Raw genomic sequence first — 57,671 nt, forward strand, 5'->3', positions numbered from 1 at the left:
GCGCTGGGACATGCATGTCGGCTCGATGACGCCAACCAAGAAGCGCGCCGAAATCTTCGATTTCCCGGCGGTGTACTACTACACGCCGGCCGCGGTCGCCGTGCACAAGGACAGCAAGGCCAAGACCCTGGCCGACCTCGACGGCAAGGTGGTTGGCGCCACCAGCACGTCCACCTTCGAAGCCTATGCCAAGAAGGATCTGACGCTCGACGCCGCCGGCGCGCCGGCCTTCGAGTACAAGCTCAACCCGAAGGAAGTCCACTCCTACGAGAACTCAACGACGGCCTTCGACGACCTTCGCCTCGGGGATGGCGTGCGCCTGGACGCGGTGGTGTCGTCGCTGCCGTCGATCCTCGATGCCGTGAAGGCCGGCTATCCGATCAAGCAGATCGGCGATCCGGTGTTCTACGAGCCGCTGGCGATCGCCATCGAGCATGGCGATCCGGAACTGTCGGCCAAGATCGCCGACGCCGTGAAAGCGATGAAGGCGGATGGCACGCTGAGCAAGCTCTCGGAAAAATGGTACGGCCAAGATTATTCGAAGACGAACTAGCCCTTCAAAGGCGGCCTGCCGATGGCAGGCCGCCGAACCGCCGGTGCTCAAAGATGCTCTATCCGGATACCGTCGAGGCCGAAGTCCTCGTTCACAAGCCCTGGTTCGTGGCTACGATCTTCGGCATCGTTCTGCTCGTCTTCATGGCTTTCAACATGTCGGGCACCAGCTTTGCCGAACTCATGCGTCCGGTAATCGGCGAACCGTCGACGAGCGGCCTCTACGGGCGCTTTGCCATCGGCTTCGCCATAGCGGTGATCTTCACGCTGAACGTCGTGCTGATCGGCTTCGCGCCGCTCAAGCTGCAGATCGGCATTGTCTGGCTGGAGCTGCTGCTCCTGTTCATCGGCTTCTTCGAAACGTTCCATCTCAGCCTGCCTTTCATCCGCGAGAAACTGCCGTTCCTGATCAGCCAGGGCGTCGTCACCACCCTCTATGTCTCGGCGATTTCCATCGTCATCGCTTCGGTCATCGCGGTGGCGGGCGCCGTCGCCAAGCTCTCCAACAATGGCTTCGCCTACGCGATCGCCAGCTTCTACACCTCCTTCTTCCGCGGCCTGCCGCTGCTGATGCAGGTCTACCTGATCTATCTTGGACTGCCGCAGTTCGGCTTCGTCATCAATGCGGTCCCAGCCGGCATCCTGGCGCTGTCACTCTGCTACGGCGCCTACATGACCGAGATCTTCCGCTCCGGTATCCAGAGTATCGATCGCGGCCAGTGGGAGGCTTCGCGCTCCATGGGGTTCGGTTTCGCCTTGACCATGCGCCGCATCATCCTGCCGCAGGCGTTGCCGGTCATCATTCCGCCGACGGGCAACCAGTTCATCTCGATGCTGAAAGATTCCTCGCTGGTCTCCGTCATCGGCGTTTGGGAATTGATGTTCCTAGCGCGCACGCTCGGCCAGAAGACCTTCCAGCACATGGAAATGCTGATCTCGGCCGCCATGATCTATTGGATGCTGTCTATCTGCCTCGAACTCGTCCAGTCCCGGATCGAGCGTCACTATGCCAGGAGCAAGGTGCGATGACCGCCCAAGCCATCATTGAAGCCAGGGCCGTGTCCAAATGGTACGGCCAGTTCCACGCGTTGAAGGACATCAACCTGACCGTCCACAAGGGCGAACGCATCGTCATCTGCGGGCCTTCAGGCTCCGGCAAGTCGACATTGATCCGCTGCTTCAACCGCCTTGAGGCGCATCAGGCCGGCGAGATCGTCGTGAACGGCGTTGCCCTGCATGGCAAGATGAGCAACGTCGCCGCAATACGTTCCAACGTCGGCATGGTCTTCCAGCACTTCAACCTGTTTCCGCACATGACGGTGCTGATGAACTGCATGGCCGGGCCCATGTGGGTCAAAGGTGCCTCCGCCACGGAAGCACGCAAGACCGCGCTCCAGTTCCTGGAACGTGTGCGCATTCCCGAGCAGGCGAACAAGTTCCCCGTCCAGCTTTCCGGCGGCCAGCAGCAGCGCGTGGCGATCGCTCGCAGCCTGTGCATGAAACCCGATGTCATGCTGTTCGACGAACCCACATCCGCCCTCGACCCGGAAATGGTCTCCGAGGTGCTGGAGACGATGACTGGACTGGCACGCGACGGCATGACCATGGTGTGCGTCACACATGAGATGGGCTTCGCCCGGGCGGTGGCCGATCGCGTCATCTTCATGGACGCCGGACAGATCGTCGAGGAGGCCACGCCTGACGAGTTTTTCGGCCACCCGTGCCATGATCGAACGAAATTGTTCCTTAGCCAGATCTTGAAGCATTAGCCTTCTGGGAGAAGTCTGCTTTCGCCTTCTCACTCGAAAACGGACAGTCTGCCTACGACGCCAAACCAGCCGCGTCCACGCCACCATGACCGCTGATAGGCGCGTGTCGTTCGCTCACGGACGAACGCGGATGACGGTCTTCCCGTTGCGTCGCTCGGTCGGGTTGAGCGCGGCGAACGCATCGTCGAGGGTCGCGATGTTGCCGATATTCGTCCGCAGTCGTCCGTCTCGCACCCGCTGGACGATCTCGCTCAGTTGGGCACGATCGGACTCGACGACGAAGTCGACCGCCAGGACATCCACGCGCCGCGCCTCGGCCGGTCCGACGGCACTCACCAGCGTACCTCCGGCTCGGATCAGGGCTGCAGACCGCTTCTGGATGTCGCCCCCGATGACATCGAACACCAAGTCGACTCCGCCGACATCTCCCAGGGCATCATTGTCGAGGTCGACGAACTCGTTCGCGCCGAAGTCGAGCGCCTTCTGACGGTCGGCGGCGCGACCGGTGCCGATGACATAGGCGCCGGCCTCTCGTGCGAGTTGCGTCACCATCGAACCGACCGCGCCGGCCGCGCCGTGCGCGAGGACGCTCTGTCCCGCCCGAAGGCGGCCATGCTGGAACAATCCCTGCCACGCGGTGAGGCCCGAGATCGGCAGGCTCGCGCCCACCGTGAAGTCGATGTCGCCCGGCAGCGGCGCAAGGTTGCGTGCCTCGATGGCTATGTACTCGGCCAGGGTGCCGTCGCGGTACCAGTCGGCCAGGCCGAACACCCGCTGTCCCGGCGACAGACCCGTGGTGCCATAGCCGAGAGCGATGACAATTCCGGCGAGCTCGTGCCCGGGAATCGACGGTGTTCGGTCACGGTCGCGGCGATCGGTCCAGGTCGAGGGCCACGCCAGTTCAGTTGGGACGAATCCCGACGCATGAACCTGGACGACGACGTCGTTTATCGCTGCCTGCGGCTCAGGCCGCTCCGCCAGCTTCAACCCGGCCCTTCCCGCAGCCTGGTCGGTCACTACGATTGCTTTCATGATTACCTCCTCAGACACGGAATAGTCTCACTCGATCATCTAGATCATCGCTCACGAAATCCCAGCGCGCCTCTGAAAGGCGCCGTAGTCAGCCAGACCGGTGGCCTACGATTGTCGCTGCAATTGCTACGTCGGTCTGGCGAGCACGAGAGGCGAAGCATGCCGCAACCAATTGCTCAGCTCGTTGCGGCTCAACGGCCTCCGGCGTTTGCCCGCTCTCGAGCTACCTTGCAATTCGATCTCGACCGCGCCGCGTCGGACGGGCATTCTCATGGACGTTCATCCGCTCCTTCCGAGAACCGCCGAATCTTCGACAAGTTCAGACGCCCATGTCGGGATCGGGTGAACAAGCTATTGAAAGCGCACAGCCAGTGCCAAGCACTCTCCGGGCCCGGCGTCGAATTCGCCCAGCTTATTGCGGTACCCACGCCACTGGGTTATTTTAGCAGTTGATTGGGTGCGGCATCTGCCAGCCATCGCGGGTGCCTTTCGTGCCTTGCCGTTTCGGCAGATGTGAAGTCTTTAACGGACCGCGGCGTCACGAGCTGTGTCTTGTGGCCCGACAGGTCACCAGCAGTTAAGGATGAGCCATGCTGCGATGTTGTGCGTTCATTGCGGCCCTGATCCTCGCGAGCTTCACGGCGTTCCAAGCTTGCGCCGATCGAAGGGTTGCGCTTGTCATCGGCAATTCCGAGTACCGCGAAATTCCGGCTCTGAAGAATCCGGAGAAGGACGCCGACGACGTATCGAACACCTTCCGGCTGGCCGGATTCGACGTGTTCGTCGCCAAGGATCTCACCAAGATCGAATTCGAAAAGCAATTCCGCAACTACCTTGCGGCGGCGGACGGCGCTAATCTTGCTGTCGTGTACTATTCTGGCCATGGGTTTCAGATCGGCGGTGAAAATTTCCTGATCCCGGTCGATGCATCGCTCAGGAACGCGGCTGACATTGAGGTGCAGGCCGTAAAGCTCGATGATGTGCTGCAGCAGTTGCGCGCGAAATCGAAGATCCAGGTGATCATCCTCGACGCCTGCCGCAACAATCCGTTTCCGCGCAAGGACTATTGGTTGCGAGACCAGCTGATCACTGCCGGCGACACCGGCCTTGCGCAGGTGAGAAGTTCGCTGAACACGCTTATAGCCTTCGCCACCGAACCCGGTGCTGTCGCTTATGACGGAAGTGGCGATCTCAGTCCTTTTTCCTCCGCCTTCTCCCGTCGCGCGCTGGCGCCGAACCAGGAGATACGCTCGGTGATGGCGGCCGTTCGCCGTGATGTGGTCGAGGCTACGGCCGGCAAGCAGGTGCCTTGGGAAAACTCATCGCTGATCGACGAGGTCGTCCTTATGCGTCGCACCAGCCGGCCCGCACTGCCGCCGGTACTGGAAAAGGTCGTGCCGTCCGGCGTCGGCCCCGTCGCGCTCGACCTGCCGGAGCCGGTCGATGTCGATGGCGGCGCGGTCACCGTCAGCATCTCGAGACCGCCGGCGTTGGGGCGTCTGGTCTTGGATGGCAAGCCGGTAGCGGCGGGTCAGCCGATCGCCGGCAAGGATCTCCCGCGATTGGAGATGGAGGTGCCCAAGGGTGCCGGCGCTCAGGAAGAAGTCGACATGCTGGCCTATGCAACGCGCGACAATTGGGGCGGCGAATCGCAAGGCATCCTGGTGTTCCGGGTCAAGAATGGGGAGAGCGCCGAGGGCAAGCAACTCGTGGCCTCGCTCGAGTCCGAGCAGAAACAGGAAGTGGTGGAACGGGGCATTCACATTACCGGCGCCGCCGAAGCGATCGAAAACCGTGACGTACAGGTTCCCGTCGGCGTGGGCCCGGTTCCCTTGAAGCTGGATTTCCCGACCAAGGATCCCGCGGTCAGCCTGAAGCTTGCGAGCTATCCGGCAACCGGCACGCTATCCCTGCCGGATCGGACCTTGTCTCCGGATTCGAGCCTGATGGCCGATGAAGTCGACCACCTGCGCTACGAACCCCAGATTGGCGCCGTCAAACCACTGATAGTCGGCTTTGAAATCAGGGCTGACAACGCTTCGTCGAAGCCGGCGACGATGAAGCTGTCACCAACCGTCGATCCCTGCGACAGGGAGGCCGGTGAGCCTCTTGACCTGCAGGGCGTCGTCCCCGGCCTGCTGCCGAACCAAATCAGCAGCAATGCCGTTGACGTCTGCCGGGCGGCGGTGAAAGCCTATCCGGACGTCGCTCGCTTCCGCTACCAGCTCGGCCGGGCGCTGCTTGCGGTCGGCAAGGTCGATGAGGCCAAGAAGGCGATCCAGGAGGCTGCCGACAAGGGGCACGTCCGCGCGGTGTTCGAGCTTGGCTACCTCAACGCGACGGGAACGGGCATGCCCGTCAATCGCAAGCAGGCCAATACCTTCTACGCTGCAGCGTCCGACAAGGGGGATCCCTATGGGATGACCTCGTGGGGCCGCGCCTTGTTCAACGGCTACGGTGTCGAGCGTGACAGCACCAAGGGGCTGGACCTGCTGCTGAAGGCGGCGGCGATGGGGCACACCTATGCCATGAACGATCTTGCGGCGATCTTCACGGAAGGTCGCAATGGCGTGCCTGCCGATCCAGCTCGCGCCGTGGCCTTCCTCAAAGCTGGCGTCGAGCGACAGGACATGTATTCGATGAACTTGCTCGGCCGCAATTATCTCGCCGGCATAGGGGTCGAGAAGGACCCGAAGACAGCACTCTCGCTTTTTCAGAAGTCCATGGATCTCGGCCAACCTTATGCCCCCGGGAGCCTTGCGCGCATGTACAGGGACGGTGTCGGCGTGCAGCAGGATCTTGCAGAAGCACAAAGGCTATTCGAGCTGGCGACCGATCGCGGCGATCAGTCGGCCGCGTATGACCGCGCGGCTCTGGAGATGCAGAGGGGTGACAAGGCGGACCAGGCCGTGGCGGTGCGTTACCTTGCTTTCGCCGCCGCGCTCGATCTGCACAACGAAATTCCGGATGCCAGGAGCAGTCTGGCGAAGTTCGGAGCCAAGGCCAAGACGGCGGCTCTGAAGCGGATGCGTGATGACCTCAAATCGAAGATTTCGGCGGACGGCACGTTGGACGATCGACTGGTCAAGACAGCCAGGGCGGTCTGGGAACAAGCCAACCCGCGGCGGGACTTGTTCTGATCAATGTGGAGGCAATACGGTGGGCTGGGCATCGAAAAAACACGCAATCGTCGCAGCGATCCTATCAGGCGCTCTGGCTGTCGCGGGGTGCACGACCGTGACGCCCAGAGCCGAGCCGACCCCCACGGTGAAACACAAGACGAAGGTCATTCGCACGACGACCGCGCCAAAGGTTGTCGTTGCCAAGAAACTGATCAAACCCGTTGGGGAAACACCTGAATCTCCGCCCCCGGTCTTACCGGCCATAGGGGGCGGCAATAGTGGTGGCAATAGTGGTGGCAATAGTGGTGGCAACAGCGGCGGAAACAGCGGCGGCGGCGGTGGCGGCTGGGGAGGCTGACCAAAAGTTTCACTGAACTCGCTGATCGCCGCGCTCGGACTGTGACGACGCTCTCGCAGTGGATGATTGCATGGCATGCGTCTTCAACCGCGCACGACGGCTAGAACCGCTCGCCAAGCAAGGGCGAGTGCTCTATGCTCCCGTCTCGTGCCGGTATCGAGATCGGGTAGTCCTGGCGGGGGCGTTCCATGTTCGAAGTCGTAGCATTCTGGCGCAAAGCGCGGCCGAAGTCCGCTGACCGGCGAGTTGGGCTGATCGCCGTGCTGCTCGGTTTGCTCGCCTTCGGTGTGCAAACCGCGAGCGCTGCGGTGAACTGGACGCTCGATCCTGCCGCCTCGGTGCTCACCTATCAATCGGTCAAGAAGAACACGATCGTCGAGACCAACAAGATCAGGAACATCACCGGCACGCTGAGCTCCGCCGGCGACGCCAAGATCAGCTTCGATCTCAATTCCGTCGACACGGGCGTCGACCTCCGCAATGTGCGCATGCGCTTCCTTTTCTTCGAGACATTCAAATATCCGACGGCCGAGCTAACGGCGAAGGTGGACCCGGCCGCATTCGCCGACTTGCCGGTCAAACGCCGGATCAAGGCGACCTTGCCGTTCCGGCTGAGCCTGCACGGCGTCGACAAGGATCTGGAGGCGAGCGTCGTCGTGACCATGATCAGCGACACTCAGGTCTCCGTCGCTTCCGAGGCTCCCGTCGCGGTGCATGTCGAGGATTTCGGCCTGCTGCCGAACGTCGACAAGCTGCAGCAGGCCGCCAATGTGACGAACATAGTGCCCACCGCCTCGGTGTCCTTCGATTTTGTCTTTGCCGCGGATGGCAGCAAGCCGGCCGCGGTGCAGACCGTCGCTGCTGGCGCCGACGTCGGTCCGGTGGCCACCGATGCCGCGAAGACCAATTTCAGCGATGAGGAGTGCCTCAACCGGTTTGCTGTCCTGTCGCGCACCGGCGCCATCTACTTCCGCCCGGCAAGCGTCAGGCTCGATGCCAAGAGCCGTCCGCTGCTGGCGGAGGTCGAAGGTGTCGTCGGCAAGTGTCCGACGCTCAAGGTCGAAGTGTCCGGCTACACCGACTCCGACGGATCGCCCGAGGCAAACAAAACGCTTTCGGAACGGCGCGCCCAGGCGGTTGCCAATGCGTTGGTCGCCGACGGCGTGCCGCGCAGCCAGATCAGTGCCGCGGGCTATGGCGAGGATCGGCCGGTTGCCGCCAACGACACGCCAAAGAACAAGGCGCTCAATCGGCGGATCGAATTCTCCGCCACGAAGCTCGCGAACTGAGGTCGGGGTGGGCTGCCGTCCAATAGCGTTTTGCGCCGGCTTGCTTCGCGGCGCCGGTCTTGCCGCCATTGCCTTGCTTTTGACTTTGACCGCCGCCAGCGCCGAGCGCCGGGTCGCGCTCGTGCTCGGCAACTCGCAGTACCAGCACGCCGCGCCGCTCGCCAACCCCGTGCGCGATGCCCAGGCGATGGCCGAGCGCTTGCAGAACCTTGGTTTCGAGGTGATCTCCGGCTTCGACCTCACCAAGCAGCAGACCCAGGCCACGGTCGGCCAGTTCGCCAAGCAGGTGCGCGGCGCCGATGTGGCGCTTTTCTTCTATGCCGGCCACGGCTTGCAGGTTTCAGGCAAGAACTATCTGCTTCCGGTGGATGCCGCGCTGGAGGACGAGACCTCGCTCGACTTTGAGACCGTGTCCGTCGATTTCATCCTGCGCCAGATGTCTCGCGAGACAAGCATAAGGCTGGTGTTCCTGGACGCATGCCGCGACAATCCGTTGGCCGATGTGCTGGCAAAGACCGCGGGCATCAAAGGTGCAAGCAGCGGTCTTGCGGAAATTCCGATCGAGAATGGCGGCGCGGGAACGCTTGTCGCCTTCGCGGCCAGTCCCAACCAGCTCGCCTATGATGGCTCCGGCGACCACTCGCCCTTCACGACGGCATTGCTCCAGCACATTGGAGAATCAAATGTCTCCATCACCGAAGCGATGAACAGGGTGACCAGCGACGTCTTCAAGGCGACCGCCGGCAAGCAACGTCCCTGGATCAATGTTTCCTTGACCACCGAGGTTGTCCTGCACAAGGTCGATCTCAACGCGCCGCTGATCGTCGGCGAGGCGAGCGTTCCGCCGGCTGAAGCCGGCTCCGGAACCCGCAACACCGGCGCGTCGTCAGGCCAGGCCGACGACCAGCTTGCGCTCGATCTTCTACGCGCGAAAATCCCTAAGCTCGCGACTGACGGCCCGATTCTTTTCGATCGTCCCGTCAAGTTCGGCGACCCGGCGATCGACGGCAAGAGCATCGCCCAGTTGATCAGGAGCGAACCACTTTTCAGTCCGGTGGAAGGCCTCGACAAGTCGGTTTGGGAAGGCAAGCACTGCGACACCTGCCATGAGTGGAACGAAGCAAGATTGTGCGAGCAGGCGAAGAATTTCGCCGCCAACGACGTCTCGGTCCTGCGCCTGCAGCATCCGCTCGGTACCCGCTTCAAGGTCGCTCTGGCCAGATGGGCACAAGGCGGTTGCCGCTGATGCTGGCCTGATGCCAGCATGACGGCGAGTAGGGATCGGCGAAAGCCGTTACGCCTCCATCTCCGCCATCTGGATGCCCATTTCGACAAAGGCGGAAAGCACGGTGAACCGGTCGTCCTGCGAGGCGCGGGCGAGTCCGGCCAGAATTCCGGCATTGACGGCGTGGGCGGCAGGAAATCCGGTCGACACCATGTTGAGGGTCGGCTCACGCCACACCGCTGCCAATGCGATCCAGGCGGCCGGCGTCGCCGGCGGCAGGTCCAGGGCATTGCTCAGGGCGGCTTGATGGTGAGGATTGTCAGGTTCGCCGACGCGGTCGTGGACAAGCGCCAGCAATTCCAGATCCCCGTCCGCGAGGAGTTCAACGAGATTGCTCAGGCATTCATGTCCCCACCAGACGGCGGCTCGCTCGGGCAGGAGATAGGCGCAGAACGTGACGGCTTCTTCCGGCACGCGCCCGGCAAGCAGGGCACGGCAAAAGTCAAGCGGCGGCTGACCGGTGGCCAGCGATTTCATGTCCCTGGCGATGGCGGGACAAGCAAGAAACAGATCCCGTGCCGTTCTGTATCCGAGTTCATTGGCCATGGCTGCCACACCCCGAGAGCCAGCGGAACAGTACTGAAGCCTGTGGCCGAGCGCCGGTCAAGCGTCAGTCTTTAGCAGGTTAGCGGCCACGAGCAGCGTGCGTTTGTTCACAGACAATCGCTTCCCGATTTGATATGATACGCGCCAGCGAAATCCTCTCGGACAGGAGTGACGGTCATGCGATGGGGCAGTTCAGCCTTGGCATTGGCGGCCATGCTTCTTTCAACGCACGTCTCCGCCGATCCGCTTCAGAAGTCGGAAGACATCGTGAAGTTCTTCGCCGGCCAGCCAGGCAATCTGGGCGCCTCGCGCGGCATCTGCGTCGGCACGGAGGAAGAGTGCAAGAGCAAGGCTGAGAAGACTGGCTCAGCTTCACAAAAAACCGGTCTCGACATGATGATCAATTTCGCCCTTGATTCCGCGCAACTCGACCAGATCGCACGCACCGAACTCGATGAGTTCGCCAAGGCGCTGAAGGACAATCGGCTGAAAACGTTCAGCTTTGTCGTTGAAGGTCATACCGATGCAACCGGCTCGGATCGCTATAACCAGGACCTTTCGCAGCGAAGGGCGCAGTCGGTGGCGGCCTTCCTGACCGCGAACGGCGTGGAATCTACCAGGCTCGAAGCAATCGGCCTTGGCAAATCGCATCCGCGCGTCGCCAATCCTTACGATCCGGTCAACCGCCGCGTGGAAATGCGCATCAGGACCGAATAGGCGACTGCCGTTAGGCCGATCCGTTAAAAGCGATACCGTCAAAGGGGAGCCCGTCCAAATGTTGGCCCCCCTTTGACTGCCTGTGATCAATATTTCATCGCGCCGCCGATCACGACGCCGCTGCCGAAGATTAGCGCCCTGGTGAGGAAGTTGTTGTTGTCTCTCGGCGGCGGCTCGTCGCGCATGACGATCTCGCTGTAACGCCTGCGCTCGACAATCTGCTGTTGCATGCCTAGTTTCCGCCGCGCCACTGGCTTCAGGGTGCGGGTCTTCTGCACGGCCGCTTTCTTCGGCTGCGCCCCCGTCCGAGCCTGATCCGCCGCATTCTTGGTGAGCACCGTATCCATCATGGGGTCGGTCTGGAGAACCAGCAACGCCAGCTGTTCGCGTGTCAGAAAGGTGGTCGGCGGCAACCCGTTCCTGGCCTGCCAGACACCGATCGCCTGGCGCGTTCTCGGGCCGATATTGCCGTCGACCTGACCAAGCTCCGTACCCAGCGCTTCGATGCGCAACTGCAGATCGATGCGGCGGTTGCGATCGAGACCGATAGCGCTTTCCGTCAGGTCGGTGCCTTGCGTCTGTTTCATCTCGTCGGTGACGCCCGTCGAGGTGCGAACGGCCGAGCCGGGATTTGCATCCGATGCACTCGCGCCCAGCGCCGCAATCTGCTTGCCCGCTTTTGGATCCTTCAGCTGGTCGATGTCGAGCCTCGCCACCGTCGCGAAGCGGCCATTCGGGAACTGGTCGAGATACGCCTGGTAATAGGGAACCGCGTTCTTTTTCGAAGCCTCGTCCCAAAGGCGCTGCTCGATCTCCCAGGACGGCTGATCGCTGGCCACCGGCGCAGGGCCGGGCGAGGCCGTGGTCTTGGCTTCGGCGATCGGCGCCGCCGCGGATTGTGCCGCCGATCCGCCAAGGAAAACCTCGCGCCCCAGCGATGCGTTGTGCCACGGGCGCTGCCGGCCTTGCGTGGCTTCCGTCACGTCGCCGCGCACGCGCGTCAGCGCGCTCTGTATCTCGACCCCCGGCTCGGTCAGGTGCTTGGCCAAAGCCAGCGAGTAGGGGCTGTCGACGCCGTTTCCGTCGAAAGCGGTAGCGCCGGGCTCCGTCGCATAGGCAATCAAGACACCACCGCTGCCGACGCCGTCTGCCTTTGCTTCCACCGGCGCGAGGCCGGCGCCGAGCGAGCGGCTCTTGGGCAGCGCCGCGGCCAGCGTGCGCGCCAGCGGATTGTCGCGGCAGGCATCGAGAATGATGATGCCGACGGCGGGATCAGCAGGCAGCGCCGCCATGAACTCGTCGATCTGAACCGTGCGGGTCTTGAGATAGGCGGGTGAGGTCAGATCGGCATCGACCGGTATGAGATAGTTCCTGCCGTCGACCTGCATGCCGTGGCCGGCGTAGAAGATGACCGCGAGGTCCGCGTTGTAGGATTTTCGGTGAATTTGCTGATCAGGCCATGCATGCCGGCAATGTCCTGGTCGACGCCTTCGATCACGTCGAAGCCGGCGTTGCGCAAGGTCGACGCAATCAGGTGGGCATCGTTCGCCGGGTTTGGCAAGGCAACCGCGTTGACATATTTGCTGTTGCCGATGACCAGCGCGACACGCTTGCCCTCGACGGCTGCGGCCTGGACGCCGAAGGCGGCGAGGATGGAAAAGACAAGTCCGCTCAAAAGGATGACAAAGAGTTTCATGGATCAGCCCTCCGCCCAACGTGGCGCGCTATTGATGTCTGCGCATGCTCAATTCGTCAGCGACAAAGTCGCTTCTGCCAAAAATGGCTCTCAGGCTTATGTGATCCAAACCAGGGTTTAGGTTCACGGGGCGTAGCTGGGCCTCTGCAAATATTCGCCAATGCGCCAGCCGCCGGCGCCAAAACCGATCGGCTAAGTCAGGCGATCGTTGCCTCGAGCCGAGACGGTCATTAGGGCAACTCCAGGAAAATCGTGAAACGGCTTTCCCGGGAAAAGCACATCGCGCCTTCCCTTGGGAGTTGCCTCAAAACAAAGCGATAGAGCGGTTCGCCGTTTCCTCGAAGCGGTGAAATGCGCTAGCCTGGCCCGGGCGTATCCTGGAACGAATTGAGCAGGGTCGCTATTGCCTGCTTGTATTTTTCGAACTCCGGCGATGTCTGCCTGAGTTCGGTCGTGGTCGTCGCCGGCTGGCTTGCATCCGTCAAAACGCGCGGCGCTTTCTGTCCCATCTTCCGTTCGGCCCAGTCAACGACATAGCTGGCGGTCTTGCCGATGAGGAACGGGTTGGCCTCGATCACGGCCGAGCCCAGAACGGCGCTCAATTGCGACGAGCCGGGCGCGGCCAGCACTTGGTGCGCTCCCTCCATGCCAAGGAAGTGGCAGAGATAAAGGCGGCCTGCCGTTATCTGGTGGCCGCGGGCGCGCAGATAGGCCTCGCCTTCGCGTGCGAGGTTACGGACCATCTCTCGCGACAACGTCACGTCATAGCGAAGCGCGAGCAGGTCAGCGGTCGAGAGCGAACGGGCAAGATCGGGACGATAGGTGTTCATCATCCGGATCCAGGTCTTGGTGATGAACTGGCCGGCGCCGGTTGCTGACGAGTTGGGGTTCTTGGCACGGGCGCTGCCGCCGCTTTCGACATGCACGATCCGGTCGGTCAGCGTCTCGACGGCAGAATCAGAGCTGCCGGCCCCGCCGGGGTTGCCGGAATCAGCGCTGGCAACCGTGGTGACCGTCCCGAGGGGATCGATCGCTTCGCCGTTCTGATAAAGCTCGAAATGCAGATGCGGTCCGGTCGAGAGCCCGGTTGTGCCAATATAGCCGATGACGTCGCCGGCCTTCACCTTGGTGCCGACGCCGCTGGCTATGGCAAATTTCTGCATATGCGCGTAGCGCGTCTCGCGCCCGTTTGAATGGGCGATCTTGATCAGATTGCCATAGCTGCCGCCGTCGCCCTGGAAACTGATCTCGCCGTCAAAGGCGGCCAGGATCGGCGTGCCGATTGGAGCCGCCCAGTCGACGCCATTGTGGATTCGAACCGTGCCGAGGATCGGATGCTTACGGGGGCCGAAGGTCGATGTCATCACTCCGCTCACTGGCGTGACCATGCCGTTGATGACGGTCAGCGAACGAACCTGATCATCGCCGGTCACGCAGGCATACTGACCGTCGCTTTGCTGGAAGACGAAGCAGTCGAGGTTCTTGTCCTTACCCAGGACGCCGACGTAAAGCACCCGTCCGGAGATATCGCCCTGGCCGCGCGGCGTTTGCGAGTAGATCAGCACCAGGCGCTGGTCCTCGCTGGCGAAAGCGTCCAGATCCTGTCCTCTCGACAGATACATGATCGCTTCGCCGATCACGCTGGTCGGCACCTTGTTGCGCGCCGCGGTCGAGTAGATTGCGTCGAGCAGGCGATACTGCCGCTTGGGCCCGCCCTGATCCGAGGCACCGGAATAGTTGAAGAGGTCCTCGCGGACCCAGGGGTCGACGCCTGAAACGAAGGCGCCCGCGGTGTTGCGCGTCAGCGTACCGACATAGACGTTCCTGGCGTAGACGGAGACCTGCATCAGTGACATGGTCGTCGTCTCGCGGTTCGGCCGGAAACCGCGCAACGCGACCACAAAACCGGGCTCGAGCCCGTCGCGGTTGAACAGCGCTTTCAGCGCCTCGCCCGCAAGCCTGGCGTCGTCCGCGGAGAAATGCGCGTCGAGCACCACGCTATCCAGGCTGCGGTCGTTGAGGATTTTCACGAAAGTATCCTCCGTGGCCTCGAAGCGCTGATATTCGCTGATGACGGTCTCGACGGTGGTGTTGTTCTCGATCGCGGTTTTCTTGAAGGCGGGGAGCGCTGCCTCGCCTTGGTCGATTGTCTCGCCCCAGCCGGCCTCAGGATCGTCTGCGTCGGCTTTGGGTGCCGAACTGGCTGGGATCGCGCCCTCTTCCTGCGGCGCCTGCAGGTCGTTCGCCAGATCGCTTCGTTGATCGTTGGGCGCCACGGCAGGTGCGGGCGAAGTCGGCTGCTGACCGTCCGGTGCTGCGGCGGAAGGCTTCGGAGCAGCCTGCCGCTGCGCCTGGAAAAAGGCAAAATCCTCCTGCGTCGAGGGGATTGTCGTCATGAACTTCTCGCTGGCGCTCAGCATCACGTCGGACAGAATCTCGATTTGCGGCGAAGCCCCGGAAGTGTCGAGTTCGGCCGGGCGCGCAACCATATGGCCCTTCGAGGCGGTGTCGGCATCGGGCGCCAGCGTGATCCACATCGGGTCGCCGGCAAGGTCGATGATGGCCGGCACATAGACCGAGGCGTCCGGCGGCACGTCTTCCATACCTTCGACGGGATGCAGTTCTTCATCCTCGTCGCCGAACGACCAGTCATCCTTGGTCAGATAGAAGCCGGTGGCGATCGCGATGATGGTGAGCACAGCAATACCGGCAAGAAAGCGGCGCCAGAATTTGCGTCTGCGCTCGGTCTGGCGCGCCAGCTTCTTCCGTTTGAAGCTCGTGTCGATGCTGTGCGTCACGGGCTGTTTCCGGTCAGGAAATAGGTCCAGCGCACCTGCTCAAGGGTATCGACCTCGACGAAACGCGCCGCGATATGACCTCGCTGCCAGCACTCTTCGATGCCACGGATAGAGAAGCGGCGCCGATCGACACACATCTCAGTCGATCCGTCGAGGATCGCATGGCCGAACACATCGGTCGCGTACAGGTAGATGTATCGGTTGGTCAGCTCCTCGCGGATCACGTTCACGCACTGGTTGGCGCCGATGGTCCACCAGCCGTCGGTCTGGTCGGCATTGTCGACCTTCTGTCCAACGGCGAGATTGACGACGTCGAGCGTCTGGTTGCAGACGGTGAATTCGGCATGCGCGCTGTTGGTCGAGAGGATAAAGAGCAGCGCCGCGCCGAACGGCGCGGAAAATGCCACATGGGCGGAGAGGCCCAGCAAGAATCGAAACCAGCCTGTGCGTGTCAAAGCCTGGCGAAATGAATGCAGGTAGCGACGGTCCATCGGCGTTTCATATCTATCCGCCGAGCCGGAAATACTTGGCGGTGGCGGAAAACTGCGAACCGTCGGCCTCGATCTCCTCGAGGATCCTTGGCAAAAGCTCGGAGGCCGGTGTCGGTCTTGAGAACATCGCGGCCTGAATGTCCCGCGGTCCGGTGATCACCAGCATGATCTGCGGCAGGGCCTTTCCGGCCGCCTTGTCGGCGGCGCCTAGGCCGATCGGGATGCTGAAGGTCGCCTTGTCGGTTTGCGCCACCATGCGGTCATCGAGGTTGAAGGCGATGCCCCTGTGATCGATCAGCATGACGTTGGAAACGAGCCCGCCATGCGTTACAAGCGCGCCGGTGATCGGCGCGCCATCCGCCACCGACGTCCGGTCGAGAACGAGCTGCGGCCTTTCCACCTGGTTCCGGTCGAGGAAGCGCAGAAAGTTGGTCACTTCACACTGGGGCTGCTCGATGAGACGGACGCTGATGTCCGGCTCGAGATGAAACTTCGTCTTAAAATCATTGAGCATCTGCTCGAAGGGCTGCACGGCCGTTGCAAAGCCTTCGATAGCGGCGGCGCTGTCTGTTGCCGATGTCAGCGACGCGTAGAAACAGTCGCCGCCGCTGAAATCGCGCACCCATGAAGCGCGTTGCGCCGTCCCGTCGGCCGCTTTCGCCGGCGGAAGCACCGGCTTGGGCATATTGATCGCGACTTCGGTATTTCCGGGCTGCGTGGTCACCGGCGGCCGCGGCTGCCGGGATGGCTGCACTGTCGCTGCCGGCTCTGGTGGCGCGGTTGGTGGCGTCGGCTGGCTGGCGGTCGGGGGCGGGGCCGCCGGTTTTGCCGGCGGGCTGGTCGGCTGCGCCGGTAACTGGCTCTCCAAAGTCGGCGGCGAGGAAGCCTTAGGCTTGGCCAATTTGGAAAGCATGTCGACGAGATCCGTTGCGCTGGGTTTTGTCGCCGGCGGTTTTGCACTTTCCCCGACCTTCGGCACCGACACGGGCGGCGTTTGGGCAGGCTTGATCTCGACCGGTGGTTTTTGCGCCTGATTGTTGTTGGCCGTGAATTCGGGCTGGGCCGCTGGCGCCGGCTTCCCTACGGGCGGCGCGACAGGCTCCTGCTTGTCGGTGGTCAGCGGCCGGGCCGCTGGCGCCTGCTCGGCGGGCTGCTGTGGTTCTGTTGCCGGCGACACCTCCGGCCCGGGGGTCGGTGCGGGGATTTCGGCGGGCTTGGCCGGCTCCGGTTTCTGCTCGCCCGCCGCGTCCGCCTGGTTCTCGGCCGGTATTGGGGACTTCACCTGTGCATCCGGCAAGGCAGGTGGCTTCATTGTCCCGACAGGGGCAGCGCTGTCAGGTTTTGACTGCTCTGGCCAAGGCTGCACCGGTGATTGCGGCTGAGGTCTCGATGTTTCCGGCTGCGGCGTCTGGGCCACCGGCTTGGGGGCTTCCACAGCGGGTTTAGGCACCGGCTTCGGCGTCAGCGGTTTGAGTCTCTCTTCGGCCGGCGGGGGCGCAAGGATCCCACTGAAGTAAAGGCCGCCCGCCAACAGGAGTGCCAGCGTCAGGATACCGCCAGCGATAGCCGGCATCCGCGACGACTTTCGCGGCGCAGCCGGCATGGGCGCGCTGGCCGGCGCGGGCGCTGGCGCGGGCCTTGGCTGCGACAGATGCGCGGGCCGCACATGTTCGACGAAGCGCTGTTCGCCCGGAGACGCCGAAGGCTGGAGCCTGGACTCGGACAGCGCCGTCCAGCCGGCGCGCGGCAAGCCCGAGCGTTCACGCGAACCATATGATGCCGGCGGCAATGTCACGTCGACATCCTCGCTGCGCGTTGCCCTGGCGATCTCGGCCATGCTGGCCGGCCGATCGCGCCGATCCGGCTGCAGCATCGCGCCGATGAGCTCGTGGAAATCGGGATCGATGTCGGACAGGTCCGGCACGGTCCGGCGTTTCTCGATGACCTCGTACTGCGTGCCGCTCATATCGAGCGGCTTTCCGCGCAACGCGGCGGCGAGCACCAGTCCGAGGCTATAGATATCGGACTGCTCGCTAACCTCACCGCCATAGAGGCCGAGCTGTTCCGGCGAGACGTAATTGTATTTGCCAGCGAACTTCCCGCCGATCAGCGTTTCACCGCCTGCGGCCGCCGACCGAGCGATGCCGAAATCGATGATCTTGGCACGTTCCACCCGCCCGCCAGGCAGGATGATGTTGTCCGGCGAGAGATCGCGGTGAACCGCGCCCGCTTGGTGCACCGCGGCGAGCCCCGACGTCAGGCGATGGCAAAGCCGCCGCACTTCTTCCCCCGGCATCGGTCCGCGACGCATCACGTCGAATAGTGATTGGCCGTCCACGAACTCCATCGCGAGATAGGGCCGGCCGATCCTCGGATCGATGGTGAAGACGTGATAGCGCACCACCGCGTCGTGCGACAGATGGTTGAGGATCGAGGCTTCCTTGCGGAACAGCGACAGGATCGTCTGGTCGCGAGCGAATTCGGGCAATACGATCTTGATCGCCACATGGTCGCCGGTTTGGATGTTGTGGCCGCGGTAGACTTCTCCCATGCCGCCGGATGCGATCCTCTCGTCGAGTTCGTAAATGCCGCTGAGCTGCGTGCCGACGCCAGCATAGGTGACGTCTGTCGATATCCGGGTCTTGTCGTCGTCGCTCATCTCGCCAGGCTCTCCGCTCCGGACCGATCCGAATGGGGCGCATCGCTGCGCCCGCCGCCGATCTTCACGAGTACGATGGTCACATTGTCGGTTCCGCCGCGTGCCAGCACAGTCTCCAACAGGTGCCGGCACGCCGCCTGCGGTGTTGCGGATCTCACCGCGGCTTCGATCTCGGCGTCGCTGACATGCGCCGTCAGTCCGTCGGTGCTCAGAACGAAAACATCCCCCGACATCAACTCGCCCTGCTGGAAATCGATCTCGAGCTCATCGCTGACGCCGACGGCATGGGTGATGACATGGCGGCGCGGCCAGGTAAGTGCTTCCTCAGCGCTGATCATGCCGCGGTCCAGAAGTTCCTGGACCTCGGTGTGATCCTTCGAGACCTGAAGGATCACGCCGTTGCGGACCAGATAGATGCGGCTGTCGCCGGCCCACAGGCCGGCGAACCGTCCGTCCATGGCAAGCAAGGCCGCGAAGGTGGAGCCGATGGTGATGCCGCGTGAGCGAGAGATGTTGCGGATCTCGGAATTGGCGCGGCTCAGCCGGTCTTCGAAGCGCGCGCGAAGGTCCGGTGCCGAGCTCGCGATGCCGATCGTCGCCAGATGATCGACGATGCTGGCCGACGCGACCTCGCCGGCCTCATGCCCGCCCATGCCATCGGCCACCACCCAGAGGCCGGTCTGCGGCTCTATCAGGTAGTTGTCCTCGTTGTGGTCGCGCACGCAGCCCTTATGGCTCACGCCGAAGCTTTCGATGGGAAGGACGGCAGTGCTCAATTTGCCACCAAGCGCTTCGCGAGCGTCCTCTGCGACCAAGCATGGGCAGCGCGCCCAGGCTACTTTGCCACAAGCGCATAGATTAGAGTACCGAAATGAAGGCTGAAGCCGGCGGTGCGCTGGAACACAGGCATGTCAGAACGCCTTCGGACAGCTGAAGCTGGACAGGGCTGGCAGCAGGAAGGGATTGGTCCCCGGTCCGGCCTGGATCGTGTAAGCGACATCTCGTCCGCCGATCACGAAGCGGGCTTCGGTGTTGGCGCCATTGGCGGTGATGGTCGCCTTGTCCAGCAGACGCTTCAAGGCCCACGGTCCCTCGAATTTAAGAGCGGAGTCGCGGCCTGGCATTTCCGGCAGCAGAGTGAGACTGGCGGAAGCCGAGGCCGTGCTGTTCGGCCACGTCACCGTTCTTGGCGCGTTCCCCGTCTGGCTGCTCTGGACGGTCTGGCCGTCAATATCGAGAACCGCGTTGTCTGCGTCGCCATTCAGCGAAAAAGGCGTGATGGTGATCGAAACCGACGGCACCGAGCCGCCGGAAGGGAAGAAGGCGCTGCGGATTTCGGCGGCCGACTCAAATGATTTCAAGGTCGACTTCGCCAGGTCGCGGCTGGCGCGGGCATCCTGTCTCCAGGTCCATTCCTGGCCGGTCATATCGATCAGCGGCGCAAGGTTCTGCGCGAAGAAGCGGTCCATCAGCCCGCCCGGCGCGAAAAGCTTGGCGAAATCCGCTATCGATATCTCTTCCGTGCCGTCGCTGGCGAAGGGATAGCGACCGTTGACCACCTGCTCGCAGGCTTGCGTGACCGTCTGGTCGAGGGTCTTGTTGAGGTTGGCCACCGAGGCTTCGGCGACATTGCCCTCAAACTCGTCCGCTGCCGCGTTGATCATGTGCGCAAGCGGCTTCGGAAGGCGCGAGACATTGGCGCGCAGCGTGGAGATCTGCAGCTGCAGGTTGGCGTTGAAGCGTTCGGTCTGTGAAGGGACATCGGCCGAAAGCTTCACACTTTGAAAGATGTCGCGGAAATTCCGCGTCAACGCATCGAGCGGCCGCCGTCCGCTGGCGCCGCTGACCAGGGACTGGAAGGATCGAAACTGTGCCTCGACGCTCGCGCCGGCATTCTGCGCAACAGCCGAGCCAGAGCCGGCACGGCTCTGTGACTTGCCGCCGGCGATCTGCAGGCCGATGCGTGCCAGACCCTTGGCCATGCTGGCGGGGTCCTCCCGCGCCGCGCTGCTCTCGCCTTCGGCCATGGTGCTGTCCTTCGTCAATGCGGTCTCATTGGCGACCGCCGTGAAGAGCTGATCGAGAGGCGAGTCCGGCGCGGCGAGGGCGGAAAGCGCCAGATATTGAGGCCTGTCCTTGAGCAACGCCTTGAACTTCAGCTGGTCGAGTACGCCGTTCCATGCGGAGGAGAATTCCTTGCCGTAGCGGTCGATCAGTTCGGGACCGAGCTTGGGCAGGTCCTGGTCGATGCCGCCCTGCTCGCCGCCGCCGCCTAGCACCCACTGGTCGTTGACGAGCATCTGCGCGATGCGCGAGAGCTGTGGCAGGAAGAAGCGGTTGAAGCCGGCGCGCGTGTAAAGCCCGGGAACGTTGAGTTCAGCGAGATCGCCGCCATCCATGCGTTCGAACAGGAGCCGAGCCTCAGGGCCGGCTTTCGCTTCGACGGAAAAGTTCTCCAGCCTTGCGGCGTAGACCGCCGACTTGATCAGCGCCGAAGCGCGGTCGGCAAGGCTCATGCGCCCAAGCGAGCGTTGCGCGGCTTCGATCAGCGGCTGGTTGAGTTCGAAGACGGGATCGTAGGCGTCGTCAAGCGCGAGCATTGCGCGCAGGTGCTTTTCAAGCTGTGCGCGGCCCTCGCGGTTGTTCTCGCCGGGATAGCGGTTCTCTTCCCAATCCTGCCTCATCCAGGAAACGATCAGCTCTTCATCGACCTTCGGAGCCTTGCCGCCCAGCATCAGGTAAATCTTCAGCGGCTCGTAGAGCGCGATTGGATCGGTCATCCTGGCTTGGATGGTCCGCTCGGCCTGCACCAGGAGGCGGGAGCGGAATGTCCGCTCGAGCGCTTGCCGATAGGCAGCCCTGGAAGCCGACAGCAGCCTCTCGCGCTGGCTAAGCCCGAACGTCTCCTCGATCGGCTTCCCCTGATCGCCATTCTCGTACCCGGCCGGCAGGTTGCGCAGCTGGTCGAGCGGGCCGATGACGTTTTCCAGGTCGACGTCAGTCACCGTCGTGCTCTTGAGCAGCGAATCCGCGCTGTCGCGATAGTGCGCCATGGCCTGCCTGGTGGAGGCGATCAGAGATTTGTTGGCAAAGAAGCTGAGGCCGAGCACGCCGAGCGCCGCCAGGGCCGCCAGCGCAATCGCGGCGAGGCCGCCAAATCTGGCAAGCCTGGCGCGCCGTTCGGCCGTCCGGTCGAAGGATACCCAGCCCGATTCCGCGAAGATCACATTGGTCAGGAGATCGTGCAGGAAGAAGCTCTTGCCGGTGCCGGAAAGATGCGCCTGCGCGGCGCTGCCAAAGCTGCGGCCGATTGTGCCCAGCACCTGGTCGAACGGTGTTCCTTCCTGAGTACCGGAGGAGAAATAGAAACCCCGCAAGCTGACATTCACCCGCAATCGAGAGGCATCGAACAAACTGCCGATGAAATGCGTTATCCGGTTCCTGAGTGCGCCAAACTGCGCCGGGAAGCCGAAGATGGCGATGCGCGCCACAGGGTCGGCCTCTTCCTGCAGGCGATCGACAACTTCTTCCGCCAAGCGCTTCGCCAGCCCGTCGAATTCGGCCGGTGCCTCGCCGGCCATGTTCCTTGTGCGATCGGCGGTCTGAAACGTCGCGCCCCACACCTTGCGCCTGCGCGCCTCGTCGAATTCACCGAAATAATCCATGAAGCCGGAGACGAGATCGGCCTTGGTGAAAAGCAGATAGACGGGAAACTGGATCTTCAGTATCTCGTGCAATTCGCGCAGGCGGTTTCTTATCTCGGCGACATGCGCCTCGATTTGCTGGTCGTCGAGGCCAATGAGATCAGCGAGGCTGATGGCGAGGATCACGCCGTTGATCGGTTGCCTGGCGCGGTTCTTCTTGAGCAATCCGAGGAAAGCAAGCCAGCTTGCCTTGTCTCGCTCGCGGTCCGATTCCTGCGTCGTGTAGCGGCCGGCGGTGTCGATCAGCACCGCCTCATCGGTAAACCACCAATCGCATGACCGTGTGCCGCCGACGCCAGCCACCGGCTGGGCGTTGCCGGAGCCCGCAAGCGGAAATTTCAGCCCGGAATTGACCAGGGCCGTCGTCTTGCCGGCGCCTGGCGGGCCGATGATGATGTACCAGGGAATATCATAGAGGAAGTTGCGCCTGCCGCTCGTCCGCTTCAGCGTCGCAATGGCTTCGCTCATGCGCGCTTCGAGCACCTGTGAATCGTCGTTCCGCTCGTCGCCGCGCACAATGGCCGTTTCGAGCGCCTTTTGCGCCTTGCGCCTTTGCCAGAAGCGAATGCCATAGAACAGCGCCAGCACCGCAATGGTCACGCCGATGATGACCGCCCTGAGCCACATGGGTCCAAGCGGGCGGGTATCGGCGAAGCGGATCAGCGGTCCGGCATACCAGACGGCGGCCGAGAAGCCGGCCAAGGCAAGCATGCTGAATATCCGCAGCGCCCAGCGGATCACCCGCTCCTCGCCGCGTCCGCTCACAACGTCTCGTCCTTTGGGATCATCACGTCGACGCGGCGGTTCCTGGCGCGGCCATCCGCCGTCGCATTGTCGGCAATGGGCTCGTCTTCGCCCCTGCCGTCGACGCTCAGACGCGATGGTTCCTTCAACTGCTTGGCCATCATGGCCTGCACCGCTTTCGCGCGCGCGACGGAGAGATCGAAATTCGATTTGAACGTGCTCGACTTCTTCGGCTTTACATTGTCGGTGTGGCCGACAATCCTGATCGGTCCGGGTTCGGCGTCGAGCGCCGTGGCGATATCCGCCGCGATGGGCTGGAACTGTGCCTTCAACTCAGCCTGGCCGGATGCGAACAAAAGCTGGTTGCTGATCTCGACAACGATAAAGTCGCCCTTCGTGCCGACGCTCAGTCCGCCAGCGGCGATCTCCTTGGCGAGTGTAGCGCGGATGCGGTCGATCTGCGTGGTGTTTGGAGGAACTGGTGACGGCGGGTTGGCTTGCACCGGTTCAGCGGGTGCCGCCACACTGGCGCGTTCAATGGTAACCGAGGTGGAAGGATTGAGCGCCAGCAACTCGCCGGCGGTTGCATCGCCTTCATCGGTGATCAATATCCGTAGCCCGAAAAAGGCCGCCGTCACCAGGGTGGCCGCGGCAGCAGCGATCGCCCAGAGCGGCAGCCGCCTTCCTGGCTTGGCCATCGCCGCCGCCATGCCTTGCCACCGCGGAGAAATGTCTTCGGCGGGGCGCGGCCTGAAATAGCGCAGCGTGTCGTAGACGTCGCGCCGGACGCGCTCGAGCATGTTCTGTCCGCCAGGCAATCCCCGATACTGGCCTTGGAACCCCAGCGACAGGCAGGCATGCATCAATTCGAGCAGGTCGTAATGCGCCTCAGGCTTGGCAAGGATATTGTTCAGCGCTTCGTAGAAGCCGGCTCCTGTCGGTTGCGTGTGGAAGAACTGCACCAGCAGACTGTGCTGGATCCAGGTTTCCTTGTTCGGCCAAGGGAGGTTGCCGACGAGATCGTCGGCGGTTTCGCAAAGCGCAAATTTCGCGATCCGCGCATCTTCTTCCTCGATGCCGGCTTTGGCCATGCTCCGGTCGAAGGTCTCGATGACGTCCGCGATATGCTCCGCCAAGGCTGCCGCTTGCCGTTCGACCGGGATCAGCCGCAACTGACCGAACAGCAGGAGCAAGGGGCCCGCAGCGGCAAGGAGAGGATTTGCGGCGGCATACTCCACGCCAGCAGTGGCGTCGAGCAAGGCGTCCTGCTGCACTGCCGGTGCTGCGGGCACCATTCCGTGCTTGGCCTCCTGGAGGACCACAGTTCGGGACGACCAGCCGGGCGGCACCTGCCGGCCGACGCCGGGGTCGAATACGGTCGATTCCCTGGCGGGCGGTGGAAGAGGTCGCACGCTTTGCGGACCGGAACCATCGGAAGACACCAGCGGCTTTTGCCTTGGCCGCGGCGCGCGGATGACGGTCTTGTCCGGCGGCTCGGAGGGGTCGTCCTTCGAGCTCATCGGCGCACCATCGTCGAGGTCCAACGAGCTTCTTTCAGGCCCGATGAAAGATGGGCACCGGGCTGAGTATCAACAACGAGCCGCACGGAAAGACTGATCTCGCCGAAACATGACATTCCTGCACACGCTCCAAGCCACGCCGCTTTGCCAGCCAGGCAAGCTCCCACGTGCTATCCTAGTCGCACGGCAAGCCGATTGAAATCGGAAAGCAGGATGACCAAAGAGGCGGATTTCCCACGAGGCCGGTCGCACAGCCTGTAAGAGCCGTGTTCGCGACGTTTGCCGAGCACGACTATTTCTGCTTGCCGGCCTTGGCATAGGCGTCGGCGAAATAGGCAAGGAAGACATCCAGCATGCCGTTTTCGTGCTTGTCCTCCATCGTCCGCCACGTTGCGACGAGCGCATCCCAGGCCTGGCTTTTCCTGGATGAAAAGGACGCCGGCGGGATTCTTTTGGCGGTCGCCTCCGGCGACAGGTCGTCGAGCAATCGCGAGAGCGCGGCCTGCATGGCGGCGTAGGTCGCGATTTCGTGGGTCTTGAGGTCGCGGAAAGCGTCCTCGATGCTATGCCTGGCATCGAGATAGCCGGCCCGGCGCTTGGCAAACATGATCTCCAGTATGTCGTCGGTGCCCGGCACGAATTTCAGCGGGTTGTTGTCCTCGGCGCCGATCATCGTGCGGTGCGCGCTTTTGGCGAGCACCTTGGCCGCCGCGCGCGCCTTGAGCAGCAAGGACAGTTGCTCGACTGTCGTTCTCAAGACCGCGCCGATTTCGGCGGCGACGTCATGCGGGTCGCGCGACTGCAACAACTCCGGCGATAAGCCGGCCGCCTTGGCGATATCGCGAAGTATCCCGTCCGCTGCCACTGGCTGCATGGCCGGGACAGCCGGGCTGGGCTGCAGTGCCGAAGACGTCGACAGCGGCGCTGCCTCGACGGGGCGCTGCCGCGCCGGATTGGGGAATTGCACACTGCCGGGTTCAAGCGGCCTTCCCGTCGACGGTGGCAACTCGTGTTGCGTCGAACCGATCCTGGCCTGCGGACGACCGGTGGTAACGCTCTCTTCGTCAATGGAAACGACGATGACATAACGGCCGATCAGCAGCCGGTCGCCTTGGGTTAGCCGGTGCGGCGCATTCATGCGCTGGCTGGAGCCGTTGACGAAAGTGCCGTTGCGCGAGACGTCAAAAAGCCAGAACGAGCCCGCCTGGTAGCGGACTTCGCAATGCCGGCCCGAGATGAACTTGTCGGGGTCGGACAGCGTCCAGTCGCAATTTTCGCGCCCGATTTCGAAGCCGCGGGCGCGGGCGCCGTAGCTCTTCGCGATGCCTGGCGGCAGCCTGTCAACATTGCTGATCTGGAGCGAAATGAACATTCGAAGCCACTGGCAATCCTGAATCCTGGACATTCTAGCAGCTTGCCAGCGCAGTGGGACAGGTGCGTTTCACATGAACGCAGGCCATGGTTTAGCCCTTGCTCTTATTTGGCGTTCATCAAACATATGCTACGCTTGCAGCGATCCGATGCGGTGAATTCGAAAACCTTCCGAACGTGAGGGCGGGGCTTCAATCCATCACACTGGCCGCGTCGAGGAGGGGCACGACCCATGCCGAACGAACGTGCCACGGTTGTACAGACGCCCGTCGGCGCCGATGTGCTGACCTTTACCCATCTCGTCGGTCGTGATGAGATCAGCCGATGTTTCGCCTATACCGTCGGGTTCGTCAGCAAGAGCCGTGACGTCGATCCGCTGAAGATGCTGGGCGGCGTCGTTTCCGTCGAAGGTGAATCCGATCCAAAGCGCTGGTTCAGCGGGCTGGTGTCGGATTTCAAGCTAACGCGCATAGAGGATCGGTTGGCCTATTACGAGGCCAGCGTCAGGCCATGGCTCTGGTTCCTCGGCAACACCACCGACTGCCGCATTTTCCAGAACATGACCGCTGTCGAGATCGTCGAAAAGATCTTTGCGAAATACGGCATCGCAAAGTTCGAGAAGCGACTGCAGGGTTCTTATCCGTCGCGCGAATACTGCGTCCAATATGACGAGAGCGACCTCGATTTCGTGCAGCGATTGTTCGAGCACGAAGGCATTTTCTATTTCTTCGAGCATGATGAGGGCAAGCACACGCTCGTGCTGTGCGATGCGATGAACAAGTTGAAGCCAGCGCCAGGCTACGAGAAGGTGCTTTATAATTTCGAGGGCCATGGCTCGCGACGCGATGTCGAATACATCACCGAATGGATTCCAGGCAGTGCGGTGCGTCCGGGTGCCTACGCTCATACGGATTATGACTTCGAGAAGCCTGGCGCCGACCTGATGGCGAAGTCCTCCCAACCCTTCAGCCACAAGGAGGCTTCGGGCGAGAACTATCGGCAGCCCGGAGCGCATCTGGATGTCGGGCGCGGCGACACGATCGCCGGCATCCGGCGTGAGGAACTGCAGGCCGTTCACCAGCACAACACAGCGGTTGGCACTGTGCGCGGCCTTTTTTCCGGCTGCAAATTCACGCTGGAAAGTTTTCCGCGCGACGACCAGAACCAGGAATATCTGGTGGTCAGCGCCGAATACCGGCTGTTCGATCCGGGTTACCGGACACAGAATGAGGTCCATAGCGAGAACTTCAAGGTGGTGCTCGGCGTTGCGCCGACCTCTCTGCCCTACCGGCCAGCGCGCATCACACCGCGACCGATCATGCGCGGCCCGCAGACGGCAACGGTGGTGGGCCCTTCAGGCGAGGAGATATTCACCGACAAATATGCGCGGGTGAAGGTACAATTCCATTGGGACCGCCTCGGCAAGAAGGACCAGAACTCGTCCTGCTTCGTGCGCGTGTCGCAGACCTGGGCCGGTAGCGGGTGGGGCTTCATCCAGATCCCGCGCATCGGCCAGGAGGTCATCGTCGATTTCATCGAGGGCGATCCGGACCTGCCGATCATCACCGGTCGTGTCTACAATGCTTCCGAGATGCCGCCTTACGCGCTGCCGGGCAACGCGACGCAATCTGGCTGGAAATCCAATTCCTCGAAAGGCGGCGGCGGCTACAACGAGCTGATGTTCGAGGACAAGGCTGGTTCCGAACTGGTCAATTTCCAGGCTCAGAAGGATCACCATCTGCTGATCAAGCACGACCGTAACAAGACGGTGCAGCACGACCAGTCCGATCGCATCGATCACGACGCCAAGCACTCTGTCGGCCACAACCTCGACGAGGACGTCGGCAACAACAAGACCGTCAAGGTCGGCGTCGACCAGACCACCCATATCGGCAGCAATGACACCGAGACGGTGGGCGCGAACCGCTCGCTGACCGTCGGCGCCAACGAGACGATCCATATCGGTGCGAACTCGACGGAAAACATTGATTCCAGTCATTCGCAGACGGTCGGACTGGTGCAGACAGTGACGGTGGGCGCGGCGCGCGTCGACACCGTCGGCGCCACCGAGACTCGTAGCGTCGGCATGGCGCAGACGAACACGATTGGGGCTTCGCGGAGCGTGACTGTAGGCTCGGCGCAAAGCCACGACATCGGCGCCGCAGACAGCTGGAACATCGGCGCAGCGCAAACGGTCAATGTTGGCGCCGATCAGAGTTTCACGGTTGCAGGCGAGCACACTTCCGAAATCGGCAAGGGCCGCACCACCAAGGTGGCTAATGATGATTCGACCGAGGTGGGCGGCGCGCGCGCGCTCAAGATTGCAAAGGGTAGCGCGGTCGAAATCGGCGAGGACGGCGCCATCAAGGTGGGCAAGGCCCTGCTGATCGAAGCGGGCGATTCCATAATGATCAAATGTGGTTCCGCTGGAATTGCTTTGAAGAAGGATGGAACGATCACGATCGAAGGAAAAGACATAACCATCGTAGGTTCGGGTGAGATTGGCGTCAAAGCCTCGAAAGACATCACCATGAAGGGCAGCAAGATCAATCAGAATTAGGGTTGGCTCGTTATGACGAAGGCCACTGGGAAGACCAGGATCATTGAAAAGATCGAAGGCGTGGTGATCGGCGTTTTCCTCGGCTTCGGTGAGGACGCGCCATTGGTGGTTTTTCCGGGCAATCCGAAGCAGGCCGCCGTTCCGGCTCGAAGTTTGACGGAGCTCAACTCATCGATGATCGGAGCCGACGTGGCGTTGTTGTTTCAGGAGGGCGATCCGGGACGGCCGCTTATCGTCGGCCGGATCGTCGAGCCGGCGCGTAAGGCGTCGTCGGCACAGGTTATCCGTGACGGCGAGAATATAAAAATTGTCGGCGGCGAGCGGATCGAACTGCGCTGCGGCAAGGCGACGATCATCATGGAGAAGGATGGCCATATCACGATACGTGGAACCTATCTAACCAGTCACGCCAGCGCGGCAAACCGTATCCGCGGCGGATCCGTGAATCTCAATTGATGCCAGTGCCTGTCCTTCCGGAAATCGTCCGTCAGCACGCCGAGATGGCGGCGTTTCTATGGACGGTGTACGACTATCACCTGCTTCATCCAGACGAGAACCCCGACATGGACGAGGTGCGTCTGGCGCGCCTCGTTGCAAGAATCGAGGCGCATTTGGACGGCTTGAGGGTAGCCGGGCCCGAGGGGCTGGCGATCGCCACAAAAGCATATGAGGCGTTTCCGGAAGCGGGCGAGCTCTTTGTCCTGCGCATGCTCTCTGTGCCCGATCCACCGCGCATTGCGGCGCTCGATCTTGAGAAAGTTCGAGACTATCTGGCCGCTGCAAAGCGGTGATTGCTGGCCTTTTGATGCGGCCTGGCGTTTCGCGCGCAGCATCTCACAAGAACCTGAGGGACATGTCGATTATGCTGGCATGCAGGCCCTTGTCATATCCGAACTCGAAGCCGGACCAGGTCGACCCGTCGAACAGGAAGATTTCTTTCCAGCCAACCACAACCAGGAATTCGCTCGATGCCTGCATCGCATACCCGTAGCCCAACGCTCGGAGCGGAGCGAGCCTCAGCCCCTTTTGTACATAGAGACCATACTCATCGTCGCCCCAATAGCGCTTGCCCTTGAACTCGCAAATCGAGAAGAAGTCCCGGTCAGGCGCTTCGATGGGCACCAGGTCGTCTTCGAAGTACTGGAAGCAATAGCCGTCCTCGCAACCTATGTTCACAACCCCGTCCTCGGCGACTTGAAGCGCGTTGATCGAACGGTTGAAATTCAGAGGAATTCTCTTCCAGCCGTTGCCAGCAAGGCGAAGCAGCGTGCCGTCGTCGCCCGCCACATGAACAGGCCCGTTAAGCGCACCATGCATGGCGCGTAGGAAAGATCTGGCGATCGGCTTGATTGTCCGCCATCCATGGTCTTCGGCGACGCAAACGGTTCCATGTTCGCCATACAAATAAACCGCGCCGCCCTCTTGATGGTAGAGCTTGTTGAAGAACTGGTCTGGAGTTCCGCTGGACGCACGCGCGGTGCCGTGAAGGAAATGGGTCGTGCCGCCGATTTCCAATACGACGTGGTCGATTGGAGTAGGGCTGACATGCGCGAGGATAAGATTTGGGATCTCGAGCAGTGTCTCGTAGCGAAGCGTTTTTCCGTCGAACAGGACCTTCAGCAGGTATGAGTGTCCGATTTCGTCATTTTCGTCACTTAGCTGAACCGAAACGCTGAAGTATCTCCCCTCCAGATGAAATCCGCTCATGACCTCTACATCGATCTGATCCGGCCTGAGATGGGCGAAGGGGTTTTTCGACGTCATCACAAAAACGCTCCTAGCGCATCGTGTACATGTTTCCGAGTTCTTCTTGTGTTTTTGCAGGAACGACAACACTCTGAATATAAGCCATGAAGATCATCTTCATGCATTTCTGAACATTTTCTCGCGTCTTTGGACTGGCGTTCTTAGTTTCCTTGTGACTGACTGTGACGGCTTCAACTGCCTTGTCGACGCCACCTCTCAATTTTGGTGGTTGCCCCTGATTGAGCCGCCTGGTGTTGTAATCGCTCATCATATTGGTTTTCAGATTATGCGGAGAGCCCTTCTTGCTCCCCTTTCCTGTTTGATACCCCCCACCCTTTTTATGCTTGTACGATCGAATACAGACGCAAGGCGCGGTATTTTGATCGTAATTCCTCCATTTTGGGTATGAAATATTCTTCTCGCGGTCGCTCTGAAAATATTCATTGCTGACAAAGTGCTCGGATTCATATCCGTCGGGACATTTCTTGTCTTCGTGGGCATGCAGTCTCATGTTGTGCTTTTGCAGAAGGGTTCCGCAAGTCACGTTTCCCATATTGACCGTCAGGATATGGGCCCAGGGGACGGCTGCGGTTGCGGCGGTCGAGGCGTGGTTGTTGGTCGACAGATCGGTGAACCGGATCACCGGCTCTCCGTCGAACTTCACGTCGTTGGACCAGGAATTGAAATATTCCTTGCCGGTGTTGGTCGAGGTGATGATGCCCTTCTTGGCTGCACATCCGGCCTCGTCGCCACTGGTCTTTGAAAGGTCGGACTTGTTCTTGATGTTGACGGTTTTGCCAGAGATTTTGACCGTTCCGGTACCTTGCTCGGTATCGCTGGACATTCCGAACAGGGGGTAGGGGATAGGTACGCCAGGGGGCGTTGCGGGATTTTCCGGCGGCGTGAAGCAAACGTCCGGGAACGCTGCGATTGTCTTGCCATCGCTTCCCTGGCCGGAGATTTCCAACCCGTTGGCGAAGACGTTTCCCATCAGACGGCCCGTCCGGTGAGGACGGCCGCCCCGCAGGCGCCCGTGTCGTTGGAAGCTTCAACGAGCACGGAATCGCCCATGGCATAGCCCTTGGCGGCAGCGGTGAATGCCCAGCCCAGCATGAGTGGGACCACGGCCGCCCCAACATTGCCCAGGGTCTCGCCGGGCGACCAGATATCCATGAACTCGCGGCGGCCACGGGTCAGACGCAGGGTGGCCAGGGCGCTCTGCCTGAACCAATATTTTTCGCCGATCAGGTCGGAGATGCGATAGCCGACACGATGCATGGCGATGCCAGTCTCCTCAAGCGCGGTCCGGTAGGCGGCTGTCATGCCGTCACCCCGCGATGCCAGATCGTCCGGATTGTAGATGAAGGCAGGCTCCCGGCTGAGCCCGAGGCCATGCAGGCGAAGACTGCCCGTCGTCGCGCGAGGGGAACAGAGGATCGCGGCGGCCGCCTCGCCGGGAATGAACCCGTCCGGATTGTCTGGGACCAGCAGTCGGTTTTCGGCAAAGTAGTGCGTGACCGTGCCCGCCGTCAGGTAGCTGTCGACGCCGATGATCATCACGAACGGGGCTTCGCCGGCCGAGAAGATTCTGCGGGCTTGTTCCAATGCGACCAACCCGGAGGGACGGCCATGCGCCACGATCCGTGCCTTGTTGGGACTGGTCAACTTGGTAATCGAGGCTATGCGAGCGAGCATACGCTGCGCATCCGGGGCCGGCCGGCCGGGGCGGTCGTCCTCGGCGAGGCATAGAATGAGGGCGGCGGAACCTCGCGCCTCCGGCGCACCGGCAAAAGCCTCGGTGATTGCCATCGCGGCGAGGTAGGCCATACGCTTCTCGCCGACCCAGTCACCGGGCAGGGGAACGGGCGCGCCGATGAGGCGCTCTCCGCCAGAGGCGAGAAAACCTGTCTCCTGAAATCCGTCTATTCCAGCTCGCATCGCCGCGCATGACGAGGGCGCGTCGAGACCAACGGCGGTAACCATGCCGATCGAAACGACATCGATCGCCGTGCTCATGCGGCTTCATCCCCGGGCGCGACCCCTGCGGCGCGAACATAGTCCCGGCCGGTTGCCCTCGCCCGCAGCATCGACTGGGTCGGCGCACCGATCCAGCATTCGGTGAAGTCGAGGATCGTGCGGTGAATGCGCTGAGATATGCGCCAAACCAGGGAGAAGCAGCGATTCTCGGGATCGAACAAAATGGTATCGGGAAGGATTTCGCCTTGAAATGAGAGTTCGCGCTCCCTGAACAGCGTCATCGGCAATGCGGTCTGTGGCAGGCGGAAGCTTACCCGGCCCTCGGGGGTCAAGTTGACCAGCTGCACTTCTTCGCCGCCTTTCGGCTGCTCGATCTGCTGGTCGGGCGGCGCCATTTGGAAATAGCGTTCATCGAAATCCGGAGGCAGGAAGGGGAAGATGTTGGCCACCCAGTTGTCGTCGTAGGTGCCGCCATATTCGATCCGGCCGGGCCAGCCACGTCCAATGGGGCCGAAACTCATTGGCCTGTAGTCGCCGAACGGGGAGCGGATGTCCTCGCCAATCGCCTGTGTGTTGGGCAGACGCAAACCCGGGATGAGGTGCTGGTTTCTTGCGCGCGCCCAGCCGGTTCCGACCGGGTTGTGCCTGTAGCTGGCCGCAAGCTTGTCCTCCGGATCCAGCCTGTCGACGCCGCCCCAGGCAACATCATAGGAAATCGGCAGTTTCAGGAAGGGTTGCGGCGCGGTCGCGGTGAACACCGGCCCTATGGCGCGCCACTCGCGATGCCCAACCACTTCGAACAGCTTCGACCAGTTGCCGACCTTAATGCCTACCGGGACGCGCTCGGCGGGTCTGCCGTTTGGCGAATAGGCGCAGCCATTGGCGATGACGTCGCAGTGTGGCTTGCGGAACGCGAAATCGGTCTCCCACAGCGTTGCCGAGAAGCCGGGCACCCCGGTCTGCGTGTCGGCCATGACCAGCGGTATCTGTCTCGCCGATTTTTGCGGAGGCCCGCCGGGCGTCGCGGGAAAGTCGAACGTGCCTTTGACCACCACGACAATCCACTCATGGGCGGCCTTGTCCGTGCCTACAGTGAACTGATGGGGATAGCCCATCTGGTTCCAGATCTGCATCAACTGGTCTCCCAGTTCGCGGCGAAGATCTGCTCTAGGGTCGGTTGAGGCGCTCGCGGATCGACATCGAAAATATCCGAACGCGCTGTCCAAACTACCAAGTCGTCAACGATATCGTCATCGGGTTCGACACCCGGCACCGGCAGGGCGGACAAGGCGGCATCCAGTTCGTCCAGCGTCAGTTCGCCCCGTTGGGCGGCGAAGGCGACGGTTTCGACGCGATCGAACCAGGCGTCGGCATATGCAAGCTTGAGCGGTGGTGCCTCTGATAGCCGCGCGACAACGCTCAGCGGAAACTGCCTGCCGACCCTGTCGGCGCTCCGCAGCACGATGCCGGCCGAGGCGCCGAAGGTGGTGGGGCCAGCCAGAAAGCGCAGCGCCATGCCCTGGGGCCAGGCTTTGAGCTCGAACAGCGGCACGATGTGCTGGGCCAGCCAGCGGTCCCATGTGCGCACGAAGTCTCCAGGCAGCCGCCGGGTCACGAAATCGCCGGTGGCGGGCATCTTGCCGTAGAAGCCGGGCACGATCAGATCTGCGGCGGACATGTGAACTTCTTGAACATTTCGAGCGTGTATGGATTCTCGACGCTGGCGGCTTTGAGTTCGAAATCGGCCCACATTCCCTTCGTGCCGAGCCGCAGGCTGTAGACGTCGGTGAGCTTGGTCGCGGCGAAGCGGCCGCCGCGTAGCATTCTGAGCCACGCCCAGCTGCCGGTCTCGTTGAGCATCACTTCGGGCGAACCGTCGATCGGTTGGAAGGCGAGCGAGATCACCCCAGTGCCATCCTTGCCGGGCCACGTCATCGGCTGCGGCCTTGTCGCATTGTTGTAGTAGACGAGGTTCTGGCCATCGAGGTTGAGCGTGACCCGCGCAACGTTGGGTGAGAGGTCCTTGGGCTCAAGCGTAAAGTTCATCACCGGGCCGGTGCCGCCGGGAAACAGGTCGTCGCGAATATGCCTCGCCTGCTCGAACGCGGCGAGCGCCGCGGGATCGAGGCCGAAATCGGCCCGCCATTTCCACGGCTCGCTGGCGGTGTCGACATAGTTGATCAGATGGTCGTTGGTGAAGGCATCGATCATGCCGGTCGGTCCGAACAGACGTTGAAAGTCGCGCACATTGACGTCGACGGCACTGTCCGGGCTGAATGGATAACGGTTGTTGAGCGCCGCCTGGCAGAAGGGGAGTATGTCGGCCCGCCAGATGGCGTTGAGCTCGTTGGTCACGGCCTTCTGCGAGAGGCCGCTGGTGTCGCCGGCAATGCCGCCCAGCCAGTCATTGATCGGCGAAGGCAGGATCTGCGCCTGCCTGGCGACCGCGCCGGTCAGTTCGGCAAGGCCGCCCTGTTTCTTGATCGCATCCTGCGGGTTGGGATTGGCGGTCACCGTCTGCAGCACATTCGACAGCGCCGTCAGCGCCACAATGGCGGCGTCCAGCGCTGGGGGCTGGCCGTCGACCTGGGCGATGGTGCCCTTGAGCGGCTTGAAATGCTCGGCAACGAGGCTGCCGGTCATGTCCACCTGGCTGGCGGAGCCGGCGCGCGGCAGGAGCTTCGCGCCCGTGGTCACCACCTTGCCCAGCTTGCCGAGTTTGCTGAGCAGCTTCGAGCCGGTCGTGACGGCAGCGCCATTTTTGTCAGCCGACGTGTCGTCGGAGCGGGTGAGGTCGGTCTCCTGCACCACTGCCGTCAACAATCGCTTCAGCGCGGAATCGGCGCTTGAAAGATCCTTGAGGTTCTCACTGGCGATGTTGAGATCGGTAAGCGGCGCAAGCCGCATATCGCGCAGGAAAGAGTCCCATTGGGCGATATAGTCGTCATAGTAGAGCTTCAATATGTCCTCGGAGAGCGCCGAAACCGAGGTCTCCGAATTCTCCGAGCAGCCGCCGGCAAACACCGCGCGATCGAGGGCCGCCTGTCCCGCTACATCCTCGACCCGGTCGAGGATCGCGTCGTGGAAGCCCGCATAGGTATAAGGGCCAGGAACACCGACGCGCAACGTCTTGTCGGAGCGGCGCGCGAACACCTTGGCGCCGTTTGGCCCAGCGAAATTGGCCGGCACCCATTCCTTGAGGGCTGCCACTTCCGGGTCCGCCAGCAGCTGCTTGTAGGCGCGCTCCGGCAGCGAGATCGTGCATACAGTCTTCAGTGCCTCCGCGACCAGTTGCTTGTCCGGGGCGATGTAGCTGTCGTCGACGGCCATGCGGCGGATAGCGGCGAGCTGATGCTCTTCGGCGTCGGCAGTGGGGAAGGGCGGAGCCGCCGCGAATTGCGGCAGGCTGTTCACCCACCAGTTCTGGGCGAAATCGGCGTCCATCTGCGAAAGGCCGGTCATCATCCGGTAGGTCTTCAGCGCGCCGAGCATGAAATCCGGATCGCGGATTTGCCGCCACATCGTGGCCTCGAGCAGGGCGACCATATGCGGCTCGAGCACATTGCGCAGCGCATGGTCGTAAGTATCGGTCTGTGCGCGCACCAGCTCCGCCGAAGCGGTCGGGCCGAGCAGGTTATGGACGGCGTCCGGTGGCTGCGTTCGAGCCGTCGTCACTGCGTCCATCGCCGCGAGCGCGCCATCCATGGTCGGCTGCTCGACCGCGGCCGGCATGGCGGCGACGTCGGTGAGCGGCCCCTGCAGGGCTTCGAACTGGCCGGCCTGTTCGGTGATCGCACTGCGGTTGTCGAGGTAAGACCAGGTGAACAGTCCGCCGGCCAGCAGAGCCGCGAGCGCACAGGCGGCGGCAGCGCCACGCCAGATCCAGGCGCGGCGACGCTGCGCCAGCGGATCGAATGTACCAAGGCCAGCCTCCTTGAAGATCACTTCGATGAGAAGGTTCCTGAGGAAGAAGCTGCGTTTCTCGACGCGTGCCGTCGGCATGGCGCGGCGCGGCGGCAGTCCGAAGGAGGACGACAACGCCGCGGTCAGGCGGTCGATGGGCGCGCCTTCCTGTGTCGCCGATGTCAGATAAAGGCCACGCAGCCAGGCGGCTTCCTCGTAGCGGCTTTCGCCGAACATCGCCTCGATCAGCACCTGGATCGGCTGGCAAAGGCTCGCCAGCTGCGCCGGAAAGCGGAATATCTCGGCGCGGGAGCCGAGCTTGTCTTCGTCTTCCAGGCGCGGCACCAACCTCCGCTCCAGCTCGGTGGCAAGCCTGGCTAGCTCCGCCTGGATGATGTCGGCGTTGACGCGGGCATCCAGCGGAAAAGTGGTTCCCCACACCTGCTCGCGCGCGCTTGTCGACAAGCCGCCGAAGAAGGCTTCGAACCCTTTGATCAGGTCGGCCTTCGTCAGCATCAGGTAGACAGGAAGACGGATTTCCAGCCGATCGTTCAGCTCCGCCAGCCGGCGGCGGATCTTGCGGCCGTGCGCCTTGATCGCCTCGTCGCCCTCCGAGAGCGCATCGATCGACAGCGCTACAATGACGCCGTTGAGCGCGCGGCGACCCCGGTGCTTCTTCAAAAGGTCCAAGAAGCCCAGCCATTCCGCGGCGTCGACGTCCGGCTGGCTCTCCTGTTGGACATAGCGGCCCGCGGTGTCGATCAGCACCGCCTTTTCGGAGAAGAACCAGTCGCAATTGCGTGTGCCGCCGACGCCTTGCAGATCATCGGTGAGATCGATTGGAAAATTGAGGCCCGATTGGCGCAATGCCGTGGTCTTGCCGGTGGCCGGAGGGCCGACGATCACATACCATGGCATTTCGCGCAGGAATTTCCGTCCGCCGAGCTTGCGCCGCTTGAGCTCGGCCATCACCTCGCCGAACTTGGCGCCGACGGCCGCGACACTCTCCTCGCCGGGGGTGAGCCGCTTTTCGGCCACGGGTGCCGCGATCTCGGCGACGAACATGCGGTTGGCGCGGATCGCGCGCCGTTGCGCGATGATCAGCCAGATCAGCCACAGGATGATCAGCCCCGCGATGATGGCGATGCGCACATTGTCGGATTCGAATGGCACGTAGCGGCCGACCTGCACGATGGGGCCGAACACCCAGATCAAAAGCGAAAGCAGCGCAATGCCAATCAGCGTCCAGAGAAACCGCGAGGTGATGACCGCCCAGAGGAAGCGCAGGATAAACATCTCAGAGCCTCTTCTCGACCAGGACTTCGACGCGCCGGTTGAGCGCGCGGCCCTCGCGCGTCGAGTTGTCGGCCACCGGATCAGAGTCGGCGCGGCCTTCGGAATGGATGCGCTCCTGAGGCACTCCCGCCTGCACCAGGATCTCCGCTATGGTTTGAGCACGTGCCTCCGAAAGCCGCTGGTTGCTCGCGAGCGGATTGGACCGTTGCAGGCGCACATTGTCGGTATGGCCGACGATTGTGATGTTTCCGATCAGTTCCTGATTGGCGAGGATTACCTTGGCGATCGACTCGATCAGCGGCTCATAACCTTGGGACAATGTCGGCCGCGAGGATTGGAAGAGCTCGGGGTTGGAGGACTGGATGATCAGCTTGGCCAGCGAGACGCTCTCGGTTCCGCTGAGCGCGCCCTTGAGGTTCGCCGGCGCTTCGGCCTTGAACTCGGGCAGCAGCGCGAAATCGACCGGCTGTGGCGGTTCAGGTTCGGGAGCATCCTGCTTCGGTGCGGCGCGGGTGACGTCGCCACGTGAGGCCGGCGGCAGCGTGCGCACGAGCGCGGAGAGTTCGACCGCCTGGCCGCTCAAGCCCATCGACAGACCGATATAAGCGGCGGCGGCGACGACAACCGCGGCAAGCGGCATCACCCAGATCGGAACGATGAAGCGCTGCGGCTCGTCTGAAGCGCTGACGCCTTTCCAGTTTGGCGACAGCGGCGCGTCCTCGGCGTCGGCATTGCGCAGGAAGCGCGCGGCTGCCACACGCACGGCATTAAGCGAGCGGTCACCGGCGCGGCCGGGCACCCGATACTTGCCGCGGAAGCCGAGCGCCAGACAGTAGTATTGAAGCTCCAGCATCTCGCGGTCACGGCCCGGATGGCGCTCCAGCTCGTCAAGGCGGGTGAAGAACTGGGTGCCGGCATCGACGTCGCCGCGCAGCATGACTACCAGCGGCTGGCGCGGCCATGCGCTGGCGCCGCCCCATGGCGTGTTGAGCGCGAGGTCGTCGAGCAACGCCGCCACGGCCCAGGCCGCCTGGTCCGCGCGCTCCAGAGAGGAGCCCGCTGCCATCGCGGCGTCGCGCGCCTGAACCAGCTCGTCGAGCAGGCGCGTCCGCATCACTTCCGGGTTCTCCGGCGCCAGCGCGCTTTCGAGCTCGGGCGCGAATTCGAGCAATGGCGCGAAGATGTTGATGAGCGTGTTGGGATGAGCGCGCGCCCTTTTGACCGGCGCGCCCGGTACCAGCGGCGCCATCGGCCGTGGCGCGGCGCCCGACAGCCTGATGCGGGTGCGCTCGCGATCCTCCGACAGTCCGAAAGGATCATCCCGGCTCATGGCCTCACCTGTTCACTGAATAGCAGTCGACCTGCGGCTCGCTCGGCAGGACACCGGAAACGCCAATGACGAAGCCGGGGGCGTCGAGCAACGAGGCCCAATGCTCGCTTTTCTGATCCAGTTCCAGGCACAGCCGGTCGCCATCATAGGGAATCTCGCGGGGCTGCGAATGAAGCGGCTTCAGCGGAATGCCCGGCAGGCGGGACTTCCAGAGCCCTTCGAACTGATCGGCGGCGCCGACTGTCGCCTGGTTGACGAAGATCTTGCGCAGCGCGTCTTCCGACAGTTCCGATCCGACGCGGATGACGATGCGGCTGGCGACCAAAAGCTTCGGGTTGTCGATGCGCACTTTCCAGACATTAGTCGCGTGCCGCATCACCGGCAGCGCGCGCGATTTCGGCTCGATGTAGCGCAGGCTGAGGATGAGCGAACGCAAGGCGTCCGCCAGCGCCATATAGGGGGGCCCGGGTGCCATGTGGTCGTATGCCGGCAGTTCGCCGAGCCGCCGCGAACTCGAGCCGTAGGTTGCCATCCCGCCGGCGAGTCCGGCAAGTTCGAGATAGAGTTCGGCCGGATGGAAGACGTCCTGGGCAAGCATATGGGCAAGCCTTGGGCGAGCGGCATTGGCGAGGTGCAGCATCAAAAGATCTTCGACGCTGCGGCCGGCGCCGCCCATCACCATCTTGCCATGCGCTTCGGCGATCTGGTCGAGGCCGGTGACGACCTCCTGCAGCAATTGCCGGTACCAGTGGACCGCGCCGGTGATCAGCGTCGGCGGCAGGAACGTCTCGTCGAGCGAGATGCCGCCATCGGCGCGCACGCCTTTTATGTCGGCGATCGGCAAGGCGGTATAACCGCCGACCGATTTGCCGGGCGCAATCAGGGTCGCTTGCGGCCGGGCGATCTCGATCTCTTCCGGATCGGCGCCGCTCTGGACGGCGTCGCGCACTGAAACGACCTTGCCGTGGTAACGCGCGCCCGTCGATGCCGCATGCGCCGGGTCGAATCCGACGCCACCGGGCGGCTCGAGCGGCAGTGCGATCAATACCGGACCGGCACCGGTGTCGGCCGTGACCGGCAACGGCTTCGGCGCATCCATCAGTTCGGGGATGGAGAAAGGCGTGCCGTCCGGGAAAATACCGCGGGCGGACACGATCGAGACCTGGCCGGCGTCGAGCAGCGATTGGTCGAGGGTCAGTTGCTGGAAGCCGAAAGTATGGAGCTGGCCGGCCTGCAATGCGCCGCGCACCATGCCCTCGAAGAACCGATCCTGCTGCTGGAAGTGCTGGGTCCTGAGAAACAGGCCCTCCGACCACAGCACCCTGTTTGCATCGCTCATGCCGCTACTCTCTGCACGCAACCATCTGCTGCTTTGCCGCTAGGCGGAAATGCCGCCCTTGCCGAGGCTGACGTTGATGGTGAATTTCGACCCAGGCGACACCGACTTGGTCGTGCGCCAGTTGCGTCCGCCGGGCTCTCGGATCAGCGCCACAAAACCAAGCGCCGTCGCGTTCGGCTCGACGGTGATGGTCTTGGCCGCGGTCTTGCCAGGCGCGACCGAGATCGCGTCGGAGCCGATGAGGTCGGCGCCGAGCGCCGAGCCCGCGTTGCCCTGCAGCGCGAAATAATCGGCCGAGTTGAACTTGCCGGTGCTGGCAAGCCGCATCACCAGAACCGTCACCGGCCGGTCGCCGCCGCCCGGTCCCGGATTCATGCCGGCGCCGCCGGTCACGTTGACCGAAATAACCGATGGTTTCGGCGGGCCGCTCTGGCAAGCCGCAAGAAGCCCCGTAGCGCCGAGGGCAACGACGAATTCACGCCTGTCGATCATGTCCTACTCCTCTTCATATGCGTCCCTGAAGTCCGCGCCGATCTCGCCCAGGAAACTCGATTCCGCACTCTGGGCGATGTCGCGATGTCGTTTCCGGTAGAGCTCCCACAGCTTGGCGTTGCGCCCGCCGGAGAGCAGATTGCCGATGGCGGAATTCGATTTGAGCTCTTCCTCGATCGCGGCCGGATCAAAACGGTCGATCATGCGCCGAAGTGCAGCCTGAACACCGCGCCAGGCGCGTACGTGATGCTGTGCAAGGTCCCTTACCGCGTCGCCGATCGCCGCCTCGCCGGAGAGAAAGCCCGGACTGCGTTCAGAGATGATGGTGACGATGACATCCTCCACCGTCGGCAGGAATTTAAGCGGGTTGACCTCGGAAGCACCGACCACCGTCTGGGCGACGCGGGCGCTTCCCTTCTCCTCGGCGCGCTTGCGCAGGAGTTGCATCAAGCCATCCAGCATCAGTCGGTATTCGCGCCCGAACTTTTCCATTTCGGCGATCGCATCGCGGCCGGGAAAATCGGCCTCGTCGACGCCCATGCCGCGTAAGAATGCGGCACGAAGCGCCATATCGGCGGAAGCAGGCCGTGCGGGGTGCGCCGGCTTTGATGCTGGAACGGCGCGGCGCGGCGGCGGTGACGCGGCTTCCTGCGCCGGCATATCCCAGGGATGCGCGGCTCGCGGCTTTTCAACCTGATGGTGCGCACGTCCTGCACGGTCGGCGCCGTTGGTGAGAGGCGGCGTCACGCCCGGTCCAAAGCTGAAATCGTCATCGAGGCTGGCCGGCTTTGCCGCATGCCCGGGCGCATCGTTGCGCGAAGACATTTCACCAAACCCGAACGGATCTGGCTGACCTGGAGCAGCGGCACCGCTGGAGTCCGGCGTCGCCACCGGGTCGAGGCTGAACGGATCGTCAAAGGCGGGCGAACTGCGTTGGCTCGATGGGCGGTCATAAGCCCCGGGAACAGGCTGCTCGAAGGGGTTCGGCAGATCCGCCGGGCGCGGCGGCCGCGGCTCTTCCTCGACGTTGGCCGAGAAGAAGTCGTCGCCGCCGATGCTGGCCGGCGTTCGCGCTCCCGGCGATGACCACGCAGGCATGGGATGGCTGGCGACCGGGGCAGGGCCGATCGACGTCTGGCTCGCTTTGGATTGGACCTCGACATAGACCACATAGTCGCCCATGCGCAGCCGCATGCCGCTCTGCAGCCGCATCGACCGGCCAACTCCTAGAGGGCTGTCGGAATCGTCGACGAACAATCCGCTGCTCGACGTGTCGGTAACGAAATAGCCATCCCGGTCGCCGCTGATCTTGCAATGCGCGCGCGAGACGAACATGTCCGGGTCGTCGATCTGCCAGCCGGCATCGGCGCCGCGCCCGATCACCAATTCGCCCTCGTCCAGCCGGGTCTGCCTGACCACTTGCGAGCGCGGCCCTTGTTCCAGCGTCAGCAGCAGGCTCATGCGGCCGCCTCCGCCATTTCCGGCCGCCAACCCACGATGGTGCGCAACCTGAGATCGTCGGCGTCACCCTTTTCGGCGGGCCGTGCCAGCCAGGCCGTCCGGCCAAGCTGGACAGTCCCGACCCGTGGCGGCGGCACGGCGTCGCGCGCGAGCACGATGCGCAGATCGACGTCGAGCGTCTCGCCGATCATGTCGTTCACCGCCTTCTTGAAAAGGCCAAGACGCCGTTCGCCGGGCAGGAACGACTTGAAGTCGTCAAGGCTGAGCGGGCCGACGCGCAATTCGATCCTGCTTTGGCGGCTGAAGACCCGCGGCCCAATCGTCGCACCGCGTCCGAGACCAGCATAGGCCTTGCCGAGACGCGTCTGCAGCGCCGTCGGTATGGTGATCCAGGCGGCGACGAATTCCTTAATCTGCACCGGTACCTTGAAGGCGGTGGCGAGAAACAAGGTAAGCCGCTCCACGCCGTCGACCTGGTTGGCGAGCGATCCGGCCTGTCGCAGTCGCACAGTGTCTAGTTCGGGATCCTGGGTGCCGGGGAGGCCGATCCCGGACATTGCCTCCAGCATGCCGCGAACGCGCCCGCCGACGGAACGCTCGACCTGAACCGCCGGATGCGCGTCAGCCCAGGCGCGGTAGTAAAGCGCCATCATGCGGTGCTGCAGGATGTTGACGAAATCGACGAACGTCGTGTCGCTGGTCTGCTCGGCGTCGGCCCCCGTGAACCAGCGCTGCGACAGCCGGTCGAGCACCCAGCGTGTCAGATGCAACGGCATCGGTCCTTCCGGTCCAAGCAGCCCGAGATTGGCGACGGTTACCCGCGCCGGGGCCTTGCCCCCGGCGTCCTGGAGCTTGACGAGGTCCCGGGCCGAGAAGCTCAGGCGCACATGCTGGCCAAGTCTCGCCGGCTCTCGGTCGGCCGTTCCGGAATGGCCGAACAATCCACGGCGCTGCTCCAGGCGTCGCAGCAGCTCGAAAAAATCGAAGCCCTCCGACAGCGGTTCGGCTGCGACCGTTGCGGGCTCCTCTAGATCAGGTAGCGATTGCCGGGCGTCATCGGCCATGGCACATCCTCCTGCCTCTGCAACAACCGCGTGCGGGTCCGCACAAATCCGTTTATCCCCGCATGGCGGGCGAACAGCCGCGAAAGCAGGGCCGAAAGCAGCAGCGAGCTTTGACCCGCCAGCACGGACTGGTCGACATGCAGTGTTACCTCGGTGCCGCGTCCGAAACACATTGGCCCGTCGATCTGGAGCCGCTCGATCACCGGGCGCGAATCGATACGGACGATCGAATGCACGTTGCGGGCAAGGCCCGGATCGCCCCGATCGGCATAGAGGTCGAGCAAGGCATGCAGCGGATCGACGCCACGGCCTTCCTGGGCAAGGCTGAGGAAGTTGAGAGAGAGCTGCGCCACCAGCCGCCAGGCGAGGTTGTCGGCGCGGGATTCGCCTTCGGCGCCGGCCGGCAGGGACGCCGGGATTGCCGGCTGCGGCGCCCGTAGTGCCCCGAGCAAGCGTACCGCTTCGACCGGATCGGCCGTCTCCAGCGTCAGCGTCGGCGTATCGTCCAGGATCGGCAGGTCGCGGTTGGTGCAGAGCGCCGTGATGTCTAGACGCTTGAGCGGCCGGTTTGGCGCGCTTCCTGCCGGGCGCGAGACGGCGATAAAGACATCGTCGCCCGTGTAGGAGGTGCGGGTCAGGCCCTCGCGCCGCTCGTCTTCCGTGGCCCGGCGCGGCCGTCGCTCGGTCGAATAGACCCAACCGCTGCCGCTGTTCTGCCCCAGGCTGAACAATTCGGGAATTGTCGCCTCGCCGCTCTCCGCGTCGGCATCCTCGACCCGGGAGACCCGGAAGATCTCGAAATCCCGCGCGCGGGTGCGGTCGGCGTGCAGAACCTGACGCGTTTTGCGCGGATCGATCTCGATGACGTTGCATTCGCGTTCGAAGAGATTGATGACCGGCGTCACGAACAACTCGAAATCGGCGGCCGTCACATCCGCGAGCTCGGGCACGGGACGGCGGAACAGGAAGATGATCTCGATCCCCGCATCGCACTTGCGCACCACCGGCTGGAGGCCGGCGACCCGCACGTAATGGAAGCGCTCCGGGATCATGAAATATTCGCGCAGCAGCCGATAGCCCTCGAAGGTCGGACGGGTGCGCGGCATCAGCGCTTCGTCGTCGCGGATGCCGATCATTTCGGGCTCGGGCAGCGCCGATAACCGATCGGTCTTGCCTTGCGCCCGCGCGCCGACGGCCGAGCAGGCGCCGAAGATTGCATCGAAAAGCAGCGGCGCCTTGGCACGCCCGGCGAAATAAAGGTCGAGACGGTCGAGCGACAGCTCGCTGAGCTTGCCTTTTCCTGTCCGGGCGAGGGTGACGCGAAACGCCGCCTCGCCGCGCACATCACCGATCGGCGCGATTCCGGCGGCGGCGAGCGCGCTGCGATCCTGGAAATAGTTGACCGAGGTGATGGCGATCGGCCACAGCGTGACCTCCTGCGCGGTGGTGAAGGTGGAGCGCGTCGAAAGCCCTGGATGCAGGCCGGAGACCAGTCGTGTGCCGCGCGCGACGGCGTGGCCGGTGATCATCGACTGCACCTGCTGGCCGGGTTTCAGCACAGCCATCGCCGTCGCCGGCGCCGGCGTCACCAGATCCGGGTAAAGCACATCGAGCACGGCGCGCGAGAAGCGCGAGCGCTCCGCGTCGACCTTCAGACGGGTGCGCGCGGCCAGGAAGGCCACGCCGTCAAGCAGGCGTTCCACATAAGGGTCGGGACATGGGACCGTATCGAGGGAAAGATTACGGGCAACCGCCGGATGCATGTCGGCGAATTCCGCGGCCAGCGCCCGGATATGGGTCAGTTCTTCTTCGTAATACTCCACGAAGACCCGATCCATCTCAGGTCTCCCGGAATTCGGTTCGCGCCAGGCCGTTGTCGAGATTGATCGTGGTGCGCAGCCGCATACGCTCCGGTGTCGGGGCCATGATCAGCACCGCGTCGATCTCGATCTTGAGGCCGACGTTTTTGTCGCCGAGCGTGACGTTGACGGTCGTGGCGCTCTCCTTCAGGCGCGGCTCGAAGGTGGCGAGCACCGCCCGGATTTCGCGCGCCAGCGCATCGCGGTCGAAATCCCGCGACGAGCGGCCGGAAAAGGACGGCACGCCATAATTGACCACGCTGCGGCGTACCTCCGGAAAGTCGGCGAGCGACGGCAGCTCGTCCAGGGGCTGTTCATGTTCGGCGTCGGAGAGCATCGGTACGGATTCGAAACGCTCGGTGTTGAACAGGGCCTCGATGTCGCGCCGCACGGCTTCTCTCAATACGTGCGCCGAAACGACCACGCCGCGGCTTTCGACTTCGGCGCGATGCTCGGTCTGAAAGGCCAGCCGGTGCAGGCGCCGTTTCTGCTCGGATGTGAGTTCGGCGTCGGTATCGATGGCGCGCGCGCTACCGACAAGAAAAGCCTCGACGCGCGCGTCGCCGAGTTCCTCATCCAGCAGACGGCGCAGCCCGTCGATCTCCGACGTCAGCCCCGGCAAGTCGTTGACGAGGCGGTCCCAGAGGGAAGGCTGGACCGCCTCGCGCTTTGCCCGCGAACTGCCGGCAAACTGCGCCTTCGCGCCGGGCCGCTTGGCCTCACTTGCCGACATAGACGTCCATTTCGATCTCGTCGTCCTTGTCGTAGACGAACTTGATCTTCTTGTAGGCGAAGCTGACTTCTTCCTCGATAAGGTCCGCCTCGTCGGCGGCCTGCCGCATATCGTATTCCATGATCGAGGCGTCGGAGAGCGTCACGACCAGATAGTCGCTGGTCTCGCCGTCAATAGTGCGGCGTGCCGAAAACACCACCTCGTCGAGTGCCTTGTTCTCGAACAGGGCTTTCTTCAGATATGGCGACGACTTGTCGTAGTGCTTGAAGAATTTGATCATTCCCATCGACACACGGCCGCGTCGCGAAAGCGAATTCGGATCGTAGGGCGCCATCATCTTGTAATCGACGCCATGCACTTCGATCTCATCTTCATGGCCATCGCGCTTGCTCGGGCCCTTGATATCCGGAACTTTCAAAAACCCATCAATCTTCATTGAAGGAGCCTCGCTTCTCTCTGTGGTAGGCATTGTCTTTCTCCACCGCGTTCAAACGACACAAGATGACTTCGCTGCGATTTCAGCCCTTCACCGACGGCAGTTCCGACACCAGCCGGAGGGAGGCGTTGATGCCTTCCAACTGGTAGTGCGGACGCAGATAGAAACGGGCATTGTAGTAACCGGGCCGGCCTTCGACGCTGTCGACCTGAACCTCGGCCGCGGCAAGCGGGCGCTTGGCCCGCGCCTTGTCGTCGGCAAAGGCCGGATTGGCCAGCACGTACCGGTTGATCCATTCGGTCAACCAGATCTCCATGTCGGTGCGTTCCTTGAACGAGCCGATCTTGTCGCGCGCGATCGCCTTGAGGTAATGCGCGAAGCGCGACACCGGGAAGAGGTAGGGCAGGTTGGCGCTCAGCCGTTCGTTCGACTGGGCGTCGGGGTCGACCAGACGCCCGGCGCGCGTCTCGTCATCCTGAAGCGAATGCGCGCCGATGAAGGCTGCGAGATCGGTGTTCTTGCGATGCAAGATCGGCATCAGGCCGAGCTTCGCCAGTTCCGCCTCGCGCCGGTCGTCGATGGCGACCTCGGTCGGGCATTTCATTGCGATCGAACCGTCGTCCGTCGGGAACGCGTGAACCGGCAGGTTGAGCACCGTGCCGCCATTCTCGACGCCGCGGATCTGTGTTCCCCAGCCATACAGCTTGTGGCTGCGGTTGATGTTCACGCCCATCGGGAAGGCGGCGTTCATCCAGACATATTTGTTGTGGTCGCCACCCACCTCTTCCTCGAAGGTGAAGCCCTTCACCGGAACGGTTTCCGAGCCGTAGGGCAGGCGTGCCAGCACGCGCGGCATGGTGAGCCCGATATAGCGTGCGTCCTCGCTCTCGCGCAGCGACTGCCATGAGGCATAGGACGGATTGTTCACGATCATCTGCAGGTCTTGCGGGTTCGGCAGTTCCTGCCAGCTGTCCATGCGGAACAGCCGCGGCGAGGCGGCCGCGATGAACGGCGTATGCGCCGAGGCACAGACCCCGGATATGTTGCGCAGCAGGCCGACGTCGCGCGGATGGTTGGAGAACTCGTAGGCGCCGATGATGCAGCCGATCGGCTCGCCGCCCAGCATCGAATACTCGTCCGTGTAGACTTTCTTGAAGACCGGGCTCTGGTCCCACATCTGGCCTTCATAGTCTTCCAGCGTGTCGGCCAACTGCTCCTTGGAGATGTTCATCACCCGGATCTTCAGCTTGGTATCCGTCTCGGTGTTGTTGATGAGGTACCAAAGACCTCGCCAGGTGCCTTCCATCTCCCGCACTTCCGGGGCATGCAGGATCTCGTTGACCTGCGTCGTCAGCATCTTGTCTATGCCCGCGATCAGCGATTTGATCGATTTGATCGCATTGGACGAGATGCTCGTCGTCTCGGAACGGGACTGAGCGGCCAGCGCCAGGTTGCGCACCAACTGCTGCAGCTTCTCACTGTCGTCCTTCTTGACCTTGAAATCCTTTTCAAGGAGGCCGCTGAACTCGCCAAGATCGATGGCTTCCGCCTCGGCGGTAGCGGCTGCGGTCTTTTGCTGTTCGGCCATGACTTACTCCTCGCCCTTGCCGTCAGATATCGCCTGGCTGGCGATCTTGCTCAGCAGCGGCTCGTTGTTCAGAAGCTGCGCAATACGCTTTTCGGCGTCGACGCGGCCATCCATGAAGCCCAGCAGTTCCTCGAGTTGACGGCGCATCTTGAGGATCTCGGCCAGTTGCGGCACCTGCTCGGCGATCTTGTCCGGCGCGAAATCACCCATTTTGGAGAAGGTGAGATCGATCGCCAGTTCCTCGTCCCGCTCGGCGCCTTCCGCTTGCGGCAACGTGTTCTTCACGCGCGCCTTCACGCGCGGTCCCATCGCTTCCATGAATTTGGGGAAGCGATTGGCGTCGGTTTCGACGAAATTGCGATCCAGAACCGACTTTGACGCTTCCTTGGTCTGCGAGGCGCCGGAAAGGTCGGCCATGACAGCCATGACGAACGGCAACTCGATCGTCGTTGGGCTGCCGTAGGTTTCGACGTCGTAGGCGATCTGCACGCGCGGGGCGCGGTTTCTTTCGATGACCTTCGCTTTGCTCTCTGCTGGCATGCCTGTTACCTTTCATCCTTCTGGGCCGGCTTCTTGGGATCGGGGACACCGGCAAGCAGCCGGAATTCCTTCAGCCCCGACGGGGCGAGATCTTCCATCAGTTCCACGAAATCCATGTGCACCATCCGACGCACGCGCCGGGCGAGATGCGGGATAGGACTTGACGGTTCCGTGCGGTCGTAGAATGCGACCACCAGATCGAGGCATTTGACGACCTCGTCGCGCGAGCTGATCCGGTCAGGCAGGCCGGTGCTGGCTTCCACGGAGCTTGCCGCACTTGCCATCGTCTCGGCTCCATGACCGTTTCGGGGGGGCGTCGATGCCGGTTGAGACGCCTGGGGGGCAGGCTTTGCCTCACCGTTGGCCACGGCGCCGGCGCTGGAATTCCGCTCCAACGTCGTCAGCATGCGCTGCAGGAACTTCTTCAAATCCGGAATGGCCGCGCCATTGCCGTCGATGCGGGCATTGAGCGAGGTATCCACCGCCTCCAGCGCCGAAATCGCGGCGCGCGCATCGGCCAAAAGTGTCATGACGGTGTCCGCGGCCTGATCGATCTGCGCCGCGCATCCTGTGCGAACCCGGTTCAGCATCTGGTTGTGGGCGGCCGTCAGAGCCGCCTTTTCGGCGGTCCCAAGGCCGGAGGCAGCTTCCTGGAGCATGACGCGCTCGTCGAGCGCTGCCTGTTCCAGATCTCGCCCGCTGATCGGCCCGATCGCGCGCGGTGAGAAGAAGACAGTCTGCCTGAGGTTCGCCAGCAGGCCTTCCTGGCCGTTCTGGAGGTCAAGCAACGCATTGATGCGTCGCAGCGCCGCCTCGCGCGGCGTGGCGCCTGTCCGCAAGGCCGGATGCATCGTATCCCAATACTGGTCGAAAGTCCTTGCGATCAGGGTCAGCCCCTGGGCGAGGCCTGCGAGCCTCTCTTCATTGGCCAGAGCGCGCGTGACGATGACCAGAAGGCGCAAATCCCGGCCGCGCGACTGCAATTCTTCCGCCTTTTCGAGGACGGCCGCCCAGTCCACCGAGATGGTCGATTGAGAAGCCTTGTTGCCGCCGTCGTGGATGACCTTGAGCTGGGCTTCCGTGAGCCGCTCCAACTCGTGGAAAGCCGGGTCGTTGCGTAAATCCTCTCCCGACGGATTCGCACCGTCCAGAGGATTCAGCCAGAGTGCAAGATCAATCACACGTACCCCCAGCAGGCGGCCCCGTGACTCCGATGTGACGCAACGTTATCATCGGTCCCACGCCACGACAATTGAACACATGCTCGAAAACTAACAGAAGCTGAATGCCTCACTTATCTCTCGGCGAAACCCGTTGGGCGACTGGCGGACCAGGCATGTAAAATGGTTCGCATGGTTCGGACCGCAATCGTTGCAGGAGTGTGCAAGGTTTGTGTAACCGCGTGGTGCCGCCCGGATAAGGGCCGAAGAACTCGCTCGTCATACGGCTTTGTCAAGCAGCCGCTTCTATGGCAGGGTATGGCCAGCAGATTTCGGGGGCAGGTCCAGATGGAACAGCGCCGGTCGTCGCAAAGTTTCAAGCGCAAGGAACTCGTTGCGAAGCTCAATCCCACGGGGGTGCGCGCGTTCAAGGCCGCAGCGGACACGGCCAAACTGCGCGGCAACCCCTATGTCGAGCTCGCCCATTTCGTCCAGCAACTGGTGCTGTCCGAGCGCTCGGATGTGCAGATGATCGTCGCTGATGCCGGGCTGGATGTCAGCCGGCTGACGGCGGATATGACCCGCGCCATCGACAAGCTGCCCTACGGCGCGACCTCGGTGGAGGAATTCTCCGATCATATCTTCCACGCAATACAGGAAGGCTGGAACCTGGCCACGCTGGAATTCGGTGTCGAGGAGGTACGCAGCGCGCATATTCTTCTCGCCTGCCTGAAGACACCGGTGCTGGAAGGGCTTATTTCGAAGATCAGCGCTGAATTCGACAAGATCGACGCGGACGGGGTCATTGCCCGCTTAGCCGATGTCACTGAAGGCTCGCTCGAAGCTGGCTCGCCTCCCGCCGCCGCTGCCACCGAAACACCGTTGAAACGCGGCCCGGGCGGGGATTCGGCGCTCGCCAAATACGCCACCGACCTTACTCAGCGCGCCCGTGACGGCAAGATCGATCCGGTCGTCGGCCGCGATCCTGAAATCCGCCAGATCGTCGATATCCTGATGCGGCGCCGGCAAAACAATCCGATCCTGACCGGAGAGGCAGGTGTCGGCAAGACGGCGATTGTCGAGGGCTTCGCCTTGCGCATCGCCGAGGGCGACGTGCCGCCGCCGCTTCAGAATGTCAGCGTGCGCATGCTCGATGTCGGGCTGATGCAGGCGGGTGCCAGCGTCAAGGGCGAGTTCGAAAAGCGGCTGAAGGCCGTCATCGACGAGGTGCAGGCCTCAGGGACGCCGATTATCCTTTTTATCGACGAGGCGCACACACTGATCGGCGCGGGCGGCGCGGCGGGAACCGGCGACGCGGCCAATCTCCTGAAGCCCGCCCTGGCGCGCGGCGAGCTTCGCACGATCGCCGCCACGACTTGGGCCGAATACAAGCAGCATATCGAGAAGGATCCGGCGCTGACCCGTCGGTTCCAGACGGTCAAGGTCGAAGAGCCTTCCGAAGCGGTGGCCGTGCTGATGTTGCGCGGTGTCGCCGGCGTTCTCGAGCAGCACCACCAGGTCCAGATCCTTGACGAGGCGATCGAGGCTTCGGTTTCCCTTTCACACCGCTACATCCCGGCCAGGCAGCTGCCGGACAAGGCGGTCAGCCTCCTCGACACCGCCTGCGCCCGCGTTGCCGTCTCGCAGCACGCCACGCCGGCCGAGGTCGAGGACATCCTGCGCCGCCGCCAGGCGCTCGAGGTGGAGAAGGGCATCATTGGCCGCGAGGCAGCGATCGGCATCGAAGTGGCCGACAGGCAGGCCCGCGTGGAAGCCGGGCTGGCGGAAACCGAAACCGCCCTTGCGGCAGCGCAAACACGCTGGGATCGGGAAAGGGCACTTGTGACCGAGATTCTCGACCTGCGCGCCAAACTCCGTGGCGAGGGCATGCCGCTTGACGTTGCGGAGGACGAAGAAACTGCTCCGGGCGAGCCTGTCGACGCGCCAGCGGCCGAAGCGCATGAAAAGGCGGCTGAACCCAGCGGCTCGAAGACAAGGTCAACGACAACGAAGGCGGCTAAGACGGAGCCCGGTCCTGCTCATGAGCCTGCTTCTTCATCGGATGCCACCGCTGATCTGGCACGACTGCGCGAACTGATGGCGGAACTTGCCGAGGCGCAGGGCGAGACCCCGTTGATCCTGCCGTCGGTCGACCGCAATGCCGTGGCGGCCGTTGTCCAGGACTGGACCGGCATCCCGACGGGACGGATGCTGTCCAGCCAGACCGAGAAGGCACTCAATCTCGCCGCCACCTTGTCCGAGCGCGTGGTCGGTCAGGACCATGCCATGGAGATGATCGCGAGACGCGTCCAGACCAGCCGCGCCGGCCTCGGCGCGCCGGAAAAGCCGGTCGGCGTCTTCCTGCTTTGCGGCCCGTCCGGCGTCGGCAAGACCGAGACAGCCCTGGCGCTGGCCGAAACGCTTTATGGCGGCGAGCAGAACCTTATTTCGATCAACATGTCCGAATTCCAGGAAGCGCACACGGTCTCGACGCTGAAGGGCGCGCCACCCGGTTATGTCGGCTATGGCAAGGGCGGCATCCTGACCGAGGCCGTGCGGCGCAAGCCCTATTCGGTGATCCTGCTCGATGAGGTCGAGAAGGCGCATCCGGACGTGCACGAGATCTTCTTCCAGGTCTTCGACAAGGGTATGATGGACGACAGCGAAGGCCGTCGGATCGACTTCAAGAACACGCTGATCCTGCTCACCTCGAATGTCGGCTCCGAGGTCATCATGGACCGCACGAAGAACGGCACCTTGCGCACCGGCATCGACGATCTGGACAGCGCCTTGCGCGGTCCGCTGCTGAAAGTGTTTCCTGCCGCTTTCCTTGGCCGCGTCGTGACAATCCCTTACTATCCGCTTTCCGATGCGATGATCGAGGCGATCACCAGACACCAGTTCGGCAAGATCGCGCGGCGCCTCAAGGCAAGCAACGACGCCGAGCTTGTAATCGGCGACGGTGTCATGGACATGGTCAAGGCGCGCTGCACCGAGATAGAATCTGGCGGGCGCATGATCGACGCCATCCTCACCAACACGCTGCTGCCGGAACTCAGCCGCGGCGTGCTCAATCGCTCGCTCGAGGGCAAAGTGACAAAAGTTGTCGTCGGAGCCTCGGCGGAAGGATTCACCTACTCTTTCGAATAGACTTCGATTGGGTTGGCCGTTCGTGCATTCGCACCGACAAAGCGCATTCCTATGGCTGGCCAGACTGACCATCGGTGCACAATGCGTTCATCTCGATGGCGCTTCGTCCAACGCACTCAGCTTATTGCCGTGGACGGTCGGCCCAAAAGCAGTCGACCATCAGTCGGGCAGCTATTGCTGACATTTATGGTCAATTGCACGACGCCTTCGGAGTCGGGTCACGAACCGGCTGCTTTATCCTTGACGCTTCCGGAAGGCCGCGCAGCTATCTCCTTGCGGACGTTCTTCCATATTAGTCCGGAGCCGTGATGCTTGTGGCCGGCGTGCGTCAATCTCAGGATGCTGCGCGCATTCGCCGGCTGCTTAGGAACTCCATGATCTCTCGTGCGCTCATCGGTCGGCTAAGCGCATAGCCTTGCAAGATGTCGCAGCCCAAATCCTTGAGGATCTTGGCCTGCTGCATTGTCTCGACACCTTCGGCGATGACCTCGACCCCCAAGGACCTGCCAATCTGCACAATCGATTCCACGACCTCGCGCTGCGGGGCTGACTCGGCGATCGGACTGATTAGCTGGCGTGCAATTTTCAGCCGTCGAGGTTGAAGTTTGAGCAAGCTGACAATCGAGGCATGCCCGGTGCCAAAATCGTCAATTTCAATGTCGATTCCAAGTTCCTTGATCTGGTTGACGTTCCAAACCACAAGCTCATCATTATCGTCGAGGAAGATCGATTCAAGAAGCTCGAAAGAAACGGTTCCTGGTTTTATCGAGAGTGACGCAAGATTGTTGATCAGCTCCTCGTCCTGCAGCCGTTTCGCAGAGACGTTCACCGAAGCGCGCGGGACCAACAGCCGGGCTCTCTGCCACTGATCAAAGTCGCGGAGAGTTTGTTCGAGTATCAGTCGGTCAATAATCGAAACGACATTCAACTCGTCCGCAATTTTTAGGAACCGGCCTGGTGGCTGGAGGCCGTCGATCGGATGGTTCCAGCGCGCCAGCGCCTCAACGCCGGCAACCTCTAACGTTTTGGCGTCGAACTGCAGCTGATAGTGCGGAACAAATTCGTTGCGTTCCAACCCTCCGAGGATCTCATCGGCCACCCGTTTGGTCCGAACGATCTCGGACTGGAGATCTTCGGTGAAGAACTCATACCGATTGCGTCCCCGCCCCTTGGCCCGATAGAGAGCTATGTCCGCGTTGACCATCATGCGTGGGCCGTCGATAGGACCGACCGCATCGACCGCGATCCCGATGCTGACCCCAATACGGCACTGGTGGTCCTGATAGGGAACCGGCTGCCGCAGTCTCTGTATGATCCGGTCGGCCAACTGCCTGAGTTGGTCTATCGAGATGTCGCGGCTGCAGACTACGACAAACTCATCGCCTCCGACTCTGGCAACGAAGTCCGCCGACCCAACAGTCGATGTCAGCACCTTCGCGGTATGGATCAGCACGGCGTCGCCGACGGCATGGCCAAGCGTGTCGTTGATCTGTGTGAAGCGATCGAGATCAAGATGCAGAAGCGCGGCGCCGCTGCCAGCCGTCGACACGGTGGCGTGGGCATCGAGCATGGTGTCGAGGTGGCGGCGATTTGGAAGGCCGGTCAGCGAATCGTGAAGCGCTGCATGCTCGTTGCGCGCCGTCGCCGCCTCCAGCTGAGCATTCCTCGTTTCGGCGAGGTTCTTTGCCCGTTCCAACTCCCGCGTCAGGGCCACGTCCGCCGTCACGTCCCATTCCGCTCCGACCATTTTGTGGTCGGTACCGTCCTTGTAACTCTTGGCACGCGCGCGAAGATGTCGAGTAACTCCATTGGGAAGCATTACACGATATTCCGAAGAGTATATGCCGGTCGCGACCCCCTGTGCGAAATCCCGCTTAGCCCGCTCGAAATCGTCGGGATGGATCGATCTCGACCACTCTTCGAAGGTCCTCGGTTTGCCATCTGCCGGCTTTCCATAGATTTCGTTCAGGCGGTCGTCCCAGTATATGATGTCGGAGTCGAGATCCTGTTCCCAAACGCCAATTTGCGAAGCATCGAGCGCAAGCTCCAGCCTCTCTGAAAGCTGTGCAAGCCGTCGTTCGCTGCGGCGCAGATCGGCGTAATGCTTATGCCGTTGCTCGAAAAGCCGCCCCGCAATGACAATCGGAACCACGACCAGAGCGCCGCCGATGAGCATTGCCAATCGCAAAATCCAAGCGTTCCGGGGCGTGGCGTTCCAGCCCCCCTTGGGAATGGCGGAAATCTGCCACGATCCTGTCGGCAACCGCACCTCGGCGGTGACGGGATTGTCTTCCGCCACGCGCGCGGGACCAAAAAATCGCGCGCCGCTTCGGCCCAGAGCGTCCTTGCCCGTCAGAGCGATCTCGATCGACCGTTTCTTGTCTAAAAGACCGCTGTCCTCGTACAGCTTCTGAATGTCGATTGCGGCGGTCACTATGCCCCAGAACGCCTCGGTAGGGCGGTCACGATCAAGGAATACCGGGAATCGGCCGACAAACGCCTGACCTCCTTGCTTCAGCTGCACGGGGCCGGCCAACACCAGTTGTTTGGTATCGCGTGCCCGAAGTACCGCTTCACGCATGTCTTCATCCTTGCGAAAGTCCAATCCAACGGCCTTTTCATTGCCTTCCATTGGATACATCAAAGAGATGACCAGGCCGGGGGCAGCGGCAATGTTTCTGAGGCGTGTCTTCTCGCGAAAGAGGCTCTCTGCCAGTTCGGCAAAACGGGCTTGGCTCATGTTCGGTTCGGTAACGATCGTCGCGATCAGACCACGCGCCAGTTGAAGGTCTCCGTTGACATTGCCCTCGAGATTGGCGCGAACGAGGTTCATCTCCTTCGCCACGTCGACGCGCAATGCCTGTTCGGCAACAATGCTGTTTTGATGGTCGGCAAAAACTCCCGCGATCAACAGCACGACAAGGGCTATCACTGCCGGAAGACTGGTCCAGCTCATGAAGGCGCGGAAGTGCTGATGAATGGCAAATGGCAAGGTGGAATCTCAGCCGGCGTAACTTCCGATCGGTGCACGATAAAGGACCAGACTTAATCGAATCTTGGTGTCCCTGCGCAAAGTTTAGAAAAGGCACACCTTGGAGACCAACGCTTATCTGGCAGTCCGGACGATGGATCGACGAGGAAAGCAAGCGGTCGGAAGCCCAAGATCGCGAATACGGTTCGTTATCTTGGTGTGAATGTCGAAAATGCGCTCAGCCTAGCAGAGGCAACGGAGATCTGATCTTGGCAGCCACTCGGCCCTACCGAGAGGCTGTCATGCGCCTCGATATCGGACGTGAGCCAACCACCTCCTGGTGTCAAAAGCTGTCATCTCGCGATCAATTGAGGCGGTTGGTTTGCACCAGAAGCAGACGATGCGAAGTCGAATCCCGCGATCTGCATTGGTCAGATTTGCATTGGTCAGCATCGGGCAATCCCGCCAGCCTCAGTGCTCGGTTCGGGCCACTACCAACTACTGGGCGCCGGGCGTCCATTCGGGCAGCGGCGCCAGGCTGCGGTTGAACTGCTTCCACCACATGGCCTCATCTATCTCGCAGCAGGCGCGAAGCATGGTGTGCGCCTTCTCGAAAGCCTGGGTGGCGAGATCGTCGAACGTCATCTGCGCATCGTACGGCACCGACACCACCAGTTCCTGACCTGTCTGTGTACCGCCTTCGTCGACCTGAAGATAAAGCCAAACGACGAAATGCGCGCTTTGGCCACTTGCGTCCGCATTGCCAATCTTAATGCGGTCGATGCCTGCTGCGGTGACTTTCATGCGGGACCTCTTCATTCGATTCACAGTGAATCCCAGAAGTCCGCAGCAATCAGGAAGGTTCCGTGGCCGCTGTCCCTATGGTGAAGTATTGATGAAGAGCTGGTTAGGCACTGTCGGCTTTCTATGAACCTCACCAGGGTAGGCGAACCATCCAGAACCAGGAGCAAGTCGCAAAGATGTCTCCTTGGCGCCCACAGGCGGACACCCATCTCGTTTCTAGGGGCTAACGTTCAACGGAGGCTCCGGATGGCTTTGTTGGTGGGTTTTGGCGGTCGACAGCCTCTGTCGAGCGATCCTCGACGTGATTACTTCCAAATCCCCGGTTGGAAAGGGTTCCATCTTGTCGGCCAGCGGGCAGTCAATTTCGCGCTTTAATTCCAGGCGAAGAACGCTTGCTGGCGCTTTCGGCGATCCAGTCCGCAAGGCTGCGCGCAAAGCTTCGCGGCACGATCATGTCGCAGCCAGTCTCGCCGGTGCGCAGGACGAGCACCGGCACGTGATGAAAGGCCGTTTGCAGCGCGCGGCCCGGAGCCGAGACAGGCGAGCACCAGTCGACGACCATGCTAGTGGAGAGAATATCCAGGACGTGTGCGCCACCCAACCTGAAGCGCACCCGTCCGTCGCCGAGGTCGACGGAACAACCCAGCTCGGCATCGATCTTCAGGGGCGGTGGTTTTGCACCCGCCTCGCTCACCAGCCAGAGGCGGCGGGGAGAGACCCGGACGATGAGCGTGTCGGCACAACGGGCCGTCTCGCCGACGGAGACGGGCAGGGCGGTGCCCAGCAATTGCGAAACACTCAACTCAAATCGGGCCTGCATCCCATCCCAGGATTCGATCTGAACGATCGGGCAATCGGCCACCGACAGATTGACTTCATTCAATGCCAAGGCCTCAGCCATGCAGCCGCTCTCCCTTCGGATCCAGAAAGACGGGCGAGACGACGCGCGCGCGAACGATTTCGGCTTTCATCGGATAGGCGGCGAGGATTTCGCTCCCCTCGACCGCGACGTCGCCGGCAAGCAGGGCCAGGCCGACATAGCGGCCGAGTTCCGGGCTGAAGGTCACCGACGTTATCCGGCCGCGCCCATGGCCGGCGATGGTGTCGTCAGGCATGAACAAAATGGCGCCGCCCCGCAGGCGTTTGCCCTCCTCGGCACATTCCAAACCAACCAGACGCTGGCGATCGGGAGCCTGAAACGCCGGGCGATGCCGCAGGACCTCACCTACGAAGCCGGTGCGCCTGCTCGCCATGCGGCCAAGGCCAAGATCATCGAGCGTGGTGCGGCCATCGATCTCCGGCCCGGCGACGTGACCTTTCTCGACGCGCAGCGCGCCGAGCGCTTCGACACCGTAGGGTTTCAGGCCAAACGGCCCACCCACTTCCAGCAGCCGGCTCCAGAGCCGTTCGCCATGGCTCGCGGCGACATAGATTTCATAGGCGCGCTCGCCGGAGTAACTGAGGCGGATGATACGCAGCGTCCGTCCCTCGGACACGGCCTTGATGACGCCCATATGCGGCAGCGCATCGTTCGAAACGTCGAGCTCCGGAAAGGCGGCGGTGAGGATATCCCGGCTCTTCGGGCCGGCAAGGGACATCGCCGCCCATT

The 57,671-nt window shown here is 62.5% G+C and carries 42 protein-coding genes and 1 pseudogene (2 of these 43 cut by a window edge); 11 read left to right on the plus strand and 32 right to left on the minus strand.

The window, feature by feature from the left end:
• The 3 genes in view from FJ958_RS17490 to FJ958_RS17500 are tightly spaced (at most 53 nt apart) and all read left to right on the plus strand, a layout consistent with a single transcriptional unit that may run on beyond the window.
• Window positions 1-553 carry the 3' portion of a transporter substrate-binding domain-containing protein gene (locus FJ958_RS17490; protein WP_140744442.1) on the plus strand. Its footprint begins 281 nt before the window's first position, so 553 of the gene's 834 nt are visible here — the last part of the coding sequence; the start codon falls outside the window, past its left edge; its stop codon occupies window positions 551-553.
• Between the two features lie 53 nt (window positions 554-606).
• On the plus strand, window positions 607-1,581 hold the full coding sequence (locus tag FJ958_RS17495) for an amino acid ABC transporter permease (protein ID WP_140744443.1): 975 nt from the start codon (window positions 607-609) through the stop codon (window positions 1,579-1,581).
• Complete coding sequence (locus FJ958_RS17500) at window positions 1,578-2,321, plus strand: amino acid ABC transporter ATP-binding protein (protein WP_140744444.1); 744 nt, start codon at window positions 1,578-1,580, stop codon at window positions 2,319-2,321. Before FJ958_RS17495 ends, FJ958_RS17500 begins: the two co-directional genes overlap by 4 nt.
• Window positions 2,322-2,435: 114 nt before the next feature.
• On the opposite strand, the gene FJ958_RS17505 is transcribed toward FJ958_RS17500, so the two are convergent.
• A complete protein-coding gene (locus tag FJ958_RS17505) occupies window positions 2,436-3,353 on the minus strand; it encodes an NADP-dependent oxidoreductase (protein WP_140744445.1) in 918 nt (305 codons plus the stop codon).
• 590 nt (window positions 3,354-3,943) lie between these two features.
• Between FJ958_RS17505 and FJ958_RS17510 the strand changes: the two genes are divergently transcribed.
• From FJ958_RS17510 to FJ958_RS17525, 3 genes are all read left to right on the plus strand, one after another.
• Window positions 3,944-6,493, plus strand: coding sequence for a caspase family protein (locus tag FJ958_RS17510; RefSeq protein ID WP_140744446.1), 2,550 nt, complete (start codon window positions 3,944-3,946; stop codon window positions 6,491-6,493).
• Window positions 6,494-7,021: 528 nt separating this feature from the next.
• On the plus strand, window positions 7,022-8,122 hold the full coding sequence (locus FJ958_RS17520) for an OmpA family protein (protein ID WP_140744448.1): 1,101 nt from the start codon (window positions 7,022-7,024) through the stop codon (window positions 8,120-8,122).
• A 40-nt stretch (window positions 8,123-8,162) separates the two neighbouring features.
• Window positions 8,163-9,368, plus strand: a complete 1,206-nt coding sequence (locus FJ958_RS17525; RefSeq protein WP_246679616.1) for a caspase domain-containing protein — start codon at window positions 8,163-8,165, stop codon at window positions 9,366-9,368.
• Between the two features lie 48 nt (window positions 9,369-9,416).
• On the opposite strand, the gene FJ958_RS17530 is transcribed toward FJ958_RS17525, so the two are convergent.
• On the minus strand, window positions 9,417-9,953 hold the full coding sequence (locus FJ958_RS17530) for a hypothetical protein (protein WP_246676886.1): 537 nt from the start codon (window positions 9,951-9,953) through the stop codon (window positions 9,417-9,419).
• A gap of 213 nt (window positions 9,954-10,166) precedes the next feature.
• Here FJ958_RS17530 and FJ958_RS17535 point away from each other — a divergent pair, with 213 nt between their 5' ends.
• A complete protein-coding gene (locus FJ958_RS17535; protein WP_140744450.1) occupies window positions 10,167-10,670 on the plus strand; it encodes an OmpA family protein in 504 nt (167 codons plus the stop codon).
• Window positions 10,671-10,756: 86 nt separating this feature from the next.
• On the opposite strand, the gene FJ958_RS32005 is transcribed toward FJ958_RS17535, so the two are convergent.
• From FJ958_RS32005 to tagH (FJ958_RS17575), 9 genes and pseudogenes are all read right to left on the minus strand, one after another.
• The gene (locus FJ958_RS32005; protein ID WP_246679623.1) at window positions 10,757-11,257 is read right to left on the minus strand and encodes a peptidoglycan-binding domain-containing protein; all 501 of its coding nucleotides are present in this window, start codon (window positions 11,255-11,257) and stop codon (window positions 10,757-10,759) included.
• 393 nt (window positions 11,258-11,650) lie between these two features.
• Window positions 11,651-12,366 (minus strand): annotated as a pseudogene (locus FJ958_RS32010) (caspase family protein); the annotation flags it as partial.
• Between the two features lie 356 nt (window positions 12,367-12,722).
• Complete coding sequence (locus tag FJ958_RS17545; protein WP_140744451.1) at window positions 12,723-15,164, minus strand: M23 family metallopeptidase; 2,442 nt, start codon at window positions 15,162-15,164, stop codon at window positions 12,723-12,725.
• Complete coding sequence (locus FJ958_RS17550) at window positions 15,161-15,655, minus strand: DUF1036 domain-containing protein (protein WP_140744452.1); 495 nt, start codon at window positions 15,653-15,655, stop codon at window positions 15,161-15,163. Before FJ958_RS17550 ends, FJ958_RS17545 begins: the two co-directional genes overlap by 4 nt.
• 13 nt (window positions 15,656-15,668) lie before the next feature.
• Window positions 15,669-18,314 (minus strand): protein kinase, encoded by a 2,646-nt coding sequence (locus tag FJ958_RS17555; protein WP_140744453.1) that lies wholly within the window; start codon window positions 18,312-18,314, stop codon window positions 15,669-15,671.
• Complete coding sequence (locus FJ958_RS17560) at window positions 18,311-19,090, minus strand: protein phosphatase 2C domain-containing protein (protein WP_140744454.1); 780 nt, start codon at window positions 19,088-19,090, stop codon at window positions 18,311-18,313. The genes FJ958_RS17555 and FJ958_RS17560 overlap by 4 nt, the downstream gene beginning before the upstream one ends.
• 135 nt (window positions 19,091-19,225) lie before the next feature.
• Window positions 19,226-22,729, minus strand: a complete 3,504-nt coding sequence (gene tssM / locus FJ958_RS17565; RefSeq protein ID WP_246679625.1) for a type VI secretion system membrane subunit TssM — start codon at window positions 22,727-22,729, stop codon at window positions 19,226-19,228.
• Between the two features lie 50 nt (window positions 22,730-22,779).
• Window positions 22,780-24,282 (minus strand): type VI secretion system protein TssL, long form, encoded by a 1,503-nt coding sequence (gene tssL, locus FJ958_RS17570; RefSeq protein ID WP_140744520.1) that lies wholly within the window; start codon window positions 24,280-24,282, stop codon window positions 22,780-22,782.
• A gap of 292 nt (window positions 24,283-24,574) precedes the next feature.
• Complete coding sequence (tagH, locus tag FJ958_RS17575; protein WP_140744455.1) at window positions 24,575-25,654, minus strand: type VI secretion system-associated FHA domain protein TagH; 1,080 nt, start codon at window positions 25,652-25,654, stop codon at window positions 24,575-24,577.
• Window positions 25,655-25,885: 231 nt separating this feature from the next.
• On the opposite strand from tagH (FJ958_RS17575), the gene tssI reads away from it, so the two are divergent.
• The 3 genes from tssI to FJ958_RS17590 are packed head-to-tail and all read left to right on the plus strand — an operon-like array spanning window position 25,886 to window position 29,004.
• A complete protein-coding gene (gene tssI / locus FJ958_RS17580) occupies window positions 25,886-28,213 on the plus strand; it encodes a type VI secretion system tip protein TssI/VgrG (protein WP_140744456.1) in 2,328 nt (775 codons plus the stop codon).
• Window positions 28,214-28,225: 12 nt separating this feature from the next.
• Window positions 28,226-28,669 carry a DUF6484 domain-containing protein gene (locus FJ958_RS17585; protein ID WP_140744457.1) on the plus strand — a complete coding sequence of 148 codons (444 nt, stop codon included), beginning with the start codon at window positions 28,226-28,228 and terminating at the stop codon, window positions 28,667-28,669.
• Entirely contained in the window at window positions 28,669-29,004 is a 336-nt protein-coding gene (locus FJ958_RS17590) for a hypothetical protein (protein WP_140744458.1), read from the plus strand. The genes FJ958_RS17585 and FJ958_RS17590 overlap by 1 nt, the downstream gene beginning before the upstream one ends.
• Window positions 29,005-29,047: 43 nt before the next feature.
• Here the strand turns inward: FJ958_RS17590 and FJ958_RS17595 are convergent, their stop codons facing one another.
• The 17 genes from FJ958_RS17595 to tssA all read right to left on the minus strand — a co-directional run bounded on the left by FJ958_RS17595 (window position 29,048) and on the right by tssA (window position 49,158).
• Complete coding sequence (locus FJ958_RS17595) at window positions 29,048-29,977, minus strand: hypothetical protein (RefSeq protein WP_140744459.1); 930 nt, start codon at window positions 29,975-29,977, stop codon at window positions 29,048-29,050.
• Between the two features lie 13 nt (window positions 29,978-29,990).
• On the minus strand, window positions 29,991-30,950 hold the full coding sequence (locus tag FJ958_RS17600) for a DUF4150 domain-containing protein (RefSeq protein ID WP_140744460.1): 960 nt from the start codon (window positions 30,948-30,950) through the stop codon (window positions 29,991-29,993).
• The gene (locus FJ958_RS17605; RefSeq protein WP_140744461.1) at window positions 30,950-31,975 is read right to left on the minus strand and encodes a 3-oxoacyl-ACP synthase; all 1,026 of its coding nucleotides are present in this window, start codon (window positions 31,973-31,975) and stop codon (window positions 30,950-30,952) included. The genes FJ958_RS17600 and FJ958_RS17605 overlap by 1 nt, the downstream gene beginning before the upstream one ends.
• Window positions 31,972-33,069 (minus strand): DUF2169 domain-containing protein, encoded by a 1,098-nt coding sequence (locus FJ958_RS17610; RefSeq protein WP_140744462.1) that lies wholly within the window; start codon window positions 33,067-33,069, stop codon window positions 31,972-31,974. The genes FJ958_RS17605 and FJ958_RS17610 overlap by 4 nt, the downstream gene beginning before the upstream one ends.
• The gene (gene tagF / locus FJ958_RS17615; RefSeq protein WP_246679617.1) at window positions 33,069-33,593 is read right to left on the minus strand and encodes a type VI secretion system-associated protein TagF; all 525 of its coding nucleotides are present in this window, start codon (window positions 33,591-33,593) and stop codon (window positions 33,069-33,071) included. Before tagF ends, FJ958_RS17610 begins: the two co-directional genes overlap by 1 nt.
• A gap of 2 nt (window positions 33,594-33,595) precedes the next feature.
• Window positions 33,596-37,135, minus strand: a complete 3,540-nt coding sequence (gene tssM / locus FJ958_RS17620; protein ID WP_140744464.1) for a type VI secretion system membrane subunit TssM — start codon at window positions 37,133-37,135, stop codon at window positions 33,596-33,598.
• A 1-nt stretch (window position 37,136) separates the two neighbouring features.
• Window positions 37,137-38,465, minus strand: coding sequence for a type VI secretion system protein TssL, long form (gene tssL / locus FJ958_RS17625; protein ID WP_140744465.1), 1,329 nt, complete (start codon window positions 38,463-38,465; stop codon window positions 37,137-37,139).
• Window positions 38,466-38,469: 4 nt separating this feature from the next.
• On the minus strand, window positions 38,470-39,804 hold the full coding sequence (gene tssK, locus FJ958_RS17630) for a type VI secretion system baseplate subunit TssK (RefSeq protein WP_140744466.1): 1,335 nt from the start codon (window positions 39,802-39,804) through the stop codon (window positions 38,470-38,472).
• Window positions 39,805-39,843: 39 nt separating this feature from the next.
• The gene (gene tssJ / locus FJ958_RS17635; protein WP_140744467.1) at window positions 39,844-40,296 is read right to left on the minus strand and encodes a type VI secretion system lipoprotein TssJ; all 453 of its coding nucleotides are present in this window, start codon (window positions 40,294-40,296) and stop codon (window positions 39,844-39,846) included.
• A gap of 3 nt (window positions 40,297-40,299) precedes the next feature.
• Window positions 40,300-41,757, minus strand: coding sequence for a type VI secretion system-associated FHA domain protein TagH (gene tagH / locus FJ958_RS17640; RefSeq protein WP_140744468.1), 1,458 nt, complete (start codon window positions 41,755-41,757; stop codon window positions 40,300-40,302).
• Complete coding sequence (gene tssG, locus FJ958_RS17645) at window positions 41,754-42,821, minus strand: type VI secretion system baseplate subunit TssG (protein ID WP_140744469.1); 1,068 nt, start codon at window positions 42,819-42,821, stop codon at window positions 41,754-41,756. The genes tagH (FJ958_RS17640) and tssG overlap by 4 nt, the downstream gene beginning before the upstream one ends.
• On the minus strand, window positions 42,785-44,659 hold the full coding sequence (gene tssF / locus FJ958_RS17650) for a type VI secretion system baseplate subunit TssF (protein ID WP_140744470.1): 1,875 nt from the start codon (window positions 44,657-44,659) through the stop codon (window positions 42,785-42,787). The genes tssG and tssF overlap by 37 nt, the downstream gene beginning before the upstream one ends.
• Window position 44,660: 1 nt before the next feature.
• The gene (gene tssE / locus FJ958_RS17655) at window positions 44,661-45,413 is read right to left on the minus strand and encodes a type VI secretion system baseplate subunit TssE (RefSeq protein WP_140744471.1); all 753 of its coding nucleotides are present in this window, start codon (window positions 45,411-45,413) and stop codon (window positions 44,661-44,663) included.
• The gene (locus FJ958_RS17660; protein WP_181176420.1) at window positions 45,400-45,849 is read right to left on the minus strand and encodes an Hcp family type VI secretion system effector; all 450 of its coding nucleotides are present in this window, start codon (window positions 45,847-45,849) and stop codon (window positions 45,400-45,402) included. The genes tssE and FJ958_RS17660 overlap by 14 nt, the downstream gene beginning before the upstream one ends.
• An 82-nt stretch (window positions 45,850-45,931) precedes the next feature.
• Window positions 45,932-47,437 (minus strand): type VI secretion system contractile sheath large subunit, encoded by a 1,506-nt coding sequence (tssC, locus tag FJ958_RS17665; protein ID WP_140744473.1) that lies wholly within the window; start codon window positions 47,435-47,437, stop codon window positions 45,932-45,934.
• A gap of 3 nt (window positions 47,438-47,440) precedes the next feature.
• Window positions 47,441-47,977: a type VI secretion system contractile sheath small subunit gene (gene tssB / locus FJ958_RS17670; protein ID WP_140744474.1), complete on the minus strand. Its 537-nt coding sequence runs from the start codon at window positions 47,975-47,977 to the stop codon at window positions 47,441-47,443.
• A gap of 5 nt (window positions 47,978-47,982) precedes the next feature.
• Entirely contained in the window at window positions 47,983-49,158 is a 1,176-nt protein-coding gene (gene tssA / locus FJ958_RS17675) for a type VI secretion system protein TssA (RefSeq protein WP_140744475.1), read from the minus strand.
• A 327-nt stretch (window positions 49,159-49,485) separates the two neighbouring features.
• Between tssA and tssH the strand changes: the two genes are divergently transcribed.
• Complete coding sequence (gene tssH, locus FJ958_RS17680; RefSeq protein WP_140744476.1) at window positions 49,486-52,287, plus strand: type VI secretion system ATPase TssH; 2,802 nt, start codon at window positions 49,486-49,488, stop codon at window positions 52,285-52,287.
• 334 nt (window positions 52,288-52,621) lie between these two features.
• Here the strand turns inward: tssH and FJ958_RS17685 are convergent, their stop codons facing one another.
• The 4 genes from FJ958_RS17685 to FJ958_RS17700 form a co-directional block, all read right to left on the minus strand.
• A complete protein-coding gene (locus tag FJ958_RS17685) occupies window positions 52,622-55,243 on the minus strand; it encodes an EAL domain-containing protein (protein ID WP_140744521.1) in 2,622 nt (873 codons plus the stop codon).
• A gap of 513 nt (window positions 55,244-55,756) precedes the next feature.
• The gene (locus FJ958_RS17690) at window positions 55,757-56,062 is read right to left on the minus strand and encodes a hypothetical protein (RefSeq protein WP_140744477.1); all 306 of its coding nucleotides are present in this window, start codon (window positions 56,060-56,062) and stop codon (window positions 55,757-55,759) included.
• 358 nt (window positions 56,063-56,420) lie between these two features.
• Window positions 56,421-56,963, minus strand: a complete 543-nt coding sequence (locus tag FJ958_RS17695; RefSeq protein ID WP_246679618.1) for a sarcosine oxidase subunit gamma family protein — start codon at window positions 56,961-56,963, stop codon at window positions 56,421-56,423.
• Window positions 56,956-57,671, minus strand: the 3' portion of a protein-coding gene (locus tag FJ958_RS17700; RefSeq protein WP_140744478.1) for a sarcosine oxidase subunit alpha family protein. 2,230 nt of this gene lie beyond the right edge of the window; only the last 716 of its 2,946 coding nucleotides appear in the window; its start codon lies off the right edge, out of view — the gene reads right to left on this strand; it ends in the stop codon at window positions 56,956-56,958. Before FJ958_RS17700 ends, FJ958_RS17695 begins: the two co-directional genes overlap by 8 nt.

The organism is Mesorhizobium sp. B2-3-5 (assembly GCF_006442395.1).
Lineage (GTDB): Bacteria > Pseudomonadota > Alphaproteobacteria > Rhizobiales > Rhizobiaceae > Mesorhizobium.

Coding starts and splice junctions, on each gene's coding strand:
- FJ958_RS17495 (WP_140744443.1), top strand. CDS start 607: ATGCTCTATCCGGATACCGTCGAGGCCGAAGTCCTCGTTCACAAGCCC.
- FJ958_RS17500 (WP_140744444.1), top strand. CDS start 1,578: ATGACCGCCCAAGCCATCATTGAAGCCAGGGCCGTGTCCAAATGGTAC.
- FJ958_RS17505 (WP_140744445.1), bottom strand. CDS start 3,353: ATGAAAGCAATCGTAGTGACCGACCAGGCTGCGGGAAGGGCCGGGTTG.
- FJ958_RS17510 (WP_140744446.1), top strand. CDS start 3,944: ATGCTGCGATGTTGTGCGTTCATTGCGGCCCTGATCCTCGCGAGCTTC.
- FJ958_RS17520 (WP_140744448.1), top strand. CDS start 7,022: ATGTTCGAAGTCGTAGCATTCTGGCGCAAAGCGCGGCCGAAGTCCGCT.
- FJ958_RS17530 (WP_246676886.1), bottom strand. CDS start 9,953: ATGGCCAATGAACTCGGATACAGAACGGCACGGGATCTGTTTCTTGCT.
- FJ958_RS17535 (WP_140744450.1), top strand. CDS start 10,167: ATGCTTCTTTCAACGCACGTCTCCGCCGATCCGCTTCAGAAGTCGGAA.
- FJ958_RS32005 (WP_246679623.1), bottom strand. CDS start 11,257: ATGAAACAGACGCAAGGCACCGACCTGACGGAAAGCGCTATCGGTCTC.
- FJ958_RS17550 (WP_140744452.1), bottom strand. CDS start 15,655: ATGGACCGTCGCTACCTGCATTCATTTCGCCAGGCTTTGACACGCACA.
- FJ958_RS17555 (WP_140744453.1), bottom strand. CDS start 18,314: ATGAGCGACGACGACAAGACCCGGATATCGACAGACGTCACCTATGCT.
- tssM (WP_246679625.1), bottom strand. CDS start 22,729: ATGCTTGCCTTGGCCGGCTTCTCGGCCGCCGTCTGGTATGCCGGACCG.
- tssL (WP_140744520.1), bottom strand. CDS start 24,282: ATGAGCTCGAAGGACGACCCCTCCGAGCCGCCGGACAAGACCGTCATC.
- tagH (WP_140744455.1), bottom strand. CDS start 25,654: ATGTTCATTTCGCTCCAGATCAGCAATGTTGACAGGCTGCCGCCAGGC.
- tssI (WP_140744456.1), top strand. CDS start 25,886: ATGCCGAACGAACGTGCCACGGTTGTACAGACGCCCGTCGGCGCCGAT.
- FJ958_RS17585 (WP_140744457.1), top strand. CDS start 28,226: ATGACGAAGGCCACTGGGAAGACCAGGATCATTGAAAAGATCGAAGGC.
- FJ958_RS17590 (WP_140744458.1), top strand. CDS start 28,669: ATGCCAGTGCCTGTCCTTCCGGAAATCGTCCGTCAGCACGCCGAGATG.
- FJ958_RS17595 (WP_140744459.1), bottom strand. CDS start 29,977: ATGACGTCGAAAAACCCCTTCGCCCATCTCAGGCCGGATCAGATCGAT.
- FJ958_RS17600 (WP_140744460.1), bottom strand. CDS start 30,950: ATGGGAAACGTCTTCGCCAACGGGTTGGAAATCTCCGGCCAGGGAAGC.
- FJ958_RS17605 (WP_140744461.1), bottom strand. CDS start 31,975: ATGAGCACGGCGATCGATGTCGTTTCGATCGGCATGGTTACCGCCGTT.
- FJ958_RS17610 (WP_140744462.1), bottom strand. CDS start 33,069: ATGCAGATCTGGAACCAGATGGGCTATCCCCATCAGTTCACTGTAGGC.
- tssM (WP_140744464.1), bottom strand. CDS start 37,135: ATGTTTATCCTGCGCTTCCTCTGGGCGGTCATCACCTCGCGGTTTCTC.
- tssL (WP_140744465.1), bottom strand. CDS start 38,465: ATGAGCCGGGATGATCCTTTCGGACTGTCGGAGGATCGCGAGCGCACC.
- tssK (WP_140744466.1), bottom strand. CDS start 39,804: ATGAGCGATGCAAACAGGGTGCTGTGGTCGGAGGGCCTGTTTCTCAGG.
- tssJ (WP_140744467.1), bottom strand. CDS start 40,296: ATGATCGACAGGCGTGAATTCGTCGTTGCCCTCGGCGCTACGGGGCTT.
- tagH (WP_140744468.1), bottom strand. CDS start 41,757: ATGAGCCTGCTGCTGACGCTGGAACAAGGGCCGCGCTCGCAAGTGGTC.
- tssG (WP_140744469.1), bottom strand. CDS start 42,821: ATGGCCGATGACGCCCGGCAATCGCTACCTGATCTAGAGGAGCCCGCA.
- tssF (WP_140744470.1), bottom strand. CDS start 44,659: ATGGATCGGGTCTTCGTGGAGTATTACGAAGAAGAACTGACCCATATC.
- tssE (WP_140744471.1), bottom strand. CDS start 45,413: ATGTCGGCAAGTGAGGCCAAGCGGCCCGGCGCGAAGGCGCAGTTTGCC.
- FJ958_RS17660 (WP_181176420.1), bottom strand. CDS start 45,849: ATGAAGATTGATGGGTTTTTGAAAGTTCCGGATATCAAGGGCCCGAGC.
- tssC (WP_140744473.1), bottom strand. CDS start 47,437: ATGGCCGAACAGCAAAAGACCGCAGCCGCTACCGCCGAGGCGGAAGCC.
- tssB (WP_140744474.1), bottom strand. CDS start 47,977: ATGCCAGCAGAGAGCAAAGCGAAGGTCATCGAAAGAAACCGCGCCCCG.
- tssH (WP_140744476.1), top strand. CDS start 49,486: ATGGAACAGCGCCGGTCGTCGCAAAGTTTCAAGCGCAAGGAACTCGTT.
- FJ958_RS17685 (WP_140744521.1), bottom strand. CDS start 55,243: ATGAGCTGGACCAGTCTTCCGGCAGTGATAGCCCTTGTCGTGCTGTTG.
- FJ958_RS17690 (WP_140744477.1), bottom strand. CDS start 56,062: ATGAAAGTCACCGCAGCAGGCATCGACCGCATTAAGATTGGCAATGCG.
- FJ958_RS17695 (WP_246679618.1), bottom strand. CDS start 56,963: ATGGCTGAGGCCTTGGCATTGAATGAAGTCAATCTGTCGGTGGCCGAT.